This window comes from Streptomyces sp. CA-146814, assembly GCF_050942385.1.
In the GTDB taxonomy this organism is placed as follows: domain Bacteria; phylum Actinomycetota; class Actinomycetes; order Streptomycetales; family Streptomycetaceae; genus Streptomyces.
Genome location: NZ_CP192068.1, coordinates 4,912,014 through 4,968,419, shown reverse-complemented (window position 1 = coordinate 4,968,419; position 56,406 = coordinate 4,912,014). Strand labels below are relative to the sequence as shown.

Annotated in this window: 48 protein-coding genes and 1 riboswitch (2 of these 49 running past the window's edge); of the genes, 18 read left to right on the top strand and 30 right to left on the bottom strand. The window is 72.9% G+C overall.

Annotated elements, in window-relative coordinates; genetic code table 11:
- Positions 1–547, top strand: the 3' end of a protein-coding gene (locus ACQP09_RS22365; RefSeq protein WP_433402238.1) for an FAD-binding protein. 803 nt of this gene lie to the left of the window's left edge; only the last 547 of its 1,350 coding nucleotides appear in the window; its start codon lies off the left edge, out of view; it ends in the stop codon at positions 545–547.
- Between the two features lie 41 nt (positions 548–588).
- On the top strand, positions 589–1,344 hold the full coding sequence (locus ACQP09_RS22360) for a decaprenylphospho-beta-D-erythro-pentofuranosid-2-ulose 2-reductase (protein WP_433402236.1): 756 nt from the start codon (positions 589–591) through the stop codon (positions 1,342–1,344).
- A gap of 49 nt (positions 1,345–1,393) precedes the next feature.
- Here the strand turns inward: ACQP09_RS22360 and ACQP09_RS22355 are convergent, their stop codons facing one another.
- Positions 1,394–1,984: a 2'-5' RNA ligase family protein gene (locus tag ACQP09_RS22355; RefSeq protein ID WP_404064447.1), complete on the bottom strand. Its 591-nt coding sequence runs from the start codon at positions 1,982–1,984 to the stop codon at positions 1,394–1,396.
- A 102-nt stretch (positions 1,985–2,086) separates the two neighbouring features.
- Entirely contained in the window at positions 2,087–3,079 is a 993-nt protein-coding gene (trpS, locus tag ACQP09_RS22350; protein ID WP_433406712.1) for a tryptophan--tRNA ligase, read from the bottom strand.
- 357 nt (positions 3,080–3,436) lie between these two features.
- On the opposite strand from trpS, the gene rocD reads away from it, so the two are divergent.
- Complete coding sequence (rocD, locus tag ACQP09_RS22345; RefSeq protein WP_433402233.1) at positions 3,437–4,642, top strand: ornithine--oxo-acid transaminase; 1,206 nt, start codon at positions 3,437–3,439, stop codon at positions 4,640–4,642.
- An 18-nt stretch (positions 4,643–4,660) separates the two neighbouring features.
- Here rocD and ACQP09_RS22340 read toward each other — a convergent pair whose 3' ends face one another.
- Complete coding sequence (locus tag ACQP09_RS22340; protein WP_433402231.1) at positions 4,661–5,848, bottom strand: glutathionylspermidine synthase family protein; 1,188 nt, start codon at positions 5,846–5,848, stop codon at positions 4,661–4,663.
- Between the two features lie 5 nt (positions 5,849–5,853).
- Positions 5,854–6,129 (bottom strand): hypothetical protein, encoded by a 276-nt coding sequence (locus tag ACQP09_RS22335; RefSeq protein WP_032756527.1) that lies wholly within the window; start codon positions 6,127–6,129, stop codon positions 5,854–5,856.
- Between the two features lie 143 nt (positions 6,130–6,272).
- On the opposite strand from ACQP09_RS22335, the gene ACQP09_RS22330 reads away from it, so the two are divergent.
- Positions 6,273–7,112 carry a hypothetical protein gene (locus ACQP09_RS22330; RefSeq protein WP_433406710.1) on the top strand — a complete coding sequence of 280 codons (840 nt, stop codon included), beginning with the start codon at positions 6,273–6,275 and terminating at the stop codon, positions 7,110–7,112.
- Positions 7,113–7,130: 18 nt separating this feature from the next.
- Here ACQP09_RS22330 and ACQP09_RS22325 read toward each other — a convergent pair whose 3' ends face one another.
- A complete protein-coding gene (locus ACQP09_RS22325; RefSeq protein ID WP_433402229.1) occupies positions 7,131–8,534 on the bottom strand; it encodes a PLP-dependent aminotransferase family protein in 1,404 nt (467 codons plus the stop codon).
- A gap of 47 nt (positions 8,535–8,581) precedes the next feature.
- On the opposite strand from ACQP09_RS22325, the gene ACQP09_RS22320 reads away from it, so the two are divergent.
- Positions 8,582–9,106 carry a carboxymuconolactone decarboxylase family protein gene (locus tag ACQP09_RS22320; protein ID WP_433402227.1) on the top strand — a complete coding sequence of 175 codons (525 nt, stop codon included), beginning with the start codon at positions 8,582–8,584 and terminating at the stop codon, positions 9,104–9,106.
- A gap of 25 nt (positions 9,107–9,131) precedes the next feature.
- Here the strand turns inward: ACQP09_RS22320 and ACQP09_RS22315 are convergent, their stop codons facing one another.
- The 5 genes from ACQP09_RS22315 to ACQP09_RS22295 all read right to left on the bottom strand — a co-directional run bounded on the left by ACQP09_RS22315 (position 9,132) and on the right by ACQP09_RS22295 (position 14,666).
- Positions 9,132–10,079, bottom strand: a complete 948-nt coding sequence (locus tag ACQP09_RS22315; RefSeq protein WP_433402225.1) for a serine/arginine repetitive matrix protein 2 — start codon at positions 10,077–10,079, stop codon at positions 9,132–9,134.
- Between the two features lie 118 nt (positions 10,080–10,197).
- Positions 10,198–11,187, bottom strand: a complete 990-nt coding sequence (locus tag ACQP09_RS22310) for a malate dehydrogenase (protein WP_432152281.1) — start codon at positions 11,185–11,187, stop codon at positions 10,198–10,200.
- Between the two features lie 247 nt (positions 11,188–11,434).
- Positions 11,435–12,706 carry a DUF2690 domain-containing protein gene (locus ACQP09_RS22305; RefSeq protein WP_433402223.1) on the bottom strand — a complete coding sequence of 424 codons (1,272 nt, stop codon included), beginning with the start codon at positions 12,704–12,706 and terminating at the stop codon, positions 11,435–11,437.
- A gap of 392 nt (positions 12,707–13,098) precedes the next feature.
- Complete coding sequence (locus ACQP09_RS22300; RefSeq protein WP_433402221.1) at positions 13,099–13,761, bottom strand: DUF3017 domain-containing protein; 663 nt, start codon at positions 13,759–13,761, stop codon at positions 13,099–13,101.
- 23 nt (positions 13,762–13,784) lie between these two features.
- Positions 13,785–14,666, bottom strand: coding sequence for a bifunctional methylenetetrahydrofolate dehydrogenase/methenyltetrahydrofolate cyclohydrolase (locus ACQP09_RS22295; protein WP_432152278.1), 882 nt, complete (start codon positions 14,664–14,666; stop codon positions 13,785–13,787).
- Positions 14,667–14,885: 219 nt separating this feature from the next.
- On the opposite strand from ACQP09_RS22295, the gene ACQP09_RS22290 reads away from it, so the two are divergent.
- Positions 14,886–15,515 (top strand): RDD family protein, encoded by a 630-nt coding sequence (locus ACQP09_RS22290; RefSeq protein WP_433402219.1) that lies wholly within the window; start codon positions 14,886–14,888, stop codon positions 15,513–15,515.
- A gap of 121 nt (positions 15,516–15,636) precedes the next feature.
- Here ACQP09_RS22290 and ACQP09_RS22285 read toward each other — a convergent pair whose 3' ends face one another.
- The 3 genes from ACQP09_RS22285 to purN form a co-directional block, all read right to left on the bottom strand.
- Positions 15,637–17,163 carry a DUF2079 domain-containing protein gene (locus ACQP09_RS22285; RefSeq protein ID WP_433402217.1) on the bottom strand — a complete coding sequence of 509 codons (1,527 nt, stop codon included), beginning with the start codon at positions 17,161–17,163 and terminating at the stop codon, positions 15,637–15,639.
- 173 nt (positions 17,164–17,336) lie between these two features.
- A complete protein-coding gene (purH, locus tag ACQP09_RS22280; RefSeq protein ID WP_433402215.1) occupies positions 17,337–18,890 on the bottom strand; it encodes a bifunctional phosphoribosylaminoimidazolecarboxamide formyltransferase/IMP cyclohydrolase in 1,554 nt (517 codons plus the stop codon).
- Positions 18,877–19,533, bottom strand: coding sequence for a phosphoribosylglycinamide formyltransferase (purN, locus tag ACQP09_RS22275; protein WP_433402213.1), 657 nt, complete (start codon positions 19,531–19,533; stop codon positions 18,877–18,879). Before purN ends, purH begins: the two co-directional genes overlap by 14 nt.
- 261 nt (positions 19,534–19,794) lie before the next feature.
- Here purN and ACQP09_RS22270 point away from each other — a divergent pair, with 261 nt between their 5' ends.
- The gene (locus ACQP09_RS22270; RefSeq protein ID WP_433402211.1) at positions 19,795–20,706 is read left to right on the top strand and encodes a hypothetical protein; all 912 of its coding nucleotides are present in this window, start codon (positions 19,795–19,797) and stop codon (positions 20,704–20,706) included.
- On the opposite strand, the gene ACQP09_RS22265 is transcribed toward ACQP09_RS22270, so the two are convergent.
- Positions 20,696–22,366: a cell division protein PerM gene (locus ACQP09_RS22265; RefSeq protein WP_433406708.1), complete on the bottom strand. Its 1,671-nt coding sequence runs from the start codon at positions 22,364–22,366 to the stop codon at positions 20,696–20,698. The genes ACQP09_RS22270 and ACQP09_RS22265 overlap by 11 nt on opposite strands.
- Positions 22,367–22,492: 126 nt before the next feature.
- Between ACQP09_RS22265 and ACQP09_RS22260 the strand changes: the two genes are divergently transcribed.
- Complete coding sequence (locus tag ACQP09_RS22260; RefSeq protein WP_433402209.1) at positions 22,493–23,848, top strand: helix-turn-helix domain-containing protein; 1,356 nt, start codon at positions 22,493–22,495, stop codon at positions 23,846–23,848.
- An 87-nt stretch (positions 23,849–23,935) separates the two neighbouring features.
- Here ACQP09_RS22260 and sucD read toward each other — a convergent pair whose 3' ends face one another.
- The 6 genes from sucD to ACQP09_RS22230 form a co-directional block, all read right to left on the bottom strand.
- Positions 23,936–24,820, bottom strand: a complete 885-nt coding sequence (sucD, locus tag ACQP09_RS22255; RefSeq protein ID WP_018510498.1) for a succinate--CoA ligase subunit alpha — start codon at positions 24,818–24,820, stop codon at positions 23,936–23,938.
- A gap of 19 nt (positions 24,821–24,839) precedes the next feature.
- Complete coding sequence (gene sucC, locus ACQP09_RS22250) at positions 24,840–26,021, bottom strand: ADP-forming succinate--CoA ligase subunit beta (RefSeq protein WP_161266163.1); 1,182 nt, start codon at positions 26,019–26,021, stop codon at positions 24,840–24,842.
- 264 nt (positions 26,022–26,285) lie between these two features.
- Positions 26,286–27,560, bottom strand: a complete 1,275-nt coding sequence (locus tag ACQP09_RS22245) for a VWA domain-containing protein (RefSeq protein WP_433402207.1) — start codon at positions 27,558–27,560, stop codon at positions 26,286–26,288.
- Positions 27,557–30,058 carry a DUF5682 family protein gene (locus ACQP09_RS22240; RefSeq protein WP_433402205.1) on the bottom strand — a complete coding sequence of 834 codons (2,502 nt, stop codon included), beginning with the start codon at positions 30,056–30,058 and terminating at the stop codon, positions 27,557–27,559. The genes ACQP09_RS22245 and ACQP09_RS22240 overlap by 4 nt, the downstream gene beginning before the upstream one ends.
- On the bottom strand, positions 30,055–31,200 hold the full coding sequence (locus ACQP09_RS22235; RefSeq protein ID WP_433402203.1) for an ATP-binding protein: 1,146 nt from the start codon (positions 31,198–31,200) through the stop codon (positions 30,055–30,057). The genes ACQP09_RS22240 and ACQP09_RS22235 overlap by 4 nt, the downstream gene beginning before the upstream one ends.
- Before the next feature lie 157 nt (positions 31,201–31,357).
- Positions 31,358–31,804 (bottom strand): MmpS family transport accessory protein, encoded by a 447-nt coding sequence (locus ACQP09_RS22230; protein WP_433402201.1) that lies wholly within the window; start codon positions 31,802–31,804, stop codon positions 31,358–31,360.
- A 151-nt stretch (positions 31,805–31,955) separates the two neighbouring features.
- On the opposite strand from ACQP09_RS22230, the gene ACQP09_RS22225 reads away from it, so the two are divergent.
- Both ACQP09_RS22225 and ACQP09_RS22220 read left to right on the top strand, forming a co-directional pair.
- Entirely contained in the window at positions 31,956–33,374 is a 1,419-nt protein-coding gene (locus ACQP09_RS22225) for an SWIM zinc finger family protein (RefSeq protein WP_433402199.1), read from the top strand.
- A gap of 175 nt (positions 33,375–33,549) precedes the next feature.
- A complete protein-coding gene (locus ACQP09_RS22220) occupies positions 33,550–35,172 on the top strand; it encodes a DUF5691 domain-containing protein (RefSeq protein WP_433402197.1) in 1,623 nt (540 codons plus the stop codon).
- 176 nt (positions 35,173–35,348) lie between these two features.
- Here the strand turns inward: ACQP09_RS22220 and ACQP09_RS22215 are convergent, their stop codons facing one another.
- Entirely contained in the window at positions 35,349–35,762 is a 414-nt protein-coding gene (locus tag ACQP09_RS22215; protein WP_073877772.1) for a cobalamin B12-binding domain-containing protein, read from the bottom strand.
- Between the two features lie 292 nt (positions 35,763–36,054).
- Between ACQP09_RS22215 and ACQP09_RS22210 the strand changes: the two genes are divergently transcribed.
- Both ACQP09_RS22210 and ACQP09_RS22205 read left to right on the top strand, forming a co-directional pair.
- On the top strand, positions 36,055–36,927 hold the full coding sequence (locus ACQP09_RS22210; RefSeq protein ID WP_433402195.1) for a lipase family alpha/beta hydrolase: 873 nt from the start codon (positions 36,055–36,057) through the stop codon (positions 36,925–36,927).
- 205 nt (positions 36,928–37,132) lie between these two features.
- Positions 37,133–38,764 (top strand): peptidoglycan DD-metalloendopeptidase family protein, encoded by a 1,632-nt coding sequence (locus ACQP09_RS22205; RefSeq protein WP_433402194.1) that lies wholly within the window; start codon positions 37,133–37,135, stop codon positions 38,762–38,764.
- A 114-nt stretch (positions 38,765–38,878) separates the two neighbouring features.
- On the opposite strand, the gene pcrA is transcribed toward ACQP09_RS22205, so the two are convergent.
- Positions 38,879–41,320 (bottom strand): DNA helicase PcrA, encoded by a 2,442-nt coding sequence (gene pcrA, locus ACQP09_RS22200; protein ID WP_433402192.1) that lies wholly within the window; start codon positions 41,318–41,320, stop codon positions 38,879–38,881.
- A 270-nt stretch (positions 41,321–41,590) separates the two neighbouring features.
- Positions 41,591–41,758, top strand: a riboswitch (cyclic di-AMP (ydaO/yuaA leader).
- On the opposite strand from pcrA, the gene ACQP09_RS22195 reads away from it, so the two are divergent.
- Entirely contained in the window at positions 41,757–42,989 is a 1,233-nt protein-coding gene (locus ACQP09_RS22195) for an NlpC/P60 family protein (RefSeq protein WP_433402190.1), read from the top strand. (Overlaps the previous riboswitch by 2 nt.)
- A 63-nt stretch (positions 42,990–43,052) precedes the next feature.
- On the opposite strand, the gene ACQP09_RS22190 is transcribed toward ACQP09_RS22195, so the two are convergent.
- Entirely contained in the window at positions 43,053–43,406 is a 354-nt protein-coding gene (locus ACQP09_RS22190) for a hypothetical protein (RefSeq protein WP_433402188.1), read from the bottom strand.
- 264 nt (positions 43,407–43,670) lie between these two features.
- Here ACQP09_RS22190 and ACQP09_RS22185 point away from each other — a divergent pair, with 264 nt between their 5' ends.
- Both ACQP09_RS22185 and ACQP09_RS22180 read left to right on the top strand, forming a co-directional pair.
- On the top strand, positions 43,671–44,798 hold the full coding sequence (locus tag ACQP09_RS22185; protein ID WP_433402186.1) for an NlpC/P60 family protein: 1,128 nt from the start codon (positions 43,671–43,673) through the stop codon (positions 44,796–44,798).
- 41 nt (positions 44,799–44,839) lie between these two features.
- Positions 44,840–45,607 carry a GNAT family N-acetyltransferase gene (locus ACQP09_RS22180; protein ID WP_433402184.1) on the top strand — a complete coding sequence of 256 codons (768 nt, stop codon included), beginning with the start codon at positions 44,840–44,842 and terminating at the stop codon, positions 45,605–45,607.
- 8 nt (positions 45,608–45,615) lie between these two features.
- On the opposite strand, the gene ACQP09_RS22175 is transcribed toward ACQP09_RS22180, so the two are convergent.
- Positions 45,616–46,311: a LuxR C-terminal-related transcriptional regulator gene (locus ACQP09_RS22175; protein ID WP_433402182.1), complete on the bottom strand. Its 696-nt coding sequence runs from the start codon at positions 46,309–46,311 to the stop codon at positions 45,616–45,618.
- Positions 46,308–47,606, bottom strand: coding sequence for a PspC domain-containing protein (locus tag ACQP09_RS22170; protein ID WP_398816747.1), 1,299 nt, complete (start codon positions 47,604–47,606; stop codon positions 46,308–46,310). Before ACQP09_RS22170 ends, ACQP09_RS22175 begins: the two co-directional genes overlap by 4 nt.
- Before the next feature lie 265 nt (positions 47,607–47,871).
- Between ACQP09_RS22170 and ACQP09_RS22165 the strand changes: the two genes are divergently transcribed.
- Both ACQP09_RS22165 and ACQP09_RS22160 read left to right on the top strand, forming a co-directional pair.
- Positions 47,872–49,218, top strand: a complete 1,347-nt coding sequence (locus ACQP09_RS22165; protein ID WP_433402180.1) for a PspC domain-containing protein — start codon at positions 47,872–47,874, stop codon at positions 49,216–49,218.
- Entirely contained in the window at positions 49,205–49,468 is a 264-nt protein-coding gene (locus ACQP09_RS22160) for a hypothetical protein (protein ID WP_433402178.1), read from the top strand. The genes ACQP09_RS22165 and ACQP09_RS22160 overlap by 14 nt, the downstream gene beginning before the upstream one ends.
- Here the strand turns inward: ACQP09_RS22160 and ACQP09_RS22155 are convergent.
- The 4 genes from ACQP09_RS22155 to guaA all read right to left on the bottom strand — a co-directional run bounded on the left by ACQP09_RS22155 (position 49,375) and on the right by guaA (position 53,898).
- Complete coding sequence (locus ACQP09_RS22155) at positions 49,375–49,893, bottom strand: DoxX family protein (protein WP_433402177.1); 519 nt, start codon at positions 49,891–49,893, stop codon at positions 49,375–49,377. The two genes, ACQP09_RS22160 and ACQP09_RS22155, sit on opposite strands and share 94 nt — an antisense overlap.
- A gap of 88 nt (positions 49,894–49,981) precedes the next feature.
- Positions 49,982–51,250 (bottom strand): hypothetical protein, encoded by a 1,269-nt coding sequence (locus ACQP09_RS22150; protein ID WP_433402175.1) that lies wholly within the window; start codon positions 51,248–51,250, stop codon positions 49,982–49,984.
- Between the two features lie 112 nt (positions 51,251–51,362).
- The gene (locus tag ACQP09_RS22145; protein ID WP_433402173.1) at positions 51,363–52,151 is read right to left on the bottom strand and encodes a class II aldolase/adducin family protein; all 789 of its coding nucleotides are present in this window, start codon (positions 52,149–52,151) and stop codon (positions 51,363–51,365) included.
- A 160-nt stretch (positions 52,152–52,311) separates the two neighbouring features.
- Complete coding sequence (gene guaA / locus ACQP09_RS22140) at positions 52,312–53,898, bottom strand: glutamine-hydrolyzing GMP synthase (RefSeq protein WP_350681011.1); 1,587 nt, start codon at positions 53,896–53,898, stop codon at positions 52,312–52,314.
- A gap of 331 nt (positions 53,899–54,229) precedes the next feature.
- On the opposite strand from guaA, the gene ACQP09_RS22135 reads away from it, so the two are divergent.
- Positions 54,230–54,529, top strand: coding sequence for a chorismate mutase (locus ACQP09_RS22135; RefSeq protein ID WP_433402171.1), 300 nt, complete (start codon positions 54,230–54,232; stop codon positions 54,527–54,529).
- Positions 54,530–54,856: 327 nt separating this feature from the next.
- Here ACQP09_RS22135 and ACQP09_RS22130 read toward each other — a convergent pair whose 3' ends face one another.
- Positions 54,857–56,406: the 3' portion of a peptidase gene (locus ACQP09_RS22130; RefSeq protein WP_433402169.1), read on the bottom strand. The gene runs 223 nt beyond the window's last position; only the last 1,550 of its 1,773 coding nucleotides appear in the window; the start codon falls outside the window, past its right edge; its stop codon occupies positions 54,857–54,859.

Sequence of the window (56,406 nt, the reverse complement as noted above, 5' to 3'; positions counted from 1 at the left end):
CGGACTGCTGGGCCGGGCCTCCGCCGCCCTCCTCAACGAGGTGCGCTACCGGAGTGCGCCCCGCTCCCGGACCGGCGAGCTCCGCACCGCCACCGCCTTCTTCCACCCGCTGGACGCCCTCCCCGACGCGAGCCGACTGCACGGCCGCGCCGGGCTCGTGCGCTACCGGTTCACGGTCGGGTACGGGCAGGAGGAGACGCTGCACCGCGTCGTGCGGCGGATCGCGGCCCGGCGCTGCCCCGCCTTCGGCGCCGAACTCCAGCGGTTCGGGGCGTCCTCGCCCGGCTGGCTGTCGTTCCCCGTGCCCGGCTGGACCCTCGCCGTCGACCTGCCCGCCGCCCTGCCCGGCCTCGGCCGCTTCCTGGACGGGCTGGACGAGGAGGTGGCGGCGGCCGGGGGCCGGGTCTGCCTGGCGCAGGACGCGCGGATCCGGCCGGAGACGGCGGCCTCGATGTACCCGCGCCTCGCGGAGTTCCGGGCGCTGCGGGCGGAGCTGGACCCGACGGAGGCGTTCCGCTCGGACCTGGCGCGCCGGCTCGACCTGTGACGTACCCACACCGCCCCTACCCCGTGAAACAGGAGTGTTCCGTGAAGGACGCCTTCGGTGCCCCGCAGTCCCTACTCGTCCTCGGCGGCACCTCCGAGATCGCCCTCGCCACCGCGCGCCGCCTGATCGCCCTGCGCACCCGCCGGGTCTGGCTGGCCGGCCGCCCCTCCCCCGCCCTGGACGCGGCCGCCGCCGAGCTGCGCGACCGGGGCGCCGACGTGCGTACGGTCGCCTTCGACGCGCTGGACCCCGGCACGCACGAGGAGGTGCTCGGCAAGGTCTTCGCGGAGGGCGACATCGATGTGGTGCTGCTGGCGTTCGGGATCGCCGGGGACCAGGGCCGCGACGAGGAGGAGCCGCTCGCCGCCGTGCGGGTCGCGCAGACCAACTACACCGGGGCGGTCTCGGCCGGGCTGGTGTGCGCGGGCGCACTCCAGGCGCAGGGGCACGGATCGCTGGTGGTGCTCTCCTCGGTGGCCGGTGAGCGCGCCCGGCGGGCCGACTTCATCTACGGCTCCAGCAAGGCCGGGCTCGACGTCTTCGCGCAGGGGCTCGGGGACGCGCTCCAGGGCACCGGCGTACAGGTGCTGGTCGTGCGCCCCGGAACCGTACGGACGCGGGCCATGGCCGGGCAGCCGGAGCAACCGTTCGCCACCACTCCGGAGGCGGTGGCCGGAGCGATCGTGACGGGGCTGCGGCGGCGGTCGGAGACGGTGTGGGTGCCCGGCTCGCTGCGGGTGGTGATGTCGGCGCTGCGGCATGTGCCGCGGCCGCTGTTCCGGCGGCTGCCGGTGTGACCGCCTGCGCCCCGGACCGGCGGATCAGGGGCGCATCGAGGTCAGCGGGTCAGGGGCGCAGCGACGGCGCGTCGACCGAGTAGCCGCCCTGGGCCGGGACGGCGGGGGTGCCGCCTCCGGATCCGAACGGGAAGTCGCGGAGCTTGCGCCAGACGGCGTCCGCGCCCTGTTCGTACAGCGCGAAGGAGCCGCAGGTCCAGGCCGCCTCGTAGTCGGCGAGCTCCGCGTACGCCCGGTCCATCGCCTCTTCGGAGATGCCGTGCGCCACGGTGACGTGCGGGTGGTACGGGAACTGGAGCTCACGCACCAGCGGCCCGGAGGCGTCCCGGACCCGCTTCTGGAGCCAGGAGCAGGCCGAGGCGCCCTCCACGACCTGGACGAAGACCACCGGCGAGAGCGGCCGGAACGTGCCGGTGCCGGAGAGCCGCATCGGGAAGGGGCGGCCGGCCGTGGCGATCCGGTCGAGGTGTGCCTCGATCGCCGGCAGGTCGGCCGCCTCCGCCTCGGTCGGCGGCATGAGGGTGACATGGGTGGGAATGCCGTACGCGGCAGGATCCCCGAAGCTCGCGCGCCGCTCCTGGAGCAGGCTGCCGTAGGGCTCCGGGACCGCGATCGAAACGCCGAGCGTTACGGTCCCCACGTCGTTCTCCTCCATCGTCGATGGTCGATTTCCGGCCTTGCGCCGCGACCCGCCGCCGCAAGTGTGGCCCCTTCGGCCGTGATCTCGCCAGAGTCCTTGGACTCAGTGCTTGGCGGGCAGGAAGCCCATCCGGTCGTACGTCTGCGCCAGGGTCTCGGCGGCGACGGCCCTGGCCTTCTCCGCTCCCTTGGCCAGGATGGAGTCCAGCGTCTCCGGGTCGTCCAGATATTCCCGGGTGCGGACCTGGAAGGGGGTGACGAATTCCACCATGGCCTCGGCCAGGTCGGTCTTCAGCGCCCCGTACCCCTTGCCCGCGTACGTGTCCTCCAGCGCCTCGACCGTGCTGCCCGAGAGGGTGGAGAGGATGGTGAGCAGGTTGCTGACGCCCGGCTTCTTCTCCTCGTCGAAGCGGATCACCGTGTCGGTGTCGGTGACCGCGCTCTTGACCTTCTTGGCCGTGGCCTTCGGGTCGTCGAGGAGGTTGATGAGGCCCTTCGGCGTGGAGGCCGACTTGCTCATCTTGACCGCCGGGTCCTGGAGGTCGAGGATCTTCGCCGTCTCCTTGAGGATGTACGGAGCCGGGACGGTGAACGTCTGGCCGAACCGGCCGTTGAACCGCTCCGCGAGGTCGCGGGTCAGCTCGATGTGCTGGCGCTGGTCGCCGCCGACCGGGACCTGGTCGGCCTGGTAGAGCAGGATGTCGGCGACCTGGAGGACCGGGTAGGTGAAGAGGCCGACGGTGGCGCGGTCGGCGCCCTGCTTGGCGGACTTGTCCTTGAACTGCGTCATCCGGGAGGCCTCGCCGAAGCCGGTGAGGCAGTTCATCACCCAGCCGAGCTGGGCGTGCTCGGGCACCTGGCTCTGGACGAAGAGCGTGCACCGCTCCGGGTCGAGGCCGGCCGCGAGCAGCTGCGCCACGGCGAGCCGGGTGTTGGCGCGCAGCTCGGCGGGGTCCTGCGGGACCGTGATCGCGTGCAGGTCCACGACCATGTAGAAGGCGTCGTGCGTCTCCTGGAGCGCCACCCACTGGCGCACCGCGCCCAGGTAGTTGCCGAGGTGGAACGAGCCGGCGGTGGGCTGGATCCCGGAGAGCACACGGGGCCGGGCGGGCGCGCCGGTGCGGCCCGTCTGCGGCTGGTCGGTGGAGAGCGCGGAGCGATCAGAGGCCATGGGCCCATTGTCTCAGGTGCGGGGGCGATCCCCGGCAGCCGGTGCGGGGCGCAGCGGGGGCGCACCCGCTCGGGTGCCGGGCCGCTCACGCCCCGGGAGCGCGGAGCTGAGACGAAGCGCACATTCCGGCCGCCGGAGCGCGCGCGGGCGGGCGCGTGGGAGGGCACGGGAGACGTACGCGGGCGGGCGCGCCGGAGAGTGAAGGTTTCCCTGCGCCGGATGCGACCGACGATACAAAGTGGGCACCACCCCCGCCCACGCCGTACGACGAACGGAGATCCCGTGTCCGCCACGGAAACTGCCATCGCCTCCGCCGAGGCGCACAGCGCGCACAACTACCACCCGTTGCCGGTCGTCGTGGCCTCGGCCGAGGGTGCCTGGATGACCGATGTCGAAGGCCGCCGCTACCTGGATCTGCTCGCCGGCTACTCGGCGCTCAACTTCGGCCACGGCAACCGCCGTCTGCTCGACGCGGCCCGCGCCCAGCTGGAGCGGGTGACGCTGACCTCGCGGGCCTTCCACCACGACCGGTTCGCCGACTTCTGTACGGAGCTGGCCGAGCTGTGCGGCATGGAGATGGTGCTGCCGATGAACACGGGGGCGGAGGCGGTGGAGACGGCGGTGAAGACCGCCCGGAAGTGGGGCTACCGGGTCAAGGGCGTCCCGGACGGGATGGCGAAGGTCATCGTGGCCTCGGACAACTTCCACGGCCGCACGACGACGATCATCAGCTTCTCCACGGACCCGGAGGCGAGGGCCGACTACGGCCCGTACACCCCGGGGTTCGAGATCGTGCCGTACGGGGATCTCACCGCGATGCGGGAGGCCATGACGGAGAACACCGTGGCGGTGCTGATCGAGCCGATCCAGGGCGAGGCGGGCGTGCTGGTGCCGCCGGCCGGTTATCTGGCCGGGGTGCGGGAGCTGACGCGCGAGCGGAACGTGCTCTTCGTCGCGGACGAGATCCAGTCGGGTCTGGGACGTACCGGGAGGACGTTCGCGCTGGAGCACGAGGGCGTGGTGCCGGACATGTACGTGCTCGGCAAGGCGCTCGGCGGCGGTGTGGTGCCGGTGTCGGCCGTGGTCTCGTCGGCGGAGATCCTCGGCGTGTTCAGGCCCGGCGAGCACGGCTCCACCTTCGGCGGCAACCCGCTGGCGTGCGCGGTGGCGCTGGAGGTGATCGCGATGCTGCGGACCGGCGAGTACCAGGAGCGGGCCGCCGAGCTGGGTGATCATCTGCACCGGGAGCTGGGGCTGCTGGCCGGGGGCGGCGCGGTGGAGACCGTACGGGGCCGGGGGCTGTGGGCGGGCGTCGACATCGCGCCCGCCCTCGGCACCGGCCGGGAGATCTCGGAGCGGCTGATGGCCGAGCGGGTGCTGGTGAAGGACACCCACGGCTCGACGATCCGGATCGCGCCGCCGCTGGTGATCTCCAAGGAGGACCTGGACTGGGGGCTGGACCGGCTGCGGACGGTGCTCAGCGCCTGAGCCACTCCCGTACAGGTCTCAGAGGATGACGTGGGGCAGGAAGCGGGCGTACTCGTCCGTGACCGGCCCCGCCGATTCCCGGATGCCGAGCCCGGCCGACTCGTCCTCCACCACCCACGCCCCGAGCACCACCCGGTTGCCGTCGATGTCGGGCAGCGGCGCCAGCTCCTGGTAGCAGCACGGCTCCTCGCGCAGGACCGCCGGGGAGCCGGGCCCGTGCAGGTCGACCCCGGCGCCCTCGCGGCCCAGCAGCGGCTTGGACACGTACCCCGCCCCGCCGGGCCCGGCCAGCTCACGCGGGCCGTCGAGGTAGGCGGGCAGCAGGTTCGGGTGGCCCGGGTACAGCTCCCAGAGGACCGCCAGCAGCGCCTTGTTGGAGAGCAGCATCTTCCAGGCGGGCTCGATCCAGCAGGTGGTGCCGGAGCCGCCGCCGTTGTCCAGGGTCTCCAGCACCTGCGGCGCGAACCGGTCCGTGGTGAGCCACTCCCACGGGTAGAGCTTGAAGCAGCTGCGCAGGAACCGGAGCCGGTCGTCGACGAACCGTCCGCTCAGCCGGTCCCAGCCGATGTCCTCCACGGAGAGCGCGTGCGTTTCGAGGCCGGCCTGATCGGCGGTCTCGCGGAGGTACGCGACGGTCATCAGGTCCTCGCCCGCCTCGTCGCCCTCCGAGTGCGCGAAGTGCAGCGGGCCCGGCGGCAGCAGCCGGGCCTGCCGCTTCCAGGCGTCGACGAGCCGCTCGTGCAGTGAGTTCCACTGGTCGGCACCCGGGAACCGCTCCTCCATCCAGAACCACTGCGGGCTGGCGGCCTCCACGAGCGAGGTCGGGGTGTCGGCGTTGTACTCCAGCATCTTCGCCGGGCCGCTCCCGTCGTAGCGCAGGTCGAACCGCCCGTACAGGGAGGGCAGTTCGTCGCGGCGGCGCCAGGACTCGGCGACCAGCGAGGCCAAGCGCGGGTCGGTGACACCGAGGTCGGCGAAACGGTCCTGCTCCACGATGTGCGCGGCGGCCGCCAGGCACATCGTGTGCAGCTCCTCGACGGTCTCCTCCAGCGCCTCGACCTCCGGCAGCGAGAAGACGTAATAGGCGCTCTCGTCCCAGTAGGGGCGCAGCGAACCGTCCGGGTAGCGGGTGAGCGGGTAGACCAGCCCCTGCGACTCGACGGTCTGCTGCCAGCCGGGGCGCGGCTCGATGGTGCGGCGCTCCACCGGGCTCAGCCTCCGCCGGACTTGGTGCAGCCGAAGCCGCCCCGGTCGACCGCCGACTTGTCGAAGCTGCCGCCCTGGACCTTGCCGTCGCCGCTCTTGCCACCGCCGTAGTAGTACGAACCGCTGCCGCCGCTGCGGCACTCGGAGCTGGGCAGGGTCCTCTGCGTCGTCCGGTCGGCGCAGCGGCGGTCCGGCTCCGATCCGCACGATGTGATGGTCAGGGCGAGCAGCCCCATGCCGCCGAGCACGACCGTGCTCGACCTCAGCCTCCGCTTGGCCATGCTTGCGTTCTCCCCCGTGGTACGTGACACGGTCCGGCACCCCGTTCATCGCCGGACGGCTTGTCAGACTAGTTCGCCGTTCCGCCGGATCGAAACCCAGGAGATGAACCCCCGCCCGGTACATTCCTTTTGTGCTCCTGGGGATGATCTGCGCGCTCGGTGCCGCCCTCTGCTACGGGACGGCCTCCGTCCTCCAGGCGATCGCCGCACGGGCCGCGAGCCGGCCGGATTCCGGGGCGGGCGTGGATCCCGCGCTGCTGCTGCGGGCGGTGCGGCAGTGGCGTTACGTCGCCGGACTCACCCTGGACGGCCTGGGCTTCGTGCTCCAGATCGTCGCCCTGCGCGCGCTGCCGATCTACGCCGTGGGGGCGGCGCTCGCCGCGTCGCTCGCGGTCACGGCGGTGGTCGCGGCCCGGCTGCTGGCGGTCCGGCTGAGTAGGGCGGAGTGGGCGGCGGTGGCGGTGGTCTGCGCCGGGCTCGGGATGCTGGGGCTCGCCTCGGGCAAGGAGGGCGAGCTGCCGGGCCCGGAGTGGCTGCCGTGGGCGGTGCCCGCCGCCGCGCTGGGGGTGCTGGTGCTCGGTGCGGTGGGCGGGCGGCTGCCGACGCGGGGACGGGCGCTGGCGCTGGGCCTGGGGGCCGGGTTCGGGTTCGGGGTGGTGGAGGTGGCGGTGCGGCTGGTCGACGAGGTGTCGCCGGGCGCGCTGGTGCGGAACCCGGCGGCGTACGGGCTGCTGCTGGGCGGGGCGGCGGCGTTCCTGCTGCTGACGTCGGCGCTGCAGAAGGGGTCGGTGACGACGGCGACGGCGGGGATGGTGCTCGGGGAGACGGTGGGCCCGGCGCTGGTGGGGGTGGTGTGGCTGGGCGACGGAACCCGGGCGGGGCTGGGCTGGCTGGCGGTGACGGGGTTCGCGGTGGCGGTGGCGGGGTCGCTGGCGCTGGCCCGGTTCGGTGAGGCGCCGGAGCCGGAGCCGGAGCAGCTGTAGCTGTAGCTGTAGGGCCTGTTACGGCAGCACCCGGCACAGCGCGTCCAGTGCGCCCGTCCAGGCGCTCTCCGACGGCGAGCCGTAGCCGATCACCAGCGCGTCGCGGCCGGGCGGGGCGTCGGGGTGGCGGTAGCGGGACAGGCCCTCCAGCGCCAGGCCCTGGAAGGCCGCCGCCTGGATCACCGATCGCTCGGCACCTGCGGGGAGTTCGAGGACCGCGTGCAGTCCGGCCGCGATGCCGCTGACCTCGATGCCCGGGGCGCGTTCGGCGAGCGCCGTGACGAGCTGGTCGCGGCGGCGCCGGTAGCGCAGCCGCATGGAGCGCACATGCCGGTCGTACGCTCCCGAGGCGATGAACTCCGCCAGCGTCAGCTGGTCGATGGCTCCGGACATCCAGTCGGCCGGCCCCTTCGCCGCCACGACCTCCCCGACCAGCCCGCGCGGCAGCACCATCCAGCCGAGCCGCAGGCCGGGCGCGAGCGACTTGGAGGCGGTGCCGAGGTACACGACCCGTTCGGGGTCGAGCCCTTGAAGGGCCCCGACGGGTTGCCTGTCGAACCGGAACTCCCCGTCGTAGTCGTCCTCCAGGATCAGGCCCCCGGTGGCGCGGGCCCAGTCGACGGCGGCGGCCCGCCGGTCCGGATGGAGCGGTACGCCGGTGGGGAACTGGTGCGCCGGGGTCAGCAGCACCGCTCCCGTACCGCGCATCCCGGCCAGCTCCCCGGTCCGCGAGCCGAGCCCGTCGAGCGGCAGGCACGGCGTGGCGAGACCCGTTGCGGTGACGAGGTCGCGGTGCAGGTCGAGCCCGTACGACTCGACGGCCAGCTCCCGCACCCGGCGGCCGCGCAGGACCGCGCCCAGCAGCTTCAGCCCGTGGACGAAGCCGGCGCAGACCACGATGCGTTCCGGGTCGGCGTGGACGCCGCGGGCGCGGGCCAGGTACTCGGCCAGCACCGTGCGGAGTTCGACACGCCCGAGCGGATCGCCGTAGTCGAACGCCTCGTCGGGTGCGGCGGTGAGCGCCTTGCGGGCGGCCCGGAGCCAGGCGGTGCGCGGGAAGGCCGACACGTCCGGGGAGCCCGGCTTCAGGCTGTGGCCGGTACGCGGACGTGCCGACCGGGTCCGGGCCGCCACCGGGTCCGCAGGCCGGCGCGGTGCGGCCCGCTGCGCGATCCGGGTGCCCGAGCCCTGGCGGGCGGTGAGCCAGCCCTCGGCGACGAGTTCGGCGTAGGCGTCGGCGACGGTGTTGCGGGCGATACCCAGGTCGGCGGCGAGCGCCCGGGAGGACGGCAGCCGGGTGCCCGGGGCCAGCCGCCCGCTGCGCACCGCCTCGCGCAGCGCCGCCATCAGCCCGCTGCGCAGCCCCGTACCGACCAGCTCCAGATGCAGGTCGGCGCCGAAAGCGGCCCAGGAATCTGTCATGGAAATGGACCATACCGGTGCGCCACCGACCCCGTAGCGTCGTACCCATGACCACCGCACACGAACACCCCGCACCCACCGCCCACCCGGCCGACCGCGCCGCCGAGCACCCGCAGCGCCTCTCCGTCTCCGAGCTGCTTCCCGATGTCTACAAGGCGATGGTCCGTCTCGACATCGCCGCCGGGAAGGGCCTGGACCCCGTCCTGGTCGAACTGGTGAAGATCCGCGCCTCGCAGCTCAACAAGTGCGCGTTCTGCCTGGACATGCACACCAAGGACGCACTCGCGGCGGGCGAGTCCGTCGAGCGGATCGTCCAGCTGAGCGCCTGGGAGGAGTCGCGGCACTTCTACACCGAGAAGGAGCTGGCGGCGCTCGCGCTGACCGAGGCGGTCACCGTCCTCACCGACGGTTTCGTCCCGGACGAGGTGTACGCGGAGGCGGCCGAACACTTCGCGGAGACCGAACTGGCCCAACTGGTCGCGGCCATCACGGTGATCAACGCCTGGAACCGCTTCGGCGTGACCGGCCGGCTGACACCGGGGCACTACACACCGGGCGACTTCAAGCACTGATCGCCCGCCGCCGGAACGGGCCGCGTCAGAACGGGCTGTCGTACGGGTCGAAGTGCGTCACGGCGGTGGAGAGGATCTCCTCGTGGCGCGGCCACTGCTCGTCGGGCGCGGCCACCAGCACCGCGTAGAGGCGGCCGTCCGACGCGGTGAAGACCCGTTCCACGACCCGGCGCCGGCTGCCGGTCTCCTCGCTGTCGTACGCGTACACCAGCTCGGCGGCCTCGCCCCCGAGCGGGTGGTCGACGGCGCCGATGCGGACCTCCTCGAAGCCGGCGCTCACGGAGCGATCCTCCGAGGCCGCGCGCACCGCCTCCAGCGCGGTCATGCCGGGCTCGGACACCCGGAAGACCTGGAGCAGTTCGCCGGAGCCGAAGGGCGCGTAGAACACCCCGCCGGTCCTCTCCGTACGTTCGCTCCACTCCTCGGGCACCGCGATCCGGAAGCCCTCCTCGTCGTCCTGGAGGACGTATCCGGGCGGCGGCTCGCCAGGGTCCGGGGACTCGGTGCCGGTGGCGTCGGAGGTCTCGGACGCGGTGTCCCCGGTGCCGTCGGCTAGGCCGGTGTCCGGGTCGGTGACCTCGTCGGCCGGGGCGCTCGCCGTACGGTTCCGGGCGTCGTCCCGGCCGTCGTCACCGCCGCCACCAGCACCGGCCGTGAACCAGAGCGCCGCCGCACCGGCCGCGAGCACGGCCACGGCGAGCCCGGCGGTCAGCGGGGTGATCCGCTCCCGCACCGTCCGGGAAGCGGTCGCCGGCCGGTGGGGGTCGGTGATGTTCCGGTGGGTGCCGGTGATGTTGTTGTACGGGCCCGGCGGCGCGCCGGGGTCCGCCGACGGCATGGGCGGCACCACCGGGGCGGCGGAGGGCGGCGGAGGCGGTGGCGGGGTGTAGGCGCGCCGCGGCTCGGTCTCCCAGCTCTGGGTCTCGTGGCCAAAGCGGGCTCGGGACCGCCCGGGGAGTCGATTGTCTGCCATATCGATCCGGGGAGGCGGGGCGGTGGACCGGGCGGGGAAGCCGAGCGCCCCCGGTGGCCTGAGCAGGCTGCCGGGGGCGCTCGGTGCGCTCGGTGCGGGTGCGGGTACGGACCCTGGATCAGATCAGGCCGAGCTCGCGGACCGCGTCGCGCTCCTCGGTGAGCTCCTGGACGGAGGCGTCGATGCGCTTGCGGGAGAACTCGTTGATGTCCAGGCCCTGGACGATCTCGTACGTCCCGTCCTTCGTGGTGACCGGGAAGGAGGAGATGATGCCCTCGGGGACGCCGTAGGAGCCGTCCGACGGGATGCCCATCGAGGTCCAGTCGCCGGCGGCGGTGCCGTTGACCCAGGTGTGGACGTGGTCGATGGCGGCGTTGGCGGCCGAGGCCGCGGAGGACGCGCCACGGGCCTCGATGATCGCGGCGCCGCGCTTGGCGACGGTCGGGATGAAGGTGTCGGCGAGCCACACCTCGTCGTTGACGGTCTCGGCGGCGTTCTTGCCGGCGATCTCCGCGTGGAAGATGTCCGGGTACTGGGTGGCCGAGTGGTTGCCCCAGATCGTCAGCTTCTTGATGTCGGAGACGGCGGCACCGGTCTTGGCGGCCAGCTGCGAGATCGCGCGGTTGTGGTCCAGGCGGGTCATCGCGGTGAAGCGCTCGGCCGGTACGTCCGGGGCGGCGGCCTGCGCGATGAGCGCGTTGGTGTTGGCCGGGTTGCCGACGACGAGGACCTTGATGTCGTCCGCGGCGTGGTCGTTGATGGCCTTGCCCTGCGGCTTGAAGATGCCGCCGTTGGCGGCGAGCAGGTCACCGCGCTCCATGCCCTTGGTACGCGGGCGGGCGCCGACGAGCAGGGCCACGTTCGCACCGGCGAAGCCGACGTTCGGGTCGTCGGTGATCTCGATGCCCCGCAGCAGCGGGAAGGCGCAGTCGTCGAGCTCCATCGCGGTGCCCTCGGCGGCCTTGAGGCCCTGCGGGATCTCCAGGAGGCGCAGGTTGACCGGCACGTCCGGGCCGAGCAGGTGGCCGGAGGCGATGCGGAAGAGCAGCGCGTAGCCGATCTGGCCGGCAGCGCCGGTCACGGTGACATTCACGGGAGTGCGGGTCATGGCGGTCTCCGTTAGACAGCTGGCGGTGGGGGTCCCGGCCCCTGGTGCCGGACCCTGGTGCGGGAGACCCCTTCGCGCCCGACGCGTCGTCCGACGAATCTTGACGTGAAGAGATTTCCGGCGGCCAGGCTATCGGACCCGGCAGGTCCGGACCGCCCGGCCCCCTGTGGCACCGCACACAACCCGTCACTCACCGCAGGCGGGCCACCTCTTGTCACGTGTGGCTACGCGGTGTCATTACGTGTGGCTACGTGGTGCAGCCCTTCGTGCCGGAGGTGAGCGTCGCGCAGGCCTTCGCGTCGGCCGCCGTCCTCACCGCGACCATCGGCGTGTACGCCTCGGTGACCGCGACCTCGCCGTTCTGCCCGTCCGCCGCCGCGCTCCCGGTGATCGTCACGGTGTCGCCCGGACCCGCCTCGGTGAGCCGGGCCCAGGCGGCTGAGCAGACCTCGCTGTACCGGACCTCGACCCGGGAGTCGCCGATCCCGGTGGTGGTGACCGTACGGGCGTACTCGCCGCCGCAGCCCATCTCGTCGGGGTTCTGCCCGGTGCAGTCGTCGCCCTGGCACTCGACACCGGCCGGCAGTGCGGGCGCGGGCTCCTCGGTCGCGGGATCGGGGGCCTGGCTCGTGGGGGCGGCCGTCGGGGCCTGGCTCGTGGGGGCCGGCGGTGCGGCCTCGGCGGGCTCGTCGCCGCTGGGCGCGAGCATCAGCGCACCGACGACGACGATGACCGCTCCGGCCGCACCGACGGCGAGCCTGATCGCCTTGCTGCGGCCGGTGGTGGATACGCCGCCGCCGCGCGGGCCGTCCGCCGGCCGTCCGGCCTGGCGCTGCTGCGGGACCGGAGGAACGGTTCCGCGCTGGGTGGGGACGGAGGGGGCGCGCCCGTCGGTGCGTTGGAGGTCGGAGTCGTACGCGTCAAAGCCGTACGGATCAGGGCCGTACGCATCGGAGCCGTATGCGTCAGGGTTGTTCCCATTAGGGCCGTACGCGTCAGGGCCGTACGCGTCGGGGCCGTGGCCGTCCGGGCGGTCGGTGTCCGGGCGTCCGGTGGCCAGGCCGTGGGCGCCGGCCGTTCCGGTCGCGGTGGCGCCGCGGCCGGCGGAAGCGGAACCGGCCGCCCTGTGCCGGCCGTCGGCGGACCGGCCGGCTCCGTTGCTGCTGCCGTCCGCCGCGTCGCTCGCGCCGAGCGCCTCACGCGCCTGGCTGATGCGGAGGGTCTCGATCGTCATGTCGTGGCGCATCTCGGCCCGGTTCCAGGCGCGTTCGGCCAGCTCCCACGTGGTCGTGAGGTGGTGCTGCGGAGTGCCCGTCACCTCGGCGAGGGCCACGACGGCACGGCGCGGAGGGATGAGCAGGCCGTTCAGGTACCGCTCCCAGGACGTCTCGCTGAACCCCGTGCGGTCGGCCACCGTGTTGGTGTCCAGCCCGCTGCGGTCCACGATCCCGCGTAGCCGGCTCGCGAACTCCCTGATCTGCGGGTCGAGTTCCTCGGGCAGTGTCCTCCAACGAGGCATCGCGCCTCCCCCTCTGTTCTCCCCGGTGCATGCCCCGGACGTGCTTCCTGTGCCCCCGCCGCGGCCGGTACCGCCGGCCGGTGCGTCCCCCGGACCGGTCCGCTCCTCGTCCGTAGCGCCGTGTCAGTCTGCCATCGTTGCGCGACGATCACACCGTGCCGGAATGGTCACTTCCGTGCCACAGGCCCCGGGCGCACCTTGTAGCAGGCCTTCCATGTCCATGACGCTGGAGCGGGGACGGGGCGAGGCCGCTCCTTCCGCCGTGAGCCGGGGCCGCCCCCGGACCGGGCTGTCCGTCCCTCCTCGGGGGTGGGGACGGGCGCACCGGGCGGGCACCTCCTGACGGGTGCCCGCCCGGGCCCACGCGGCAGGCGGCAGTTTGACGGCAGGCCCTAGCGGATCGTGAAGCGGACCGCGTCCTCCAGGATCGGCACGTCCAGCCACGGTTTCGGCTGCGCGACCAGCGCGAGCAGCACGATCAGGGTGCCCATCAGCCCGTACGTCACCAGGTCGGTGAAGCGGGAACGCACCGCGAGCATGCCGACCGACGGCACCACCCAGCGCAGCACCGCTCCGGCGATCAGGGCCACGCCGATCAGGATGGTGCCGATGCGGAACGCCTCGGCGAACGGGTCCAGCGCCACGACCAGCAGCCCGACGCCCGCCGCGCCGAGCACGGTGAGCAGCGGCCACTGGCGGGCCGGCGCGGGCGCGTCACGCGGAGCGGCCCGGCCGCCGCCCTCGGGACGGGCGGTGTCGCGCGTGAAGAGCGGGAACCGCCGGGTCCTGCGGGGAGCAGGCGGCTCGCCACCCGGGTCGGCGGCGGTGGAGCCGCTGTCCGGGTCGGCGGCGGTGGAGCCGCTGTCCGGGTCGGCGCGATCGGGCGCGGTGGAGCCGCCGCCCTGTTCCGTCGAACCGCCGTCCGACTCCTCCCGTACGGACTCCTGCCGCACGGACTCCTCCTGTACGGACCGCTCCCGTACGGACTCCTCCCGTACGGACTCCGCGGCGCCGCCCGCCGGGGCCGGGTCGGCCGGACTCGTACCAGCACCCATGGGGTTCCCTCCGGATCCGGCCGTCAGCCCGCGGCAGCCGCGTCGGCGGCCTCGGCCGCGGTCCGCTCGGCCGCCTCGACCACGTTGACCAGGAGCTGGGCGCGGGTCATCGGGCCGACACCGCCGGGGTTCGGGGCGACCCAGGCCGCCACCTCGCGGACGCCCGGGTGCACATCGCCGACGATCTTGCCGTTCTCGTCCCGGCTGACGCCGACGTCGAGCACGGCCGCGCCCGGCTTGACGTCCTCGGGCTTGATCAGGTGCTGCACGCCCGCAGCGGCGACGATGATGTCGGCCTGGCGCAGGTGCGAGGAGAGGTCCCGGGTGCCGGTGTGGCACTGGGTCACCGTGGCGTTCTCCGACTTACGGGTCAGCAGCAGCGGGATCGAGCGGCCGATGGTGACACCGCGTCCGACGACCACGACGTGCGCGCCGTTGATCTCCACGCCGTGCGCGCGCAGCAGCTGGACGACGCCCTGCGGGGTGCACGGCAGCGGGCCCGTCTCGTTGAGGACGAGGCGGCCGAGGCTCATCGGGTGCAGCCCGTCGGCGTCCTTCTCCGGGTCCATCAGCTCCAGGACCCGGTTGGTGTCGATGCCCTTGGGCAGCGGCAGCTGGACGATGTACCCCGTGCACTCCGGGTCGGCGTTCAGCTCCCGTACGACGTCCTCGATCTCCTCCTGGGTGGCGGTGTCGGGGAGTTCGCGCTGGATCGAGCCGATGCCGACCTCCGCGCAGTCGCGGTGCTTGCCGTTCACGTACCAGCGGCTGCCCGGGTCGTCCCCGACGAGCAGGGTTCCGAGGCCGGGAGAGATCCCCTGCGCCTTGAGGGCCGCCACACGGACGGTCAGATCGGACTTGATCGCGGCAGCGGTGGCCTTGCCATCGAGAATCTGGGCAGTCATGGCCCCATCCTCGCGGATGACCCCGCCCGCATACCAATTGCCTGTGCCTCACCTGTGGCCGAGATTGCACTTGCACAACGTCCTGCGCCCTGGACTGGACAAACGCGGGTCGCGCTTATAACGATGAAGGCCGCGGTTGTACGGGGGGCGGGCCGCTGAACGTCGTCCTTCCTCCGTGTGGCCATCCGTCCCCACACGTCTGTTGAAGGAACACCCCTTATGAGCTTCGGCGACCCCAACAACCCGTACGGGCAGCAGCCCGGCCAGCCTCCGCAGGGCCCGCCGCAGGGGCAGCCGGGCTACGGCTACCCGCAGCAGGCTCCGCAGGGCGTTCCGCAGCAGGGCTACGGCTACCCGCAGCAGCAGCCGGGATATCCGCAGCAGCCCGGCCAGCCCTACGGTGGCGGCTACCCGCAGGGCCAGCCCGGCTACGGCGGCGGGATGCCGGAGCTGGCGCACTGGGGCCTGCGGGCGGGCGGGCTGATCATCGACGGCCTCATCATCGGCGCCCCGTACGTCCTCCTCGTCGGCATCGGCGGCGCCATGGGGGACGCGGCGGGCGGCGCCATCGCCCTGATCGGCGTGCTCGTGATGATCGGCCTCGCCCTCTGGCAGCTGTACCAGGAGGGCACCACCGGGCAGACGATCGGCAAGAAGGCCGTCGGCATCCGGCTGCTGCGCGAGGCCGACGGCCGTCCGGTGGGCTTCGGCATGGCCTTCGTGCGCCGCCTGGCCCACTTCCTGGACAGCATCGCCTGCTACATCGGGTGGCTGTGGCCGCTCTGGGACGAGAAGAAGCAGACGTTCGCGGACAAGGTCTGCTCGTCGGTGGTCATCCGCTCGAAGTGACCCCGGCCCGCATCCGGTTCGAAGGCCGCACCCGTACGGAACGGGTGCGGCCTTCGCGCGTACGAGGCCGGGTCAGCGCACGATCCCCGCGCGGACCGCACGATCCCCGCGCGGGCCGGGCTCAGCCCTTCCGTACGCCCGGGATCTCCGCCGGCTCCGGCGTCGTCCGCTCCATCACCACGAAGGTGCCGCCCCGGTGCTTGAGCCGGTAGCGCGCCTCCGGGTGGAGCTGCTCGGCGTACGCCACCGGGTCCTGGATCGGGCGTGACCAGCCGAAGTCCAGGTTGATGGCGACGATGTCGGGCGCGGTGCCCGGGGCGCCGCCGATCCAGTAGACGGTCCGGTCCGAGGTGAGGTGGGCCATGAGCGTGATGTCGGTCTCGACCCGCGCGCCGGCCGGGATGGCCTTCAGCGCCTCCCGGGCAGCTTCCGTACGGGCGTCGGTGCGGTAGGAGTCCGGGCGCAGCAGGTCGCGCAGCGGCAGGTGCTGGGTCATCGCCACGGCGATCGCGACGGAGACCGGGACGACGACCTTCGCGTACGAGGAGAGCCAGGGCCGCTCCGACGCGCGGCTGCGGCGGACGCCGTCGGCCATGGCCAGGAAGAGGACCGGCATCAGGATCGCGCTGTAGTGCCAGACCATGCCCCAGTGGTTGCTGTCCTGGGAGAGCAGCCGCCAGCCGAGCGTCGGGATGATCAGCAGCGTCAGCGGCGAGCGCAGCGCCATGAACGCGGTGATGCCGATCAGGAAGACCAGCATCTCGATCTTGGTGGAGGAGTTCAGGACGCCGAGGACGGAGTCCAGCATCGAGACGTCCTGCTCGCCGTTCTTGTCGATCTTCTGCCAGTAGTCGTACGTCCCGGCGCTGGAGGCCGCCGGGATGAGGACCATGAGCGTGACCACGAAGGCGGCCACGCCGAACGCGGCGAGCAGCGCGCCCTGGAGGCGGCGCCCGTACACGAAGAGCAGGAAGCCGACGACGGCGACGGTCGCGCCGAGGTCCTCCTTGACCAGGACCAGCGGCAGCGACCAGAGCAGCGCGGCGGTGTATCGCTTCAGGAGCAGCGCACGGCAGACGAGGGCGAGGAGCGGGACGGCGAAGGCGATCTCGTGGAAGTCGGACTTCACCGCCTCCTGGATGCCCCAGGAGAGTCCGTACGCGACGGTGACGCAGAGCCCGGAGCGGCCGCCGAGCAGCTGCTGCGTGGTGCGGCCGACGATGACCGCGCCGAGCGCGAAGAACGCGGCCTGGGCGAAGAGCAGGGACTCGGCGGAGGGCCAGAGCCAGTAGAGCGGGGCCAGCAGCGCGACGATCGGGGAGAAGTGGTCGCCGAGGATCAGATAGCCGGGGCCCTTGATGTCGACGATCGGCGCGCGGAGGTCCGCGTACGCCCGGACCTCCTGCTCGAAGATCCCGAGGTCCCAGGAGGGCGAGCCGAAGCGGGCGTACTGGAGGTAGGAGTAGAGGAAGTAGAGCCCGCACAGGACGGCGCCGACGATCAGATACGGCCGCAGCGGTACGCGTTCGGCGGTGGCGTTCTCCGGGCCGGGTGAACCGTCCGCCGGGCGGCCGTCCGGCCCGGTGCCCTGGGTGGGCAGCCGGCCCGGTTCCGACCGGTCCGGTGCACTCTTGTTCAGCTCAAGCACGGTGACTGCCCCCGCTAGGGATTCCTGCCGGTCTTCGGATACGGCCGCTGCTCATCGGATACGGCCGTTCATTAGAACAGAGCGGCGAGGAGATTCCGTACGCCGGACACGGGCGGTCATGACGGAGGCCGCGTCCCGGTGCACCGGAACGCGGCCTCGTGTCCTGCTCGCTATCAGTGGAAGAAGTGGCGCGTCCCGGTGAAGTACATCGTGACGCCGGCCTTCTCCGCGGCCTCGACCACCAGCTCGTCGCGGACCGAGCCGCCGGGCTGGGCGACCGCCTTGATACCTGCGGCGGTGAGGATCTCCAGCCCGTCGGGGAACGGGAAGAAGGCGTCGGACGCGGCGTACGCGCCGGCCGCCCGCTCCTCGCCCGCCCGCTCGACGGCGAGCTTCGCGGAGTCGACCCGGTTGACCTGGCCCATGCCGACGCCGACCGAGGCGCCGTCCTTGGCGAGCAGGATCGCGTTGGACTTGACCGCGCGGCACGCCTTCCAGGCGAAGGCCAGCTCCTTCAGCTCGGCCTCGGAGAGCGCGTCGCCGGTGGCGAGCGTCCAGTTGGCCGGGTCGTCGCCGTCGGCCTGGAGGCGGTCGGTGACCTGGAGGAGCGCGCCGCCGTCGATCGGCTTGACCTCGGTCGTGGCGGCCGGGGCCTCGGGGGCGCGGAGCACGCGGATGTTCTTCTTGCGGGCCAGCACCTCGACGGCGCCGTCCTCGTAGGCCGGGGCGACGATGACCTCGGTGAAGATCTCCGCGACCTGCTCGGCCAGCTCGACCGTCACCGGGCGGTTGACCGCGATGACCCCGCCGAACGCCGAGAGCGGGTCGCAGGCGTGCGCCTTGCGGTGCGCCTCGGCGACGTCGTCACCGATCGCGATGCCGCACGGGTTGGCGTGCTTGATGATCGCGACGCACGGCTCGGCGTGGTCGTACGCGGCCCGGCGCGCGGCGTCGGTGTCCGTGTAGTTGTTGTACGACATCTCCTTGCCGTGCAGCTGCTCCGCCTCGGCCAGACCGCCGGTACCGGAGGTGTAGAGGGCGGCGGGCTGGTGCGGGTTCTCGCCGTAGCGCAGGACGCTCTTACGGGTGAGGGCGTCGCCCAGGAACTCGGGGAGGCCCGAGTCGTCGGCGGGCGCGTAGCCGTCGACGAACCAGGAGGCCACGGCCACGTCGTACGCGGCGGTGTGCTGGAACGCCTCGGCGGCCAGCCGCTTGCGGGCGGTGAGGTCGAAGCCGCCGGCCTTGACGGCCGCGAGGACGTCCGCGTACCGCTCCGGGCTGGTAACCACGGCCACGGACGGGTGGTTCTTGGCGGCGGCGCGGACCATGGAGGGGCCGCCGATGTCGATCTGCTCGACGCACTCGTCGTCGGAGGCGCCGGACGCGACGGTCTCCTTGAACGGGTAGAGGTTCACGACCACCAGGTCGAACGGCTCCACGCCCAGCTCGGCGAGCTGCTCGCGGTGGGCGTCCAGGCGCAGGTCGGCGAGGATCCCGGCGTGGACGCGCGGGTGGAGCGTCTTGACGCGGCCGTCCAGGCACTCGGGGAAGCCGGTGAGCTCCTCGACCTTGGTGACCGGCACTCCGGCGGCGGCGATCTTCCCGGCGGTGGAGCCGGTGGAGACGAGTTCGACGCCCGCCTCGTGGAGACCGCGGGCGAGGTCTTCGAGCCCCGTCTTGTCGTAGACACTGACCAGGGCGCGGCGGATGGGCTTATTCACCGACATGACCGAGATGAACCTTTCGTCCCTCAATGCGATGGCCGTCACGGGCGATCCGCCCCACGGCCTCGACGAGCAGCGAGCGCTCGACTTCCTTGATGCGTTCGTGGAGGGCGGCTTCGCCCTCCGGGGTGTCCTCCTCGGTCACCTCGACCACGCCCTGCGCGATGATCGGACCGGTGTCGACACCGTCGTCGACGAAGTGGACGGTGCAGCCCGTGACCTTGACGCCGTACGCGAGTGCGTCACGCACTCCGTGGGCGCCGGGGAAGCTGGGCAGCAGGGCGGGGTGGGTGTTGACGGTCCTTCCGCCGAAGGCGGCGAGGAACGCGGGGCCCACGATCTTCATGAAACCGGCGGAGACGACGAGGTCCGGGCGGTGCTCGGCGACGGCGGCGGTCAGCGCCTCGTCCCACTCCGCACGCGTCGCGTGGTCCTTGAGCCTGCACACGAACGTGGGGATTCCGGCCTTCTCGGCCCGCTCCACGCCACCGGTCCCGTCGCGGTCGGCGCCGACGGCGACGATCCGCGCCCCGTACGCCGCCGGGTCCTCGCCGATGGCGTCGAGCAGGGCCTGGAGGTTGGTGCCGGATCCGGAGACCAGCACGACCAGCCGGGCGGGAGAGGCGGAGGGAGGCGGGGAGGCCACGTCGGGGCCCTTTCTCACGTGATGACCGCGGGGTGACGCAGGTGCGGCGAACTCTTTGTAGGGTCGTACGAAAGAATCGCTTCGCCCGATACGGGGAACCCTACGAACGGGCCGACCGTCAGCAACGATACCGGCACACCCGGCGGCCCCCACGGGACGGGGGCCGGGCCGAGAGGTAGCGTCAGGGGACAGCGAGCCGTCCACCGGGCGGACGAACCGCCCTCCGGGCGGACATGACGAGATGGGGAAGACGTTCACCACATGCCGGACCGACGCCGTCGCACCGCCTTCCGCCTCCCGTCGCCCGCACGGGCCGCTCTGCTGATGCGGGAGCGCCAGTCCTCTTCGCCGGACTCCTCCTCCGCTTCAGACCCTTCCGGTTCTTCCGGTTCTTCCGGTTCTTCCGGTTCGGGTTCCTCCGGTTCCTCCGGTTCGTCGCCGGACGCGCCCGCGAAGCCCGCCGACGACAATCCGTTCGCCCCGCCGCCGCCCGGCCGGCCGGACCAGCCGTGGCAGCCGCGCCACCCCTCCGGATCGGACGGCAAGGGCGAGGACGAGGGCTCCGGCGGCCGCCCGTCCTGGGGCAGCCAGTGGAGCAACAAGCAGCCGGGCCGAGGCGGCGGCGGCTTCGGCGGCCGTTCCGGTTCCAACGGCCCGGGCGGCAAGGGCGGGTCCGACGGCGGCCCGGCCGGGATGCGCTGGGACCCGACCGACCCCGTGCAGCGGCGCGCCCGCTACGCGCTGCTCGGCGGTATCTGGTCCGTCTTCTTCGCGCTCTTCGACTTCACGGAGATCGCCCTGCTGCTGGGCGCTCTCTCCGTGTACTGGGCGATCAGCTCGCTGCGCGCCGAGCCCAGGAGCCCGTCCACGCCGGACCGTACGGCGGTGGGCGCGGCCACGGGCGCCGGAGCTCCGGCCGTGGGCGACGGAGGTGCCGCACCGGCGGCCGTCTCGGGCCGGACCGGTGAGCGTCGGCCTCAGACCACGGCGGCCATCAGCGGTCTGGTGACCGCGCTGCTGGCCCTGATCATCGTGATCACGACGTACACCGTGCAGCTGGTCTACCGCGACTACTACACGTGCGTGAACGACGCGCTGACCAAGACCGGCGCGGTGGCCTGCAACGACCGGCTGCCGAAGCCGCTGGAACCGCTCTTCGGCGTCAAGGAGTAGCGCCGCCCCGGCCGTCGGCGGACTTCTCGCCGGCGGGGGCCGCGTCCGTGTCGGTGTCCGTGGGCTTCGCGGGCGTCTCACCGGAGCGCAGGGCGGCCGGGACGCGTGCGGGGAAGTCGGCCATCAGGCCGCCGGAGCCCTGCTTGAGGGAGGCCCACCGGGCCTCCCTCGCCTCTTTCTCGTGCCAGGGGTCGGTCGGCAGGAAGTCGTACGGTTCAAAGCCCGCGTCGTCGTCCGTGTCCTCGTTCTCCGGCGCGGGCTCAGGTTCGGCCGCCTTCTTCCCGGGCTTCTTCTCGCCGGACTCCTTCTTCCCGGCCGCCTTCTTCTCTCCGGTCGCTTCCTTCTCTCCGCCGGCGGCCGCTTCCGGTACGGCCGCGTCCCGGCGCCAGGCCCAGCCCGGTTCGCGCAGCCGCCACAGCCGCAGGAGCAGGGCCGCCGGTACGCCGAGGGCGGCCGTCCACACCAGCGCCGCCGGGCCCGCCAGCCACCACACCGGCCCGAACGCGGCGAGCGCCCCTGACCCGAGCGGGCCGCCCGCCACCGCCATGAGCAGCGCCGTGACGGCTCCGCACCCGAGCGCCGCGAGCCCCGTGACCAGCACCGTCTCGCGCGGGGCCCAGGCCTGCGCGAGCGGCGCTTCGGCGGGAGCCGCCCGGCGTACGACGCACCAGGCGACGGCGAGCGCGGCCACGGCCGGTACGGCGAGGGCCGCCCAGTTCAGCCAGGTGGCCGGGGACTGCTCCGGTACCGCCGCCAGCAGCGGGAAGTGCGGTACGGCCGGCGTCCCGGCGAGGCCCAGCGGGGTGGCCGTGGCGCCCGTACCGAGCGCGAAACCGGGGCCGAGCCCGTACGCCGCTCCCCACAGCGCCGCGTTCGGCACCAGCGACACGGCGAGCAGCAGCACCGCCAGCCGGCCCGGCCAGTCACCGGAGAGCGCCAGGAAGGAGTCCTGCGCCGCCGCCGCGTCCCGCCCCAGCGCCACCGACACCAGCAGCGCGCCCCCGCCGACCAGCGCCGCGACGCCGACCGCCGCCGCCCGGCACGCGGCCTCGGCCCGGTCGCGGAAGAGGGTCCGCGCGACGACCTCCTGGAGCACCAGCGGGAACCAGGACGGCAGCGGCCCGAACGGACGGCCCGCCGCCGTCCACACCCCGGCCGCCGCCGCACCGGCCACCACCAGTGCCACCGGGAACGCCAGCGTGTCCGGCACGACCCGCAGCGACCCGCCGCGCGCATAGGCCGCCGCCCCGGCCACGACCAGCAGGTATCCGGCGGTCACCGCACAGAACGCGCCCGCCTGCGAGGGCCTGGCCCGTCCCTCCTCCTCCGGCTCCGCCGCGTCGCGCGCCGCCCGGTGCGCCAGCCAGACGGGACCCGCCACGAGGAGCAGCGGAACCACACCGACCGGTGCCGGTACGCCGCTGAGGGTGTCGGGCCGGACGAGTTCGGCGCCGTGCGCGAGCAGCCAGACGGCGGCTGCCACCCGCAGCGCTCCGCCGGGTCCGCTGTCCGGGTGCGGAGAGCTGATCCACACCACCGTCACCAGCACGGCCAGGGAACCGAGACCCAGACCGGCGGCGGCCACGCCCCGCAGAAAGGCGGAGGCCAGGGCGAGGGTCCTGGTCCGTTCGGGCGGCAACATCGGGCTGCGTTCGGTCATTTGGGTCACGCCGCCCATGCTCCCAACGACACGCGCTTATCCCGCGTAACGCGCGAACAGCCGCCGTGTCGCTCAATATACGTTTATGTACTTTTTCTACCGGTGCAGCGCTGCCGGGGGTCGTCGATGACCCGGAGCACCACCGACGAGCCCGCCGCCCACCCGCTGCCCTCCCCCAAGGAGCGGCGCAGACTGCGCGAGGCGAAGTCGCTGACCGAGCAGCAGGTGGCGGAGGCCGTGGGCGTCACGCGCGCCACCGTGCGCTCCTGGGAGACGGGCCGCACGAGCCCGCGCGGCCGCAAGCGCGCGCTGTACGCGAAACTCATCGCGCCGGACCCGAAGCCGAGGCCGAAGCGGAAGCCGAAGTCGCCTCCCGCGCCCCTGCCGGTGAGAGGGCCCGAGCCCGCGTCCGTGATCGCGGCCGAGCACGCGTCCGTGAGCACGCCTGGGCCCGCTTCCGTGAGCACGGATGGGCCTGCGTCCGTGCTCACGGATGGGCCTGTGTCCGTGAGCGCGCCCGGGCCGACCTCCGTGAACGCGCCCGGGCCGACTCCCCCGAGCACGCCCGGGCCCACGAGCGCGTCAACGGCCCCGGACGCCTCGTCACCTCCCGTACCGGCGACTCCTCCTCCACCCCCCGAACCGCCGCCCGCCACACCCCGGCTCTCCCCCGACGAGGCGTTCGACGCGCTGTACGCGCACGCCGCGCCCGGCCTCGTACGGCAGACCTACCTCCTGACCGGGCGGCGCAGCCTGGCGCGGGAGTCCGTCGAGCGGGCCTTCCAACTGGCCTGGCACCGCTGGCCCGAGGTGGCCGTGGACCGGGATCCGGTCGGCTGGGTGCGGGCGGCGGCGTACGAGTACGCGATGTCGCCCTGGCACCGGCTCCGCCGCGTCCACCGGCACCCCGACGAACCGCCCACCGAACCGGCCCGGCGGGCCCTGTTCGAAGCGCTGCTCGACCTGCCTCCGGCCTACCGGCGCACCCTGCTCCTCTACGACGGGGTCGGCCTGGACCTGCCGGAGACCGCGGCCGAGACGGAGGCGTCCACTCCGGCGGCGGCCGGGCGGCTGGAGGTGGCCCGGGCCGCCGTCGCCGAGCGGCTCCCCGAACTGGCGGCCGCCGCCTCGCCCGCCGAACAGTCCGAGCTGCTCCACGACCGGCTCGGCGGCCTCGCCCGCGCCGAGCACGTTCCGACCCCCTCGCCCGCGCGCGCCGTCCGCACCGGCGGCGAGAACAAGGCGCGGCTCTGGACGCGGGCCGCGATCGCCTTCGCCGCCCTGCTCATCGGCGCGACCGCGCTGACCCTGCACACCGCGCCCACGCACTACGAGCAGCCGATCGCACCGCCCGAACGGGTCGGCGGCGTACCGCCGCGCGGTGGTCCGCAGAAGCTGACCCCGCAGGACCTGAAGCTGCAGAAGTCGCTGAAGGAGGAGCTGGCACACGGCCCGGAACGGCTGGTGCCGCGTATTCCCTGACCTGCGGGAACGGCGAACGGCGCGGGCCCGCACCCCTGGTTCGGGGGTGCGGGCCCGCGCCGTTCACGCGTGGTGCGGCTGCCTGGCTCAGGCGCCGAGGATCTCGCGCGCCAGCTTGGCGGTCTCGGTCGGCGTCTTGCCGACCTTCACGCCGGCGGCCTCGAGGGCCTCCTTCTTCGCCTGCGCGGTGCCGGAGGAGCCGGAGACGATGGCGCCCGCGTGGCCCATGGTCTTGCCCTCGGGGGCGGTGAAGCCCGCGACGTAACCGACGACCGGCTTGGTGACGTTCTTCGCGATGAAGTCGGCGGCACGCTCCTCGGCGTCGCCGCCGATCTCGCCGATCATCACGATGAGGTCGGTCTCCGGGTCCGCCTCGAACGCCGCGAGGGCGTCGATGTGCGTCGTACCGATGACCGGGTCGCCACCGATGCCGACGGCGGAGGAGAAGCCGATGTCACGGAGCTCGTACATCATCTGGTAGGTCAGCGTGCCGGACTTGGACACGAGACCGATGCGGCCGGGCTTGGTGATGTCGCCCGGGATGATGCCGGCGTTGGACTGGCCGGGGGTGATGAGACCCGGGCAGTTCGGACCGATGATCCGGGTCTTGTTGCCCTTCTCGTTCGCGTACGCCCAGAAGGCGGCGGAGTCGTGAACGGCGATGCCCTCGGTGATGACGACCGCGAGCGGGATCTCGGCGTCGATCGCCTCGACGACGGCGGCCTTGGAGAACGCCGGCGGGACGAAGAGGACGGACACGTTCGCGCCGGTCTTCTCCATCGCCTCGGCGACGGAGCCGAAGACCGGGACCTCGGTGCCGTCGAAGTCGACGGAGGTGCCGGCCTTGCGCGGGTTCACGCCGCCCACGATGTTGGTGCCGTCGGCCAGCATGAGCTTGGTGTGCTTCATGCCCGTGGCGCCGGTCATCCCCTGGACGATGACCTTGCTGTCCTTGGTGAGGAAGATAGCCATGGTGTGGAGTCCCTCGTCCTTACTTCGCAGCCGCGGCGAGCTCGGCGGCCTTGTCGGCCGCGCCGTCCATGGTGTCCACGCGCTGCACGAGCGGGTGGTTGGCGTCGGAGAGGATCTTGCGACCCAGCTCCGCGTTGTTGCCGTCGAGACGCACGACCAGCGGCTTCTCGACCTTCTCGCCCTTGGACTCGAGCAGCGCGAGCGCCTGCACGATGCCGTTGGCGACCTCGTCGCAGGCGGTGATGCCACCGAAGACGTTGACGAAGACGGACTTGACGTCCGGGTCGCCGAGGATGATCTCCAGGCCGTTCGCCATGACCTCGGCGGAGGCGCCGCCACCGATGTCGAGGAAGTTGGCGGGCTTCACGCTGCCGTGGTTCTCACCGGCGTACGCGACGACGTCCAGGGTCGACATGACCAGACCGGCACCGTTGCCGATGATGCCGACCTCGCCGTCGAGCTTGACGTAGTTGAGGTTCTTGGCCTTGGCGGCAGCCTCGAGCGGGTTGGCTGCGGCCTTGTCCTCGAGAGCCTCGTGGTCGGGCTGGCGGAAGTCGGCGTTCTCGTCGAGCGAGACCTTGCCGTCCAGCGCCAGGATGCGGCCGTCCTTGGTCTTCACCAGCGGGTTGACCTCGACGAGGAGCGCGTCCTCGGCGACGAAGGTGTCCCACAGCGTCACCAGGACCTCGGCGACCTTCTCGGCCACCTCGGCCGGGAACTTCGCCTGGGCCACGATCTCGCGGGCCTTGACGATGTCGACGCCGGAGTTGGAGTCGACCGGGACCTTCGCGAGGGCCTCGGGGGTCTTCTCCGCGACCTCCTCGATGTCCATGCCGCCCTGCACCGAGGCCATGGCCAGGAAGGTGCGGTTGGTGCGGTCCAGGAGGTACGAGACGTAGTACTCCGCCTCGATCTCCGGCGACAGCTCGGCGATCATCACCTTGTGGACCGTGTGGCCCTTGATGTCCATGCCGAGGATGTCGGTCGCCCGGGCGACCGCCTCGTCGGCGTCGGCGGCGAGCTTGACGCCACCGGCCTTGCCGCGGCCGCCGACCTTCACCTGCGCCTTGACGACAGACTTGCCGCCCAGCTTCTCGGTCGCCTCGCGGGCTGCCTCAGGCGTGTCGATGACTTCACCGGCCAGCACCGGTACACCGTGCTTGGCGAAGAGGTCCCTCGCCTGGTACTCGAACAGGTCCACGCGCGTCCGTCCCTTTTCAGTGGTATCGCGGTTCGTTCTTCTGCGTGGGCAGTGCCGCGAAGGGCAACGTGACTGCTCTGTCACCAGGAAGGCGCACACGGTGTCCGAGTACGCGGCATGTCCATCCGGCAGGTTATCCCCGCACTCCGTGTGACCCTAAATCGCAGATCACACCTGAGCGGTGATAACAGTCACAGAGGGTGCCGGACGGGCTCCTGCCGAGGTGTGTCCCGGGGCCTGGCCCGTGGAGTGTTCCGTGGCGGTCTACGCGCCGGTCTCCTTGTCCGGTATGGGCAGGGGCCGCTTCTCGATCGCGGCGGCCATGATGTCTGGGAAGAGGTCCGGCGTACAGGCGAACGCGGGGGCGCCCAGCGCGCCGAGTGCTGCCGCGTGCTCGTGGTCGTAGGCCGGTGCTCCCTCGTCGGAGAGGGCCAGCAGCGTCACGAACTGCACGCCGGACGCCTTCATCGCCGCGACCCGCTTCAGCATCTCGTCGCGGATGCCGCCTTCGTACAGGTCGCTGATCAGGACGACCACGGTGTCGGCCGGCCGGGTGATCTGCGACTGGCAGTAGGCGAGCGCCCGGTTGATGTCGGTGCCGCCGCCGAGCTGGGTGCCGAAGAGGACGTCGACCGGGTCGTCGAGCTGGTCGGTGAGGTCGACGACCGCCGTGTCGAAGACGACGAGGCGGGTGGCGAGGGTGCGCATGGAGGCGAGGACCGCGCCGAAGACCGAGGCGTAGACGACGGAGGCCGCCATCGAGCCGGACTGGTCGATGCAGAGGATGACGTCCTTCTTCACGGACTGCGACGCGCGGCCGTAGCCGATGAGGCGCTCCGGGACGACCGTGCCGGTGTCCGGGCCGCCGTCCGTACCGGGGACGGTCAGGTAGTTCTTCAGGTTGGCGCGGATGGTGCGGTCCCAGTCGATGTCCCGGTGGCGCGGACGGCTGATCCGCGCGGAGCGGTCCAGCGCGCCGGTGAGCGTGGCCCGGGTGCGGCTCTCCAGCCGCTTCTCCAGGTCGTCGACGACCTTGCGGACGACGGCGCGCGCGGTCTCCTTGGTCGTCTCGGGCATGGCCTTGTTGAGCGAGAGCAGGGTGCCGACGAGATGGACGTCCGCCTCGACGGCCTCCAGCATCTCCGGCTCCAGGAGCAGCGCGGAGAGGCCGAGCCGGTCGATCGCGTCGCGCTGCATGACCTGGACGACGGAGCTGGGGAAGTACGTACGGATGTCGCCGAGCCAGCGGGCGACGGAGGGCGCCGACGCGCCGAGCCCGGCCGAACGTCCGCCGCCGCCCCGGCCGCCGGGCTTCTTCCCGCCGCCGCCTCCGTAGAGCGCGTCGAGCGCGCCGTCCATCGCGGCGTCCTGGCCGGTGAGGGTGCAGCCGGTGCTCTCCGCGCTGTCCCCGCCGAGCACCATGCGCCAGCGCCGCATCCGCTCGCCGTCGGCGGCGTGCGTGCGCTCGGTCCGTGTCTCCACCGTCTCCCCCGTTCGGTCATGGTCCTGTGTGGTGTGCCGGGTGGCGTGTGCGGTCATGCGGTCGCCTCCTCCGGTACGGGTGTTACGGCCGTTATGGGTGTCCGGTCCAGGAGCAGGTGCAGCACCTGCTCCACCGCGTCGGCCCGGTCGGTGTCGAGGCCGGGGCCGAAGCCCGGGTAGGCGTGGTCCGTGGCGGCGGGTCCGGCACCTTCGGGGACGGGGCCGCGCCGGACCAGCTCGCCGAGGGTGCGGCGTACGCCTGATTCGAAGGCGGAGAACGTACGGCGCAGGAGCGGCAGTACGTCGGTGAAGGTGTCGGCGGGCACGCCGGAGAGCCAGCCGTCGACCAACGCGAGCAGCCGCTCGTCGTGGACGAGGAGCATGCCGCCGCCGGAGGCTCCGCCGACGAACCCTTCGATCCAGGCCGCCGCGTCGGTGGGCGGGGTGCCGGGCGAGAGGGCCAGGCCCATGAGCCGGGCCGCCTCGTCCTCGGTGAGCCGTCCGTCGTCGAGCAGCAGCCGGGTGGCGCGGCCCCGGATGATCCCGGCGACGGTGTCGCGTCCGGCGAGCTTGCGCAGAACGGTGGCCCAGCGGTCGCGGAGGCCTTGGGCGGGGGTGGCGGCGGGCGTGGCGGCTTCGGCTTCGGCTTCGGCTTCGGCTTCGGCTTCGGCTTCGGCTTCGGCACGAGTGGTGTCGGTCTCGGCCTCCGCGGGAGTGGCGTCGGTCCCGGCGGGCCCGGTGCCTGCCGCGAGCAGGCCGATCGCGGTGTGCACGCCGTCCACCTGGCGGCGGAGCGCCTCGGCGCCGTCCGTGTCGAGGCCGGTGCAGGCCGGGGGCAGGCCGACGCAGATCCGCTCGGCGAGTCCGGCGGCGACCTCGGCGAGTGCGGCGGTGTCCGTGGAGCGCACGTCCCCGTAGCGCAGGGAACGGGCGAGGGCCGGAAGCGCGTCGGCGAGGTGGCCGACGTCGGCGTCGAGCGCGGCACGGTCGGCGAGGGCCTTCATCACGACCGGCAGCGCTTCGGTCAGACCGGCCAGCAGGCAGTGCTCGGCGAGCGCGGTGACCTCGGAGAGCGCGGTCGCCCCGAGGGCTTGGGACTCGGCCTTCGCCGTGGCGGCGGTCTCCACGGTGGTGCCCCACACCCCGGCCTCCGCGACCCGGACGTGCAGCTCCGGTTCCCAGCGCAGCCGCCAGCTCTCCCGGAAGGTGCCGGTGCTGCCGCGGCCCGCGGCCGGTTCGCCCCAGCCGATGCCGAGGAGGCGCAGCCGGTGCAGGAGGCGGCTCCTGGCGGCGTCGGTCTCCTTGCGCAGGTCGAGGCCGAGCTCCTTCTCCAGCGCTTCCGGCTTGAGGCGGAGGGTGCGCTGGGTGCGGGTCAGGTCGCGTTGGAGCGGGACCGCCGGGGCGCTGTCGGGCACCTCGCCGAGGGTCTCGCCGACGACGAGCCGGTCCTGGATGAGCGCGAGCGGTACGTCGGAGCCCTCGCACATCACGGCCCGTACCGCGTCGGTGGTCTCGCTCAGCCCCGCCAGCGGACGGCCCCGCATCGCGGCGAGCGTCTCGGCGAGCCGGACGGCCTCGATGACGTGGGCGGTGGAGACGGGCCGGTCCTCCTCGCGCAGCAGCCCGGCGACCTTCGTCATCCAGCGCTCGATCGGCCGGTCGGCGGCGCCGAAGAGGTGCCCGTACCACCCGGGTGAGTCGATCCCGGCACCGTAACCGCTGTGCCGCGCGAGGCGGCGGTGGGTCCACGGCACCCAGGTCATCTCGGCCTTGACCTTCGGAAGCCCCTTGAGGAGGGCGCGGTCGGCGGCGAGGGTCGTGCGGGCGGCGAGCGCGGGGACGTGCCAGGCGCCGCAGACGACGGCGAGGCCGTCCCCGAACTCCTTGCGCGCGGTGCGCAGTTGGATCCGCATGTACGCCTCGCGCACGGCGTCCCTGGGATGCCCGCCGTCCCCGTACGCCTCGCGCAGGGCCGTCATGGCCTCCGCGAGCGCGGCGAACGGCGCGAGGGCGTCGGCGGTGGCGTCGGCGGCCGGTGAGCGGTGCTCGACGACGTCCTCCCACCAGCGCTCGGGGTCGTCGTATCCGGCGGTCTCGGCGAGCGCGCGGATCGGATCCACGGCGGGGGCGACCTCCTCGTCCACCGGGGCCTCGGGGGCGGGTGCGGTCTCCTCGCCGTGGGGCTCCTTGAGGGCCAGGGAGTGTGTGGCGGGAAGGTCGATGAAGCGGACCGGGACGTCGTGGGCGAGGGCCCAGCGGATCGCCACCCACTCCGGCGAGAACTCGGCCAGCGGCCAGGAGGCGGCCCGCCCCGGATCGTCCACGGCATGGGCGAGCAGGGCGACGGGCGGCCGCATCTGCGGGTCCGCGGCGAGCGGCAGCAGCGCGTCGCCTTCGGGCGGCCCCTCGATGAGCACGGCGGCCGGGCGGGCGGCGTCGAGCGCGGCACGGACCGCGCGGGCGGAGCCGGGCCCGTGGTGCCGCACGCCCAGCAGCAGCGGCCCGGCGGCGAACGCGGTGGCCACGGCTCCGGCGGTGGCCTGGGTGCCGGTCATACGGAGACCTCGCGGCAGGCGCGGTAGAAGTCCTTCCAGCCGTCCCGCTCGCGCACCACGGTCTCCAGGTACTCCTGCCAGACCACGCGGTCCGCGGCCGGGTCCCGGACGACCGCGCCGAGGATGCCCGCCGCGACATCGCCGGGGCGCAGGATGCCGTCGCCGAAGTGGGCGGCGAGAGCGAGGCCGTTGGTGACGACGGAGATCGCCTCGGCCGTGGAGAGCGTGCCCGAGGGCGACTTGAGCTTGGTGCGGCCGTCGGTGGTGACGCCGTCGCGCAGCTCCCGGAAGACCGTCACCACGCGCCGGATCTCGGCGAGCCCCTCCGGGGCGGCGGGCAGGTCGAGCGAGCGGCCGATCTGGTCGACGCGCCGGGAGACGATGTCGACCTCGGCGTCGGGCGTCGCGGGCAGCGGCAGGACGACGGTGTTGAAGCGGCGGCGCAGCGCGCTGGAAAGCTCGTTGACGCCGCGGTCGCGGTCGTTGGCCGTGGCGATGACGTTGAAGCCGCGGACGGCCTGGACCTCCTGGCCGAGCTCCGGGATGGGCAGGGTCTTCTCGGAGAGGATCGTGATGAGCGAGTCCTGCACATCGGCGGGGATGCGGGTCAGCTCCTCGACACGGGCGGTCATGCCGTCGGACATGGCCCGCATGAGCGGGCTGGGCACCAGCGCGTCGCGGCTGGGGCCGTGGGCGAGCAGCTGGGCGTAGTTCCACCCGTAGCGGACGGCTTCCTCCGGGGTGCCGGCGGTGCCCTGCACGAGGAGCGTGGAGTCGCCGCTGACGGCGGCGGCCAGGTGCTCGGAGACCCAGGTCTTGGCGGTGCCGGGGACGCCGAGCAGGAGCAGCGCGCGGTCGGTGGCCAGGGTCGTCACGGCCACCTCGATCAGGCGGCGCGGGCCCACGTACTTGGGTGTGATCACCGTTCCGTCGGGCAGCGTCCCGCCTTGCAGATAGGTGGCGACGGCCCACGGGGAGAGGCGCCAACGGGCGGGCCTGGGCCGGTCGTCGGCGGCGGCGAGCGCCTTCAGCTCGTCGGCGAACGCGTCCTCGGCGTGCGGGCGCAGGGCCTCGGCGCCGGACGTCTCGCCGGACGCCCCTCCCTGCGCGGTGGTCGCGGTGGTGGTTTCGGGCACGGTCATGGATCCCCCTCCAGATCGTCGACTGATCGGTCGACCTGATGTGGTTCCACCGTGCACCATGCCACTGACAACGGGCCCTGAGCTGGGACTTCAGGGTCCTGACCGGTGGCCAGGACCCCGTGGCCAGGACCCTGTGGCCAGGCCTGCCCGGCCTCGGTCAGCCCACGATCGGCGAGACGGCCACGCAGCCGCCCGCCGTGAGCATGCCTTCGCCCTTCGCCTCCTTGATGACCTCGCCCTTGTACGTGATGCTGCAGGTGACGTCGGCGCCACCGGCCTCCAGCGCCATGGGCATGACGGCGGGCGGCATGATGCCGCGCAGCGTCACGGTCTTCTTCCACGGCAGGGTGGGCGAAGTGACGGTCTCCAGCTTCGGGTTCATGGCGTCGCCGCCTCCGCCGTGGAACGCGATCTCGTCGACGCTCGTGCCGGTCACCTCGTACGTGACCTCGTACGTCTCGTCCACGGACTTGTCGACCGCCTTGCCGACCGCCTCGTCCACCGACTCGGCCGAACAGGCGCCGAGAGCGAACACGAGGCCGGTGACGGCGAGGGCGCCGGCAGCCGCGCGCAGACGGCCGCCGGTGCGGTGGGTGTGCTTCATGTGGGACCCCCCTGGATCGGTCCGCGACCGGATCCCTTCCAGGCGCGGAGATCGCAGGAAAACGCAAAGGGCGAGTAAAGTCAAACGGACCGGCAGCCATCGAACGCCCAGGTCAAGGCGATTGTCAGTGGTGACGCCTACCGTCGTTGACATGCTGCTATCTCACGGGGGAGAACCCTTGCCCGCCACGGAACCGGTGGCGCGCTGGACGGTGGAGCAGGTGCTGTCCCTGGCTCCTGACGACGCATCACGCAAGGCGGGGAACAAGCTGGCCTCGGCCGGACACTGGTCGGGCACCGGCTTCGACGGATCGGGGGCGGTGTGGGGGCTGTGCAGGGGAAGCGGGAGCAAGCCGTACCAGACGGTGGTCGACACCACGGGGCCCGCGTACAAGTGCAGTTGCCCGAGCCGTAAGTTCCCGTGCAAGCACGCGCTGGGGCTGATGCTGCTCCGGGCCTCCGGCGACGGGTCCGTCCCACGGGGCGAGCCGGCGGACTGGGCCGCGCAGTGGCTGGAGGGCCGGCGGGGACGGGCGGAGGCCAAGCAGGCCAGGCAGGAGGCCGTCGCGAGCGGGGAGCCGGTCTCCGGCCCGGCCGACAGCGCGGCCGCCAGGAAGCGGGCGGAGCGGCGGGCCGAGCGGGTCACCTCGGGGGCGCAGGAGCTGGAGCAGCGCCTGACCGACCTGCTGCGCGGCGGGCTCGCGACCGCCGACCGCACGGGGTACACGCTGTGGGAGGAGACCGCCGCCCGCATGGTCGACGCGCAGGCGCCCGGACTGGCGGGCCGGGTCCGGGAGTTGGGGGCCATACCCGGCTCCGGTCCGGGCTGGCCGGTGCGGCTGCTGGAGGAGTGCGGTCTGCTCCATCTGCTGGACACGGCGTGGCTGGGCCGGGAGCGGCTGCCGGAGCCGATGGCCGCCACGGTGCGTACGCGGGTGGGGCTGCCCATGTCCGCCGAGGGCCCGCCGGTCCGCGACCGGTGGCTGGTCCTCGCGCAGTACGACACGCCGGACGGCCGGCTCACCACGCGGCGGATCTGGCTGTACGGGAGTGATTCCGGCCGCACGGCCCTGCTGCTCTCCTTCGGCGCGGCGGGCCGGGCCCCGGACCTCGCGCTGCCGGTGGGCATCACGATCGACGCCGAGCTGACGCCGTACCCGGGCGGCGGCCTCCGGGCCGACCTGGGGCGCCAGTTCCCCCCGCCCGCGCCGACGCCCGACACCCCGCCACCGCCGGGAAGCTCCACGGCGACGGCACTCGCCGCGTACGGAGAGGCGCTGCGGGGCGATCCGTGGCTCGACGCCTGGCCGGTCACCCTGCGGGACGTCATACCCGTGCCGTCGGAGGACGGCTGGCAACTGGCCGACGCGGAGAGCGAGTCCGCGCTGCCTCTCACTCAGGCGGCGCTGTCCCGGCCGGGCCTGTGGAAGCTCGTCGCGCTCTCCGGCGGCGCCCCGGTCACGGTCTTCGGCGAGCTGGGCCACCGGGGCTTCGAGCCGTACGCGGCGTGGGAGGCGCGCGGTGGAGGTGGAGTTGGGGGCACCTCGGACGGGACCGTGCGGCTCATCTGACCCGTACGGGGCAGCGGTCGGGCCACCGCGCCGACCGCCCGCGCCCGCCGCTTCCGCCCGTGTGGGCCGCCTGCCCTCCTGCCTGCCGCTGACGGCTACCGCCCACCACCCACCGCCGGGCACCCCCCGCCGGACACCCTCGCTCGATGACCTGAACGCCACAGAAGGGGACCCGATGCCTCCCACCACCACCGCAGCCCACCCCCTCGCCTCCCTCTCCTGGGAGGAGCTGGTCACCTCGGCCCTGCTCGGCACCGACCGCCGCCCGCCGGCCGCGCCCGGAGGCCCGGTACCGGCCGACGGCCCGGCCGCCCTGCTGGACGCCGCCGCGCTGCACACCGTGCGGCGGCGGGCCGGGCTGCTGCCCGCCGCGGCGGGGGCCAGGCCCGTGCCCGCGCCGCTCGACCCGCGCCCGCAGCTGCCCGAGGCCGCCCGGCACCGGCTCGGGCAGCTGCTCGCCGACCGGGCCGCGCCGAGCTCCTCCGGGCGGCGCGGGGCCGCGCCCGACCTCACCGAGCTCATCCCGCAGTGGCTGGCCACCGCCAACCGGCGCGGCTTCCGGCCTCCGGCCGCGCTGGTGCCGCCGCTGCTGGACGCGGCGCGGGCCCGCACCGACCTGCGGCCGCAGGCGCTCGCGTTCGCCGGGCCGCTCGGGCTGTGGCTGGCCGCGCTGAACCCCGAGTGGAAGTTCGCGCTGCGCGGTTCCGCCGGAGGCTCGCTCGTCCCCGACACCGACGATCCGGAGGCGGTGCGCCGGCTGTGGGACGAGGGACTGTTCGCGGAGCGGGTCGCGCTGCTCGACGCCGTACGGACGCGGGATCCGGCCGCCGCGCTCGCCCTGCTCACCACGACCTGGTCCACCGAGCGGGCCGAGGACCGGCTGATGTTCCTGGACTCCCTGCGGAACGGGCTCCGGGAAGGCGACGAGGAGTTCCTGGAGCAGGCGCTCGCCGACCGCAGCCGCAACGTGCGCGCCACGGCGGCCGAGCTGCTCTCCGCCCTGCCCGCGTCGGCCTTCGCCGGGCGGATGGCGGCCCGCGCGATGTCGTGCGTGAATCCCGACCGTACGGGGGCGGGTGCGTCCATCGCGGTGGAGGCGCCGCACGAGTGTGATGCCGGGATGCAACGCGACGGGGTGGCGGCCGTTCCGCCGACGGGCCGGGGTGAGCGGTCCTGGTGGCTCGGGCAGTTGGTGGAGGCCACGCCGCTCGGGGTCTGGCAGGAGCGGTTCGGCGGGCGCCCGGCGGCGGAGATCGTGGCGCTGCCGGTCGCCGACGACTGGGCGGGCGAGCTGCACGCCGCCTGGTGCCGGGCCGCGGTGCGCCAGCGCCACCCGGAGTGGGCGCGGGCCCTGCTGGGTGCGGCGGCGGCGCCTCCGGCCGGCTCGCCCGGCCCCGCGTCGATCGCCGAGCGGTCCAAGCTCCTGGCGGTGCTGTCAGAAGCCGAACGGGCGGACTGGGTGGCCGCGTTCATCGCCGCACACGGGCTGTCGGAGGCGTTCCAGCTGCTCGGGGTCTGCACGGTGCCGTGGACGGGCCCGCTCGGGCGCGCCGTGGTGGACGCGCTCGACATCGCGCGGGACGGCGGGAGTTACCCGTGGAGCTTCAGCGGGGTGATGGGCCTGGCCGAGCGCTGCCTGGACCCGGCCGAGGCCGACCGCCTGGAGGTCCTCACGGCCACCCCGGACGAGCAGGAGGGCGCGTCGCCGGGGGCGGGCGGCTACTGGGCGGAGGCGTTCCAGCGCCTGGTCTCCACGCTGCGGCTGCGCGCCGCGATGGAGGCGGAGCTGGCCACCTGACGCCCCGGCCCCAGGCTCCTGCCCCGGCCGCCACGCCCCGGGGCCGACAGCCGGGGCCCGCCTCCGGCCACGTACGCGGTACGCCCCCGCCCCCGCTCCCGGCCACGGACGCGGTACGGACCCCCGCTCCCCGCCGCGCACGCGGTACGGCCACGTACGCGCGTACGACCCCCGGCTCAGGCCTGCGCCGGCTGGCGGACGTTGGCGTTCACCCAGGTGACGATCTCGGTCGTCGTCGCGCCCGGCGTGAAGAGTTCCGCCACGCCCAGCTCCTTCAGCGGCGCGATGTCGTCCTCCGGGATGATCCCGCCACCGAACACCTTGATGTCCTCCGCCTCCCGCTCCTTCAACAGCTCGATCACCTTCGCGAACAGCGTGTTGTGCGCGCCGGAGAGGATCGAGAGGCCGATCGCGTCGGCGTCCTCCTGGATCGCGGTGTCGACGATCTGCTCAGGCGTCTGGTGGAGCCCCGTATAGATGACCTCCATACCGGCGTCCCGCAGCGCCCGCGCGATCACCTTGGCCCCGCGGTCATGGCCGTCGAGCCCCGGCTTGGCCACCACCACACGGATCGGACCGGTCACACCCATCACTGCCTCCACATGGTCTCCCGCGCCTGAAGGGCCGGGGATGTGAACGAACGTTATCCACAGCATCCCGCAAGCCGCCGTTTCGCGGCAGGCGGGGAGGGGGAAATCACACGTGGGACATGTTCGCCAGGCCCGGTCCCCGGAGAACCGCGGCAATCCGGCCGCGCGGGACACCCCCTGGAGAGCCGCTACGAGGTCGCCGTACCACCGCGCCGCCAGCCGCACGGCACGGTGGTACGGCCCGTCGCCGCCTCCCGGTGCTCACCGGTGCCCGCCCGTCCAGGAGGCCGCGATGAAGCCCCTCCCTCTCCCCTCCCTGCTGCCCCGCCGCCCCGGCCTGCCGGGCCCCCGGCTCTCCACCGCGCTGCTCGGCGCCACCGTGCTGGAGCTGATCGTCCTCACCGGCCACCTGGCCGCCTACCCCTTCGGCCTCACCCAGGAGCGCCGCACCCCGCACCGGCCGCCGCAAGCCGGCTCCCTGCCCGGCTCCCCCACCGCCGAACGGCCCGTCGTCCTGCTGCACGGGTTCATCGACAACCGCTCCGTCTTCGTCCTGCTGCGCCGCGCGCTCGCCCGCCACGGCCGCCGCCATCTGACGTCCCTCAACTACTCGCCGCTCACCCGCGACCTGCGCACCGCCGCCGAGCTGCTCGGCCGCCATGTGGAGGAGATCTGCGCCCGCACCGGGCAGCGCGAGGTCGACATCGTCGGGCACAGCCTCGGCGGCCTCATCGCCCGCTACTACGTCCAACGGCTCGGCGGCGACCACCGGGTGCGCACCCTCGTCACTCTCGGCACCCCGCACGGCGGCACCACCGTCGCGCCCGGAGCGGGCCTCCACCCCGTCGTGCGGCAGATGCGCCCCGGCTCCACCCTGATCGCGGAGCTGCGCCGTCCCGCACCCGGCTGCCGGACCCGGTTCGTCAGCTTCTGGAGCGAGCTGGACCAGGTGATGGTCCCGGTCGACACGGCCTGCGTCGACCATCCGGACCTCGACGCCGTCAACGTACGCGTCACCGGAATCGGCCATCTCGCGCTGCCGGTGCACCCGGCGGTCGCCGCCGCGGTCCATGAGGCTCTGGAGCCGACGGCCCATGCGGCTCTGGAACCACAGGAGGCCCGGGAGGGAACAGCACCCTCAACCGGAACGACCTCTGTCGCTTAAAATAGAACAGTTCTCGAACATAGGGCCAAGCCTCTGCCTGCCGTCCACCGAAAGGCGGCCGATTGCCCGTTTCCTGAGGACGCAAAACCTGCCGAAGATTGTCGTCCTCACATACTGCCGGGTACAGTCGCGGCCACTGCTTCCCCTTGGGACCCCCCTCACCGGGATCCCGAACAGTCCTGCTGCCGAGGCGAGAGAGAAGTTGGTGAACGACCAGCACCCCCACGCCGGGCCCGTCGGGTACGACACCCGATCGACCGGCAGCTTCGACACCGACCCGCTCTTCGGTTCCCTCCCCGGTGGTTCCGAGACCACGGATTACGCGGCTTCCGGTTACGACACCTCTTATGGTGCCCACAGCGGCTCGTACGATTCCTCCGCCTGGGACACGGGCGCGCAGCAGACCGTCACGTACGACGCGTACGCCGCTCCGACCCACACCGCCGACCCCCAGCAGTGGGACACCGGCCCGACACCGGTCTGGCAACAGCAGCCCACCGACCAGGACGGGTTCACCACGGCGGCGTACGGCGCGACCTCGTACGGCACCGGCGGCTACGAGACGGACGGCTACGGCACCGGCGCCTACGAGACGGACGGCTACGGCACCGGCGCCTACGCCACGTACGGCACGGGCACCGCGTACGCCACCGACGGCTCGTACGGCACAGACGCGTACGAGACCGGCACGCACGCCACGGGGACGTACGACACCGCCGCCTACGACACCGGCGCGTACGGAACGATCGGCGCCGACGAGACGGGCGCGTACGACGCCACCGCCTTCACCACCGGGGCGTACGACACGGGGACGTACGACACCGGCGCCTACGACGCGACCGCCTGGAACTCCGGCGCCACGCCCGAGGACGCCGCGTACGAACCCGAACAGACTTCGCATCAGCCGTACGAACAGCAGACGCCCGAAGACGAGTTCGGCACCACCGAATTCGCCGTCCTCGAAGAAGCCGACCACGCGACCGGCCTCGCTCCGGAAGCCGCCACCCCCGACGGCGACGGCAGCGATGGCGACACCCCCGAAGCCCCCCCGCTCTCCGTCGACCGCACCGTCGTCCGCGCCCCCGCCCCGCGCAGCCGGGCCCGCCGCAGGAGCCCCGCCAAGCGGTCCGCCCTCCTGACCGTCGCGGTCCCCTCCGCCTGCGTGATGAGCGTCGCCGGTATCGCGGCCGCCTCCGTCAGCGGGATCAGCGACGAGGAGAAGCCGGAGAAGACCGCCTCGCTGGCCGTCGCCGATCCGAGCACGGTCAAGGCGGTCGCCGCGAACAACAAGCTCGACAGCCAGCTGGAGCAGCTCTCCGAGGGCAGCGACGACTTCCGCCAGCGCGCCAGCCGTACGCAGGAGCGCATCGACCTCAAGCAGCGGCAGGCCGAGGAGAAGAAGAAGCGCGAGGAGGAGGCCGCACGCCGCGAGGCGCTGCGCCCCAAGTTCGTCCTGCCGGTCAAGCAGCACGGGCTGAGCGCCTACTACGGCCAGGCGGGCGTCAACTGGATGTCCGTGCACACGGGCATCGACTTCCCCGTCGGCTACGGCTCCCCGGTGATGGCCGCGACCGACGGCACCGTCCGCACGCAGTACAACAGCGCCTACGGCAACATGGCGATCGTGACGATGGCCGACGGTACGGAGACCTGGTACTGCCACCTCAGCAGCACCAAGATCCGCTCCGGCCCGGTGAAGGCCGGCGACGTCATCGCGTACGCGGGCAGCTCCGGCAACTCCACCGGCCCGCACCTGCACTTCGAGGTGCGGCCGGGCGGCGGGGCCTCGGTGGACCCGCTGGCGTGGCTGCGCAGCCACGGCGTCGAGCCGACCTGACGGAACCGGAACGCGCGTAAGCAACGGGAGAGGGGCGGGACGGCTGCGATCAGCCGTCCCGCCCCTCTCCCGTAACGTCGTCGGCTCTACAGCTTCTCGACTACGGCTTCCCGACTACAGCTTCTCGACCGGCGCGTACCGCAGGAGCAGCTTCTTCGGGCGCTCGTCGCCGAAGTCGACCGTCGCCTTGGCCTGGTCGCCGATGCCTTCGACGGCCGTCACCGTGCCGAGCCCGAACTGGTCGTGCGTGACCCGGTCGCCGACCACCAGCGTGACCGTCGGCTTCTCCGTCGAGCGCCGGGTCGCGAAGCCCGACGGGCCGGAGCGGGCGCGCGAGGAGGAGAGCGAGGACGTGATGCCCGAGGTGGGTCCGGCCGGGGCAGCCATCGGGCCCTTGCGCTTCCACTCCAGGTGCGCTTCCGGGATCTCCTCCAGGAACCGCGAGGGCGGGTTGTACGAGGGCTGGCCCCAGGCGCTGCGCATGGCGGCCCGGGTGAGGTAGAGCCGCTCGCGGGCGCGGGTGATGCCGACGTACGCCAGGCGGCGCTCCTCCTCCAGCTCCTTGGTCTGGCCGAGGGCCCGCATGTGCGGGAAGACGCCGTCCTCCAGGCCGGTGAGGAAGACGACCGGGAACTCCAGGCCCTTCGCCGTGTGCAGCGTCATCAGCGTGATGACGCCGGAGCCGTCCTCGTCCTCGTCGGGGATCTGGTCGGAGTCGGCGACCAGCGCGACCTTCTCCAGGAACTCCGCGAGCGTGCCGCTGCCCTCGTCCTCTCCGCGCTCCTGCTCGAACTCCAGGGCCACGGCGGCGAGTTCCTGGAGGTTCTCGATACGGGTCTCGTCCTGCGGGTCGGTGGAGGCCTGGAGCTCGGCGAGATAGCCCGTGCGCTCCAGCACCGCTTCCAGCACGACGGCGGGCCCGGCGCCGGACTCGACGATCGTGCGGAGCTCCTCCATCAGCGTGTTGAACCGCTTGACGGCGTTGGAGGAGCGGGCCGCCATGCCGTACGCCTCGTCGACGCGGCGCAGCGCCTGCGGGAAGGAGATCTTCTCGCGCATCGACAGGGCGTCGATCATCGCCTCGGCGCGGTCGCCGATGCCGCGCTTGGGCACGTTGAGGATGCGGCGCAGCGGGACGGTGTCCTCGGGGTTGGCGAGGACGCGGAGGTAGGCCAGGACGTCCCGGACCTCCTTGCGCTCGTAGAAGCGCACGCCGCCGACGACCTTGTAGGGCAGGCCGACGCGGATGAAGATCTCTTCGAAGACACGGGACTGGGCGTTGGTGCGGTAGAAGACGGCGACGTCGCCCGCCTTGGCGTCGCCCTTGTCGGTGAGCCGGTCGATCTCCTCGGCGACGAACTGCGCCTCGTCGTGCTCGGTGTCTGCGACATAGCCGGTGATGCGGGCGCCGGATCCGGCGTTGGTCCACAGGTTCTTCGGGCGGCGGCTCTCGTTGCGCTCGATGACCGCGTTGGCGGCGGAGAGGATCGTCTGCGTGGAGCGGTAGTTCTGCTCCAGGAGGATCGTCTTCGCGTTGGGATAGTCCTCCTCGAACTGGAGGATGTTACGGATGGTGGCGCCGCGGAAGGCGTAGATCGACTGGTCCGCGTCACCGACGACACACAGCTCGGCCGGGGCGTCGGCGGCCTCTCCGGACGGGCCGACCAGCTCCCGTACCAGGGTGTACTGGGCGTGGTTGGTGTCCTGGTACTCGTCGACCAGGACGTGGCGGAAGCGGCGGCGGTAGTGCTCGGCGACGTCCGGGAAGGCCTGGAGGAGGTGGACCGTCGTCATGATGATGTCGTCGAAGTCCAGCGCGTTGGCCTCGCGCAGGCGGGCCTGGTAGAGCGCGTACGCCTGGGCCAGGGTCTTCTCGAAGCCGTCGGCGGCCTGCCCGGCGAAGGTCTCCTCGTCGATGAGCTCGTTCTTGAGGTTGGAGACCTTGGCGGTGAAGGACTTCGGCGGGTAGCGCTTGGGGTCCAGGTCGAGATCGCGGCAGACCAGGGCCATGAGGCGCTTGGAGTCGGCGGCGTCGTAGATCGAGAACGACGAGGTGAAGCCGAGCTTCTTCGACTCGCGGCGCAGGATGCGGACGCACGCGCTGTGGAAGGTCATGACCCACATGGCGTTGGCGCGCGGGCCGACGAGCTGCTCGACGCGCTCCTTCATCTCGCCCGCGGCCTTGTTGGTGAAGGTGATCGCGAGGATCTGCCCCGGGTGCACGCCGCGCTCGGCCAGCAGGTGGGCGATGCGGTGGGTGAGCACCCGGGTCTTGCCGGAGCCGGCCCCGGCGACGATGAGCAGCGGGGACCCGGCGTGCACGACGGCGGCGCGCTGCTCGGTGTTCAGCCCGTCGAGCAGCGCGGCGGAGTCGATCACCGGGCGCGGGTGGCCGTCGCGGTAATACCCGTCCCGGGGCGGCGGGGGCGCGTCGTAGACGCCCTCGAAGAGCCCCTCCGGCACCGCTTCGGGTGCGTGGTCCTCGGGGGGCGGCGGCGGGCCGTCCTCCGCGGACTGGAGGCCGGTCAGGAAGTTGTCGTCAAAGAGGCTGCTCATCGCCTCCCGAGTCTAGGCGGCCGCACTGACAACCTTCCGCCGAAGGCCGGAAGCGGCCCGGAAGGGACCGTTCCCGGCCGTACGCACGGAGAGCGGACGTCCACGTTCCGTGAAGGAACGCCCGGTCGGAGGGGGTGCGGGGCCGCGGATCCGGAAAGGTCACGAAAATGTATCGGGCATATCGCTCATCCTCCTTCCCAGCGGTGCCACCGGTTGGCTAGCGTGCTCGGTCAGGTGATCCGTAATCTCCCTGAGACGAACCGCGTCTCACGGTCACCTCTGCCGAATCCGTGCTGCCCTCCCAGCAGTTCGGAACCGGGGACCCACACGCACAACCGGGGTGAATCGGTCCGTACCCTCGCACAACGGACCGTAGGACAGCCTTCCGTTCCGTCCGAACCCGACAGCTAACCCGGTAGGCGGTCCACGGAAGGAGATGCCGGTCTTGGCATCGCATCGCAAGCCGCGCACGAAGGTGCGCACGACCACCCCTGCCGTCGGGTTCACGACGGCCGCGCTGGCTTCTGTGACGCTGCTCTCCACGCAGAGCGCGACCGCGGCCCCCGCCGAGCCCAAGCCGGCCATCGAGGACGTGCAGAAGAAGGTCGACGAGCTCTACCGGCAGGCGGGCAGCGCGACCCAGCAGTACAACCGGGCGAAGGCCGCCTCCACCGCCCAGCGCACCAAGGTCGACACGCTGCTCTCCGACGTGGCGAAGCGGACCGAGAGGATCAACGAGGCCCGCCGGGAGCTGGGCGCCTTTGCGGCCGAGCAGTACCGCACCGGCGGCATCGCGCCGACCGCCACCTTCTTCCTGGCGGACGATCCGCAGGCGTACTTCGACCAGAGCCGGCTGATGAGCCGGTCGACGGAGCGGCAGCAGAAGGCCGTCGACGACTTCCGTACGCAGCAGGCCGCGGCGTCGAAGAAGCGCGCGGAGGCCGTGCAGAGCCTGGAGTCGCTCACCGAGGCGCAGACCACGCTCCGCTCCAGCAAGCAGAAGGTGCAGACGAAGCTCACCGAGGCCCGGTCCCTGCTCGCGCAGCTGACCGCCGAGGAGAAGGCGCGGCTGGCGGAGCTGGAGCGCAAGAAGGAGGCCGAGGCCAAGGAGAAGGCCGAGCGCCTCGCCGCCCGCCAGGCCGCCGAGGCCAAGGAGCGCGAGGCGGCGGAGAAGAAAGCGCGCGAGGAGGCCGCGAAGGAGTCCGGCGGAGACAGCGACTCGGGTTCCGGATCCGGCTCCGGATCCGGCTCCGGCAGCGGTACGGGAACGAGTCCGGGGTCCGGTACGGGTACGGGCACCGGGGTCGGCAGCGGTTACGCCGCCAAGGCCGAAAAGGTGCTGGCCTTCGCGCGCGCCCAGATCGGGAAGCCGTACGTGTGGGGGGCGTCGGGCCCGTCCTCGTACGACTGCTCGGGGCTGACCCTGGCGGCCTGGCGGGAGGCCGGCGTCACGCTGCCCCGGACCACCTGGGACCAGGTGAAGGTGGGCACGCGGGTCGCCACGTCCGACCTCCAGCCCGGGGACCTGGTCTTCTTCTACGACGACATCAGCCACGTCGGCATCTACAAGGGCGACGGGATGATGATCCACTCACCGAAGCCGGGAGCGAACGTCCGCGAGGAGTCGATCTACTCCATGCCGATCTACGGTAGCGTGCGTCCGGCGTAGCGCCGGGGCGGGGGTGGCTGCCCGAGCGGCGGCCGCCCCCGAGTGGGTCTCAGGTCCAGAGCGTCAGGTCCAGAGCACGGCGATGAAGATGTTGGCGACCGTCAGTCCGCCGACCGCCGCGAACGCGCCCTTCCCGACCTTCTCGTCGTCCCGCTTGACGTAGACGAGCGCGAGGATGACGACGAGGAGCGCCAGCTTCACGCCGATCTTGATGTTGTTCACCGTCTGGTCGTCGGCCTGGTTGAGCCCGACCAGCGCGACGCCGGTGACCAGCATGGTCAGCGCGCCGTGCAGCATGGCCGGGACGAAGCGTGCGGTGCCCGCGCCCATCGCCTTCATCTGCGTCAGGAAGCCGCCCAGCAGGGAGGCGATGCCGATGATGTGCAGCGCGACGAAGACGCCGATCAGTGCGTTCATGGTCCGGAGCCTAGCCATGGCCAAACCTTTACCCGGCAGTGAGGCAAGCCTTTCTTGACGCCTTCGCCGGAACTGTGTGCTCTCCGCCCGAACCTGCCGGAATGATCACTTCCGGATCTGCTTCTACGGTCATCCGTCGGCGCCGAAGCGTCACATGCGGGCAATAGCTGTCATGGCGACCCTTTTCCGTGCGCCCGGCATAGCGTCCTTGCCGGACCTGCCGGTATCCCCCGGCGGGCAGCCGACAGGAAGGACGCCGCTCCCGTGGCCGCGCACCGGAAATCCGCTCACCGGAAACCCAAGCAGCGCCCGTTCTCCGGCCCTGCTGCCCGCACCGCCGCCACCCTGGCGCTCGCCGGGGCCGCCACCGCCACCTCGGCCACCGAGGCCGGCGCCGCACCCGCCGAGCCCGCACCCACCGCCGCCCAGGTCCGGGCCAAGGTCGACCGGCTCTACCACGACGCCGAGGTCGCCACCGAGAAGTACAACGGGGCGAAGGAGAAGGAGACGGCCGCCAGGAAGGCCGTCGACACCCTGGCCGACGAGGCCGCCCGCCGCACCGACCGCCTCAACACGGCCCGCCACACGCTCGGTTCGATGGCCACCGCCCAGTACCGCACCGGCGCCCTCGACCCCGCCGTACAGCTGGCGCTCTCCTCGGACCCCGACAGCTACCTGGAGCGCGCCGCCCACCTCGACCGGGCCGGTGACCGGCAGGCAAGCCTGCTCAGCGGGATCCGGCGCCAGCTCTCCGGCATCGCCCGGGTCAAGGCCCGCGCCGACCGGGAGACCGAGGCGCTCGCCGCCCGCCGCGCCGAACTGCGAGAACACCGCACCGCCATCCACACCAAGCTGGCCGACGCCCGCAGGCTCCTGGCCACCCTCACCGCCGAGGAGCGCGCCGCGTACGAGCGCGCCGCCGACGCGGCCCACGGCGGCGGCCCGGCGACCTCCGCCGACCGGGCCGGCGCGGGCACCCAGGCCGACCGCTCCACCGCCCACGCCGACCGCTCGGCCCCACGCTCCCCGGTCGCCGCGCCCAACTCCCGCGCGGCCAGGGCCGTCTCCTTCGCGCACGGCGCGATCGGCAAGCCGTACGTCTGGGGCGCGACCGGCCCCAACGCCTTCGACTGCTCCGGGCTGACCCAGGCGGCCTGGCAGGCGGCGGGCGTCAGCCTGCCCCGCACCACCTACACCCAGATCAACGCCGGCCAGCGGGTCTCCCGCTCCGAACTGGCCCCCGGCGACCTGGTGTTCTTCTACTCCGGGATCAGCCACGTCGGCCTCTACATCGGCGGCGGCCAGATGATCCACGCCCCGCGCCCCGGCGCCCCGGTACGGATCGCGCCCATCGATCAGATGCCTTTCGCGGGGGCGACCCGGGTGGCATAGTCCCCCGCGCCGACATCCCTCGCCCAGAAGGAACCTCCCGCATGTCGATGGCGAACGCCGTCCAGGAGTACGCCCGCACGCTCACGCTGCGCTCCCCCGGCCACTACCGGGTGGGCCCGTTCACCGTCCGGTACAACCCGGGCTGGGAGCTGAAGTACGCCAACTACGCCATCCCCGACCGGGATGCGGAACCCACGGCGGACGACGTGGCGGCCCTCGTCGACGCGTTCCGGGAGCAGGAGCGGCTGCCACGCCTGGAGTTCCTGCCCTCCTGGGCCCCGGCCGTCGAACCGGCCCTGCTGGCCGCCGGGTTCACCGTGGAGAACCGGGCCCCGCTGCTCGTCTGCGCCCGCGAGGACCTCCGTACGCCGAAGCCGGTCGACGGCCTCCGCATCGCCGTGCCCGCCACCGAAACGGAATTCACCGACACCGCCCGTGTCCAGCACCACGGCTTCGGCGGCACGGGCGAACCCGAGCCGGGAACGATCACCTGGCTGCGCTCGGCGGCGGCCGGTGACGGGGTCGCCGCCCTGGCGGTCCTGGACGGCGCAACGGCCGGGGCGGGCGGCTGCTCCGTCCCGGTCGACGGCCTCAGCGAACTGGTCGGCCTCGCCGTCGCCGCCCCCTTCCGCCGCCGGGGCGTCGGCGCCGCGCTCTCCGCCTGGCTGACGGAACGGGCCTTGGACCAGGGGTGCCGGGCCGTCTGGCTGGAGCCGGGCGACGCCGACGTGGAACGGATCTACGCGGGCATCGGCTACCGCCGGATCGGCGAGAAGGTCAACATCTCGCTCGACCCGGCCGGTCGTTGAGCGAGGCCTCAGACCAGCCGTCGCGCCGTGGCCCACCGGGTCAGCTCGTGCCGGTTGGAGAGCTGGAGCTTGCGCAGCACCGCCGAGACATGCGACTCGACCGTCTTCACCGAGATGAACAGCTGCTTCGCGATCTCCTTGTACGCGTAACCACGGGCGATGAGCCGGAGCACCTCGCGCTCGCGCTGGGTGAGGCGGTCCATGTCCTCGTCGACCGGCGGGGCGTCCGTGGAGGCGAAGGCGTCCAGGACGAAGCCGGCCAGGCGTGGCGAGAAGACGGCGTCGCCCTCCTGGACCCGGAAGATCGAGTCGACCAGGTCGGTGCCGGTGATCGTCTTGGTGACATAGCCGCGGGCGCCGCCGCGGATCACGCCGATGACGTCCTCGGCGGCGTCCGAGACGGAGAGCGCGAGGAAGCGGACCGGGTCGTCGGCCGCACCCATCAGCGGGGCGCAGCGGCGCAGCACCTCGACACCGCCGCCGCCCGGGAGGTGGACGTCGAGGAGGACGACCTCGGGGCGGGTCGCCGTGATGACGGTGACCGCCTGGTCGACGTCGGCGGCCTCGCCGACCACTTCGACGCCGGTCTTCTCGGTGCGGCCGATCTCGGCCTGGACGCCGGTGCGGAACATCCGGTGGTCGTCGACGAGCACGACCCGTACCCGTCGCTCCGGGCCCCCGGTGGCTTCGGTGTTCTCGGTCATTCGCTCGCCCTTTCCATCTCCAGCTCGACCTCGGTGCCCCCGCCGGGCACCGAACGCAGCCGGGCAGTGCCGCCGTTGCGCTGCATCCGGCCGATGATTGATTCTCGTACGCCCATGCGGTCGGCGGGAACCTCGTCCAGGTCGAAGCCCGGACCCCGGTCCTTCACGGAGACGAAGACCGTGGTGCCCTCGACCTCCGCGAAGACCTGCACGGCGCCGCCCTCGCCACCGTACTTGGCGGCGTTGACCATCGCTTCGCGCGCGGCCTGCATCTGCGCGCCCAGCTTGTCGTCGAGCGGGCAGTCGCCGACGACCACGACCTCCAGCGGGACGCCGTGCTTGTCCTCCACCTCGGCGGCGGCCCGCTTCACCGCCTCGGCGAGCGTCTCCGGCTCGTCGTCCTCGTCCTTGCCGGTGCCCTCCGGGTTGTAGAGCCAGTTGCGCAGCTCGCGCTCCTGGGCCCGGGCCAGGCGTCTGACCTCGCCGCCGTCGTCCGCGTTGCGCTGGATCAGGGTGAGGGTGTGCAGGACGGAGTCGTGGACGTGGGCGGCGACCTCGGCGCGCTCCTGGGCGCGGATGCGCATCAGCCGCTCCTCGGAAAGGTCCTGGGTCATGCGGACCAGGTAGGGCCCCGCGAGCAGGGCGATGCCGGTGAGGACGGCGATGGCGGCGGTCAGCACGTTGCCCAGCTGGGCGGCCGAGCCGCGCACCACCATGAAGACGGCGAGCCCGAGGCCCACGAGGGCCACCCCCGCGAGCGCGCGGGCCAGTTGCAGCAGCCGGCGGCGGCGGCCGACCTCCATCCAGCGGGCGCGTCGCGCGTTGTCCGCCTGGCGCCAGACGAGGACGGAGCCCGCGCCGATGAGGAGCGTCGGCCAGATGTAGCGGTCGGCCTCGCTGCCCATGTCGACGTTGGCGACGAAGACGACGGCCCCGACGAGGAGGGCGACCAGCGCGAAGACCTGGCCCGGGTCCGGCTTGCGGAGCTTGCGCCGGCCGTCGGCGGCGGTCTCGAAGACCGAGCGCGGGGCGTGGACGCCGCCGACTCCGCCGACGCCGAGAGGGACGACGATCCAGAACACCGCGTACAGCAGGGCGCCCAGGCCGTCGCTGAGGAAGAGCCCGAGGAAGACGAACCGGACCCAGGCGACCGGCAGCCCGAGGTGTCCGGCGAGCCCGCGCGCGACGCCGCCCAGCATCCGCCCGTCGGCGCTGCGGTACAGCTTGCGCAGCGGCGGCTCCTCCGGGTCGGAGGCGAGTGAGCTGTGCGCGGCTCGGGCGGTGGCGGCTGGCATACCCCGATCGTCACACGCGGCGGGGGCGCGAGGCATCAGGGTAGTCCCCCTGATCGACCCTGAGGCCAGCCCTACCCTCGCCGATGCCGGCCGCCCTGTCCTCGCCGCCCCCGGCGCCCCCGGCGCCCCCGGCGGGAAACCTGGCGGCCCCCCCCCTGCGGGAAACCTGGCGCCCACCCCCTGCGGGACGGCCCGGCGCAAAATCAGGGACCGGCCAGGGTCGGCGCGGCTCCCACCAGCGAGTGCGGGCCGTCACCATGGAGGTATGACCGCTCCCTCGGACGCCGCCCCCGGCGTCGCACCCCCCGACGCGCCCGGACCGCAGCTGCGCCGCAGTCCGCGGCAGAAGATGGTGGCCGGGGTCTGCGGCGGGCTCGGCCGGTACTGCGACGTGGACCCGGTGATCTTCCGGATCGTGCTCGGTGTCCTCTCGGCGACCGGCGGGATCGGCCTGATCTTCTACGGCTTCGCCTGGCTCCTGCTGCCGCTGGAGGGCGAGGAGGAGAACGAGGCGCGCCGGCTGCTGTCGGGCCGGGTGGACGGGGCGTCGCTGGTGGCGCTGCTGCTGGCGCTGATCGGGTGCGGGCTCTTCCTGTCGATGCTGGGCAACCGGGGCATGCTGGCGTTCGCGGCGCTGCTGTCGGTGGCGGTGGTCGGCTGCTCGGTGTGGACGCAGTCCCGCAGGGCGTCGGCGCCGGAGGACCCGGCGGCCCCGCCGGGCACCCCCGCCGCCCCCGCCCCCTCGCACACCTCCGGCCGCGGCACGCCGCCGCCGGAGGTGAAGGCGCCGCCGAAGCCGGGCGGCCCGTCGTGGTGGCGGGACCCGATCGTGAAGGACGGGACGACGGGGCCGGTCGGCTCGGGCTATCTCTGGGGCCCCTCGGACACCGACCCGGAGGCGGCGCGGGAGACGGTCCTGGCCGGGCGTCCCAGCGCGGACGCGCCGTTCCGCCCGCCGGCTCCGGCGCCCGCCCCGCCGGGACCGCGCCCGATCGGCGGGCTCGTCTTCCTGGCCGCGCTGGTGGCGGGCGGTCTGACCACCTGGCTGAGCTGGGCGCACGAGCCGCTCGGCACGGTGCTGCAGATGGGCCTGGTGGCCGCGCTCGCCGTCTTCGGGCTCGGGCTGCTGGTCTCCTCCGCGCTGGGCCGGACCGGGTCCGGCACGGTGCTGCTGGCGATGGTCACGGCGGTGCTGCTGGCCGGCGCGACGCTGCTGCCGAAGGAGATCAGCACGGACTGGGCCCGCCAGGAGTGGCGTCCGGCCGAGGTCACCGCCGTACAGCAGCGGTACGAACTGGGCACCGGCGATGCCCGGCTGGACCTGTCCGGAGTGGTGGTCCCGCCGGGCGGGACCGTACGCACCCGGCTGGAGGTCGGAGCGGGCCGGGCGGCCGTCGTCGTACCGAAGGACGTGACCGTGAAGGTGCGGGCCGAGGCCGGTCTAGGGGAGATCCGGCTGGAGGAGGGCCAGCGGGTCCAGGTCCACATCCAGAGCGACGAGTCGACGCAGCGGACGCTTCCGCCACCGGAGGGCAGCAAGCCGGCCGGGACGATCGAGCTCGAAGTGGAAGTCGGAGTCGGACAGGTGGAGGTCAGCCGTGCTGCGTCATGAGTTCCGGCCCGGACGGGCGGTGGCGGGTCTGACGATGCTGGCCCTGGCCGGAGGGTACGCGGCCGACGCGGCCGGGGCCTGGGAGGTCACCTGGGCCTTCTTCCTGCCGGTGTTCCTCGGCGGCCTTTGGCTGGCTGCCACGGCGACCTGGACCGCTTACATGCTGCGGCGCCGCCGCGAGGCGAGGAAGGCGTCGACGGAGATCATGGAGGCGCCCGCGAGCACCAGAGGCAGCCACGCCATCAGATAGGGCAGGTCGTTGCCGTAGTAGTACGGGGTCGACTGCCAGCTCACCGTCAGCCAGAGGCTCAGCGAGATCAGTGCCCCGCCGAGCGCGGCGAGCCGGGCCCAGAGGCCGACCAGGGTGCCGAGGCCGACGAGGAGTTCGCCGATCGCGATGGCGTAACCGAACCCTTCGGGGCTCTTGAGCGCCAGGTCGACGAGGGCGGGGACCGCGGAGGAGTCGCGGACCGTGTCCATCAGCTCGCCGATCGAGCCGGGGCCGGTGGCGGAGAGGAAGCCGCTGTCGGTGAGCTTGTCGAGCCCCGCGTAGACGAAGGTGACGCCGAGGAAGAGCCGCAGCGGCAGCAGGGCGTACTGACCCGCCCGCTCACGCAGCCCTGCCGGCTCACCCGTACCGTACCGACCGCCGTTGCCGCCGCCGTAACCGTTCATCACCGCTGCCCCGCTTCCCGAAGACCCGTCATCCGACCATACGTACGCCTGTACGGCGGCGCTCACCAGAGGCGGGAAGCGGATGTGGTCAGTCCGTGACGTCGATGGAGCAGCGGTCGGTCTCCACTCCGGCGGCGGTGACCACCTGGACGTCCACGGTCCCGGGCTCGACCTCGACGGGGACCGGCACGGTGAGCACGGTGTCGGTCGGGTTGGCGAAGCCTCCGGCGACCGGGATCAGCGGTACGTGGACGTGGACCGTGCCGATCCGTACGACGAGCCGGGCCAGCCGGTCGGGGGTGCCGGCGCCCGGCGGTACGAAGCCCGCGCCCCGGATCTCGATGTCGTCGCCGGTCCGGATCGGCGCGTCCAGGTCCCCGGCTTCCCGGGCCCGTACGACGGAGAGCACGACCGGACGGCCGCCCTCCGCGTACTTCCCGGCGAAGTACGTCGCCGCCGAGACGGCCACCAGCAGGGCCAGGCCCCACGGCAGGTCGGGCAGCTGCTCCGGGCGGCGGGCCAGCCGGACGGCGGCGAACAGCACGGCGACGGCGCTGACCAGCACGTACTGCACATCGGTGAACGACCCGCGCCCGGAGTCGTCGGTCAGCAGATCGGCGGCGCGCGGCCGGTCCGCGCGCAGCTTCTGGAGCCGCCGGCCCAGCACCCGTACGGTCACCACCCGGCGTACGACGACGGCGACGGCGCACACCAGCGCCAGCACGGTCACCACCCCGGCGGACCGCACGAGGTCGAGCCCTTCGATCAGCGCGTCCCGGCTCTCCGGGTCCGAGGCGCCCGCCAGCTGGAGGGCGAGCACCAGGACGGCGAAGACGGTGAGCAGCACCCAGGCGGCGGCGACGGTCCTGGAGGTGGAGAGCCGGTTGTCCTCGCCGATCAGCGGGGCGAGGAGGCCGCCGCAGGCGCGGTGGAAGCGGGCGGCGACGGTCAGCAGGGCAGCGGTGAGGACCGCGGCGGCCAGCGCGGCGGTGCGGGCGGTCGTCCAGCCGGGCCCGATCGCGGTGAGGCTCGCGCCGACGAGCAGGGCGAGCACCGCACCCCAGACGACGAACAGCGTGGACCGCCACACCTGGAGGAGCCAGACGTCCCCGGCGGCCCGGGCCCGTTCGGCGACGGTGCGGGCGGACTCGGTCAGCTCGTCGGAGACCCACTGCCGGGACGCGGAGGCGGACTGCGCGACTCCGGCGGGCAGACCGTTTCCTGCGGCCAGTTCGTCCCGCTTGGCGAGGAACGCGGCGACCGCGCGCCGGTGTCCCTCGCGTGCTCCGTGCGGGCAGTCGCCGCACGTACAGCCGCCGCCGTGCGTGCCGCTCGCCCTTGCCTCGTCCAACGCCACGGAGATTTACGCCCTTTCCCACCCCGGTACAGCCAACTCACCTGTGATACCAGCGAATTGTGCCGTACGGGACGGGCGGGCCCCGCATCGGGGCGGCCCAGGGCGGCCGTCGTCAGAACGTTCGACTGATCCGCTGCCACAGCGGCTGGTAGTTGATCCACGCCACCAGGTCGCTGCCGAGCTGGTCACGGGTGGTGAGGGCGTCCCGGTGGTCGATCAGCACCGGTTTCCCGGCGGCGCGCGCCAGCAGCTGGACCTGGCAGGCGCGCTCCAGGGTGAGGAACCACCAGGCGGCCGCGTCCACCGAGTCGCCCACGGTCAGCAGCCCGTGGTTGCGCAGGACGACGGCCTTGCGCGGCCCGAGCGCCTCGGCGATCCGGCGCCCTTCCACCTCGTCCACGACCACGCCGGTGTACGCGTCGTACAGTGCGTGGTCCTCGTAGAACGCGCAGGCCTCCTGCGTGATCGGCTCGATCCGCTCCCCCAGCGCGGCCAGCGCCCGCCCGTGCGTGGAGTGAGTGTGCGCCACGGCGACAGCGCCCGGCCGGGCCCGGTGCACGGCCGCGTGTACGGCGAAGGCGGCCTGGTTGACGTGGAACCGCCCCTGGACCACCTGCCCGTCCCCGTTGACGAGGATCAGGTCCTGCGGGGTGATACCGGCGAAGGGCGCCCCGAACGGATTGACCCAGTAGCAGTCGTCCAGCTCCGGATCGCGCACGCTGATGTGCCCGGAGACCCCGTCCTCGAACCCGTACTCCCCGAACAACCGCAACGCCCCGGCCAGCCGCTGCCTCCGGTACGCCCGCTCCTCGTCCGGCGACGCGTGCACGGGCGGCATCGCGAAGTGTAGCTGCTCCACGGGGATGGGCGCGGGGGCGGGCACGGCGGGCGGCTCGGACATGGCGGCTCCTCACTTTCCCGGGGGCGTACGGGATCGGAAGTTACCGGCGGGTGGGGGTGAGGGGAAGGGGTGGGGATACGACAATGCCGCCGCTCAAACGAATGAGCGACGGCATCGGCGTTGACCTGAAGGCCCTAGGGGTTCACGCGAACCCGGGAGGTCACTCCCACTCGATCGTCCCCGGCGGCTTGCTCGTCACGTCGAGGACCACGCGGTTGACGTCGGCGACCTCGTTGGTGATGCGGGTGGAGATCTTCGCCAGCGTCTCGTACGGCAGCCGCGACCAGTCCGCCGTCATGGCGTCCTCGGAGGAGACCGGGCGCAGCACGATCGGGTGACCGTAGGTGCGGCCGTCGCCCTGGACGCCGACCGAGCGGACGTCGGCGAGGAGGACCACCGGGCACTGCCAGATGTCGCGGTCCAGGCCGGCCGCCGTCAGCTCCTCGCGGGCGATGGCGTCGGCGTCGCGGAGCAGGTCCAGGCGGTCCTTGGTGACCTCGCCGACGATGCGGATGCCGAGGCCGGGGCCGGGGAACGGCTGGCGCTGGACGATCTCCTCGGGCAGGCCGAGCTCCTGGCCGACCATCCGGACCTCGTCCTTGAACAGCTGGCGCAGCGGCTCGACGAGCTGGAACTCGATGTCGTCGGGGAGGCCGCCCACGTTGTGGTGGGACTTGATGTTGGCGGTGCCGGTGCCGCCGCCGGACTCCACCACGTCCGGGTAGAGCGTGCCCTGGACCAGGAAGGCGACCTCGGGGCCCTCCTCCTGGAGGATCTCCAGCTGGGCCTGCTCGAAGACGCGGATGAACTCGCGGCCGATGATCTTCCGCTTCTGCTCCGGGTCGGAGACCCCGGCCAGCGCGTCCAGGAAGCGCTTCTCGGCGTCGACCACCTTCAGCTTGGCGCCGGTCGCGGCGACGAAGTCCTTCTCGACCTGCTCGGTCTCGCCCTTGCGCATCAGCCCGTGGTCGACGTACACACAGGTCAGCTGCGAGCCGATGGCCTTCTGGACGAGCGCCGCGGCCACCGCGGAGTCGACGCCGCCGGAGAGGCCGCAGATGGCGCGCTTGTCGCCGACCTGCTCGCGGATGAGGGCGATCTGCTCCTCGACCACGTTGGTGGTGGTCCAGTTCGGCTCGATGCCCGCGCCGCGGTAGAGGAAGTGCTCCAGGACCTGCTGCCCGTGGGTCGAGTGCATGACCTCCGGGTGGTACTGCACCCCGTACAGCTTCTTCTCGTCGTTCTCGAAGGCGGCGACCGGGACCACGTCCGTGGAGGCGGTGACGGTGAAGCCCTCCGGCGCCGCCGAGCAGGCGTCGCCGTGCGACATCCACACCGGCTGCTCGGTGGGCGTGCCCTCGAAGAGCGTCGAACCCGCCTTCGTGACGTGCAGCGGGGTGCGGCCGTACTCACGCGCCCCGTTGTCGTCGACCGTGCCGCCGAGGGTGGTCGCCATCAGCTGGAAGCCGTAGCACATGCCGAAGACCGGGACCCCGGCCTCGAACAGCGAGCGGTCCAGCGAGGGCGCGCCCTCCGCGTACACCGACGACGGGCCGCCGGAGAGGATGATCGCGCGCGGGTTCTTCGCCAGCATCTCCGCCACCGGCATGGTGGACGGGACGATCTCGCTGTAGACCCGGGCCTCACGGACCCGGCGGGCGATGAGCTGGGCGTACTGCGCGCCGAAGTCGACGACGAGGACCACGTCGGCCGTGGTGTCGGGGGCGGCGGGGGGTGCTGCTGGCACGGGGCGGCCTTCCGGCGGTGGTGAAGGGGGTCGGTTCTTCCGATTCTACCGGCCGTACGTGAACCCTCCGCCGGGCCGACCGCGAGGCTCACGTCTCAGGATGCGGGCCCCGGCTTGGTGAGGCCGCCGGGCCGGGGCCATACTGTCTGCCATGCGTCAGCACACGATCTTCGTCTTTACCTATGGCATCCGGCCCGCCGGCTGCCATGGTCGTGCTGCTTGAGCTACTGACAAGCAACGTTCCAGGCGCCCCGGGCCATCAGGCCCGGGGCGTTCTGCGTATCCGGGCCCGTTGCCCCGGGGGGCCGCCACCCCACCGGGAGTCACCATCATGAACAGCACCGCCACCACCACCCCCGCCGAGCGGACCGGCGCGCACACCGACGAGGCCGCCACCCTGATCGGCGGCGCCCGTGAGCGCATCGACACCCTCGACGACCGGATCATCGGCCTCGTCCAGGAACGGATGGCCGTCTCGGCGGTCATCCAGGAGGCCCGCATCACCTCCGGCGGCCGCCGGGTCAACCTCTCCCGCGAGACGGCCGTGCTCGGCCACTACAGGGACGCGCTGGGCAAGCCGGGTACCGCTCTGGCGATGACCCTGCTGGAGCTGTGCCGCGGCCGGGTGTGAGACACGGGGCGGCGGGCGCAGGACCGTATCTGCGTTCGGTGCCCGTCTCACCCGTACGGCGCGTGACCGGGACCGGCGTGCCTTCGTTGGTCCCGGTGTCCGTGCCAACCAGGGGCGGCATCGGTGGAAAACCACGCGTGGCTCCGCCGGGACGTGTGACGTACCGCAGGTACGTCGTGGGACCACATCCCGGCGCACGTGACCGGTCCGCAGGGGACAGCGGCCCGGTCACCCCATGTGCGGCCGTGCCCGGGGACGCCCGGGTCGGCCGCATCGGGACCGTCCCTGCCGGGCGGAGGCCCGCTCCCTCCTCCGCCGCTCTCCCTCTCAGCTCTGCCGCGCGGCAGCCCGTCGCCGTGCGACCGTGAACAGCACCAGGCCCGCCGCCAGCGCCGCCGCCGCCGTGCCCGAGGCGATCAGGACGGTCGATCCCGTCGAGGCGAGGCCGCCCCCCGTGCCTCCCGTCGTACCCGCCGCGCCGCCGCCGGACGTGGTGGAGCCCGAGGTCCCGGACGGGCTCTCCGCAGGTTCCGGGTCCGAGTCAGGCGCCGGGGCCGAGGTCGGCGGCGTGGACGGCTCGCCGGAGCCGCCGTCGTTGCCGCCGTCCGTGCCGTCCGTCGTACCGCCGGAGTCGGCGCCCTCGCCCTCGCCGTTCACGATCAGGTACGCCGTGTTGTTGGCCGGCTTCGGGTCGAACGGCAGCTTCGGGTCCTGCAGCGAGGTGTTGCGTACGGTGACCTCGCCGCCCGCGCCGACCATCGCCTGGTCGATCCGCAGCTCGAAGGGCAGGTCGAGGCCGGCCCCGTCCCGCACGGTCATGGAGGTGTTGCAGACGTAGCGCGGCGCCGGGCTCTTCTGGTCCTCCCGGTATCCGCCGGCGGCCGTCACCGCGCGGCAGCGGTCGGGCTTGGCCGTGACGGTCGTGCCCTGCGGGACGGTGAAGTCGACGGTGGCGACGGTCTCGCCGGAGCGGATGTAGCCGATCCACGCCGGGCCCTCGTTGCGGAACCCGAGGTCGGCCTTCACGGTGGAGCCCTCGGGCCCGGCCACCTTGTCGCCGTACGCCACGAAGTCGGCCGTGTTCTCCGTACGGAAGTCGGCCTCCTGCTGGTTGTCGTACGGGTCCAGGTCCGCGCTCCTGGCCGCGGCGCCCGTCCTCACCGGGACCGCCTTCAGCGCGGCGCCGTCACCGCGCTCGAAGCGGGCGCCCGCACGCTGGGCGGTGCGCTGGGCGGCGCTGTTCTCCTCGATGCGGTAGAGGAAGGTGTCGTAGAAGGCGCGCTCGGTGGCCTCCAGCGTCAGCGGGGTCGCCAGCGTGTACGTCGCGCCCGCCTCGAAGGCTCCCGGGACGGAGCAGAGCGCGGTGGTCCAGCCGAAGTCCGGCTGGGCCGGGTCGTCCACGGTGTACTCGCAGTTGGAGTAGCGCTGCGGGATGTCCAGGCCGCGCGAGTACCGCAGGGTGAGCAGGACTCCGTCGGCGTCCCTGGTGCCGCGGTTGGCGAAGGTGATCGGAGCCTGCTGCTTCTCTCCCGGAGTCAGCTCCGTCCTGAGCGGCAGCTGCTTCATGACGAGGTCGGGGCCGCCGACCGTGAGCCGGGTGGTGAACGGCGTGAAGGTGACGCCGTCCGCCTCGCCGGTCACCGTGATCGTGCCGGTGTCGCCGTCCTCGCTGCCGTCGGCGGCGGTGACGACGAGGTCGGCGGCTCCCTGGAGACCGGGCCAGATGCCCCAGTCCTGGCAGACGGCCTTCACGCCGGTGACCTCGCACTCCAGGCCCGACTCGCCGTCGAACTCCACATCGGCGACGCCCGCGACGCCGCTGAGGTCGAAGGTGAGCGTGAAGTCGCCGCCGAAGCCGCCGTTCTCCTCATCCTCGG

What these genes read in the sequence shown, in the direction of transcription:
- ACQP09_RS22265 (WP_433406708.1), bottom strand. Translation starts at nt 22,366, where the DNA reads ATGACCGAACGCAGCCCGATGTTGCCGCCCGAACGGACCAGGACCCTC.
- ACQP09_RS22190 (WP_433402188.1), bottom strand. Translation starts at nt 43,406, where the DNA reads ATGAACGCACTGATCGGCGTCTTCGTCGCGCTGCACATCATCGGCATC.
- purH (WP_433402215.1), bottom strand. Translation starts at nt 18,890, where the DNA reads ATGTCGGTGAATAAGCCCATCCGCCGCGCCCTGGTCAGTGTCTACGAC.
- ACQP09_RS22240 (WP_433402205.1), bottom strand. Translation starts at nt 30,058, where the DNA reads ATGACCGGCACCCAGGCCACCGCCGGAGCCGTGGCCACCGCGTTCGCC.
- ACQP09_RS22145 (WP_433402173.1), bottom strand. Translation starts at nt 52,151, where the DNA reads ATGTCCGAGCCGCCCGCCGTGCCCGCCCCCGCGCCCATCCCCGTGGAG.
- ACQP09_RS22180 (WP_433402184.1), top strand. Translation starts at nt 44,840, where the DNA reads ATGTCGATGGCGAACGCCGTCCAGGAGTACGCCCGCACGCTCACGCTG.
- ACQP09_RS22270 (WP_433402211.1), top strand. Translation starts at nt 19,795, where the DNA reads ATGCCGGACCGACGCCGTCGCACCGCCTTCCGCCTCCCGTCGCCCGCA.
- ACQP09_RS22235 (WP_433402203.1), bottom strand. Translation starts at nt 31,200, where the DNA reads ATGACCGTGCCCGAAACCACCACCGCGACCACCGCGCAGGGAGGGGCG.
- ACQP09_RS22155 (WP_433402177.1), bottom strand. Translation starts at nt 49,893, where the DNA reads ATGAACGGTTACGGCGGCGGCAACGGCGGTCGGTACGGTACGGGTGAG.
- ACQP09_RS22195 (WP_433402190.1), top strand. Translation starts at nt 41,757, where the DNA reads ATGCCGGTCTTGGCATCGCATCGCAAGCCGCGCACGAAGGTGCGCACG.
- ACQP09_RS22210 (WP_433402195.1), top strand. Translation starts at nt 36,055, where the DNA reads ATGAAGCCCCTCCCTCTCCCCTCCCTGCTGCCCCGCCGCCCCGGCCTG.
- ACQP09_RS22325 (WP_433402229.1), bottom strand. Translation starts at nt 8,534, where the DNA reads ATGACAGATTCCTGGGCCGCTTTCGGCGCCGACCTGCATCTGGAGCTG.
- ACQP09_RS22175 (WP_433402182.1), bottom strand. Translation starts at nt 46,311, where the DNA reads ATGACCGAGAACACCGAAGCCACCGGGGGCCCGGAGCGACGGGTACGG.
- ACQP09_RS22300 (WP_433402221.1), bottom strand. Translation starts at nt 13,761, where the DNA reads ATGGGTGCTGGTACGAGTCCGGCCGACCCGGCCCCGGCGGGCGGCGCC.
- ACQP09_RS22335 (WP_032756527.1), bottom strand. Translation starts at nt 6,129, where the DNA reads ATGGCCAAGCGGAGGCTGAGGTCGAGCACGGTCGTGCTCGGCGGCATG.
- pcrA (WP_433402192.1), bottom strand. Translation starts at nt 41,320, where the DNA reads ATGAGCAGCCTCTTTGACGACAACTTCCTGACCGGCCTCCAGTCCGCG.
- ACQP09_RS22220 (WP_433402197.1), top strand. Translation starts at nt 33,550, where the DNA reads ATGCCTCCCACCACCACCGCAGCCCACCCCCTCGCCTCCCTCTCCTGG.
- ACQP09_RS22260 (WP_433402209.1), top strand. Translation starts at nt 22,493, where the DNA reads ATGACCCGGAGCACCACCGACGAGCCCGCCGCCCACCCGCTGCCCTCC.
- ACQP09_RS22310 (WP_432152281.1), bottom strand. Translation starts at nt 11,187, where the DNA reads ATGACCCGCACTCCCGTGAATGTCACCGTGACCGGCGCTGCCGGCCAG.
- ACQP09_RS22245 (WP_433402207.1), bottom strand. Translation starts at nt 27,560, where the DNA reads ATGACCGCACACGCCACCCGGCACACCACACAGGACCATGACCGAACG.
- ACQP09_RS22135 (WP_433402171.1), top strand. Translation starts at nt 54,230, where the DNA reads ATGAACAGCACCGCCACCACCACCCCCGCCGAGCGGACCGGCGCGCAC.
- ACQP09_RS22215 (WP_073877772.1), bottom strand. Translation starts at nt 35,762, where the DNA reads ATGGGTGTGACCGGTCCGATCCGTGTGGTGGTGGCCAAGCCGGGGCTC.
- ACQP09_RS22165 (WP_433402180.1), top strand. Translation starts at nt 47,872, where the DNA reads ATGACCGCTCCCTCGGACGCCGCCCCCGGCGTCGCACCCCCCGACGCG.
- ACQP09_RS22305 (WP_433402223.1), bottom strand. Translation starts at nt 12,706, where the DNA reads ATGCCTCGTTGGAGGACACTGCCCGAGGAACTCGACCCGCAGATCAGG.
- ACQP09_RS22230 (WP_433402201.1), bottom strand. Translation starts at nt 31,804, where the DNA reads ATGAAGCACACCCACCGCACCGGCGGCCGTCTGCGCGCGGCTGCCGGC.
- ACQP09_RS22320 (WP_433402227.1), top strand. Translation starts at nt 8,582, where the DNA reads ATGACCACCGCACACGAACACCCCGCACCCACCGCCCACCCGGCCGAC.
- ACQP09_RS22315 (WP_433402225.1), bottom strand. Translation starts at nt 10,079, where the DNA reads ATGGCAGACAATCGACTCCCCGGGCGGTCCCGAGCCCGCTTTGGCCAC.
- ACQP09_RS22295 (WP_432152278.1), bottom strand. Translation starts at nt 14,666, where the DNA reads ATGACTGCCCAGATTCTCGATGGCAAGGCCACCGCTGCCGCGATCAAG.
- sucD (WP_018510498.1), bottom strand. Translation starts at nt 24,820, where the DNA reads ATGGCTATCTTCCTCACCAAGGACAGCAAGGTCATCGTCCAGGGGATG.
- ACQP09_RS22330 (WP_433406710.1), top strand. Translation starts at nt 6,273, where the DNA reads ATGATCTGCGCGCTCGGTGCCGCCCTCTGCTACGGGACGGCCTCCGTC.
- ACQP09_RS22225 (WP_433402199.1), top strand. Translation starts at nt 31,956, where the DNA reads ATGCTGCTATCTCACGGGGGAGAACCCTTGCCCGCCACGGAACCGGTG.
- ACQP09_RS22170 (WP_398816747.1), bottom strand. Translation starts at nt 47,606, where the DNA reads ATGCCAGCCGCCACCGCCCGAGCCGCGCACAGCTCACTCGCCTCCGAC.
- ACQP09_RS22290 (WP_433402219.1), top strand. Translation starts at nt 14,886, where the DNA reads ATGAGCTTCGGCGACCCCAACAACCCGTACGGGCAGCAGCCCGGCCAG.